The organism is Mycobacterium sp. D16R24, from assembly GCF_002013385.1.
Taxonomy (GTDB): Bacteria; Actinomycetota; Actinomycetes; order Mycobacteriales; family Mycobacteriaceae; genus Mycobacterium.
In genome coordinates this window covers 1-56,747 of the sequence record NZ_MAEV01000030.1, presented here as the reverse complement: position 1 = coordinate 56,747, position 56,747 = coordinate 1, and the positions used below count along the sequence as shown (strand labels likewise).

Annotated in this window: 55 protein-coding genes, 1 other RNA gene and 3 pseudogenes (1 of these 59 running past the window's edge); 30 read left to right on the top strand and 29 right to left on the bottom strand. The window is 65.6% G+C overall.

The features are described 5' to 3' along the window. The 5 genes from B4383_RS22770 to B4383_RS22750 all read right to left on the bottom strand — a co-directional run. Window positions 1-585: the 5' portion of a hypothetical protein gene (locus B4383_RS22770; protein ID WP_078291363.1), read on the bottom strand. The gene continues 792 nt to the left of window position 1, outside the view; only the first 585 of its 1,377 coding nucleotides appear in the window; its start codon is at window positions 583-585; the stop codon falls past the left edge of the window. 87 nt (window positions 586-672) lie between these two features. Then, a complete protein-coding gene (locus B4383_RS22765) occupies window positions 673-1,203 on the bottom strand; it encodes a DUF3558 domain-containing protein (protein ID WP_286150636.1) in 531 nt (176 codons plus the stop codon). A gap of 40 nt (window positions 1,204-1,243) precedes the next feature. Then, a complete protein-coding gene (locus B4383_RS22760; protein ID WP_078291365.1) occupies window positions 1,244-1,612 on the bottom strand; it encodes a hypothetical protein in 369 nt (122 codons plus the stop codon). A gap of 115 nt (window positions 1,613-1,727) precedes the next feature. Continuing rightward, a complete protein-coding gene (locus tag B4383_RS22755; RefSeq protein ID WP_217697792.1) occupies window positions 1,728-2,771 on the bottom strand; it encodes a HoxN/HupN/NixA family nickel/cobalt transporter in 1,044 nt (347 codons plus the stop codon). A gap of 37 nt (window positions 2,772-2,808) precedes the next feature. Further along, the gene (locus tag B4383_RS22750; RefSeq protein WP_078291367.1) at window positions 2,809-3,621 is read right to left on the bottom strand and encodes an oxygenase MpaB family protein; all 813 of its coding nucleotides are present in this window, start codon (window positions 3,619-3,621) and stop codon (window positions 2,809-2,811) included. Window positions 3,622-3,649: 28 nt separating this feature from the next. On the opposite strand from B4383_RS22750, the gene B4383_RS22745 reads away from it, so the two are divergent. Continuing rightward, the gene (locus B4383_RS22745; protein ID WP_078291369.1) at window positions 3,650-4,594 is read left to right on the top strand and encodes a cobalamin biosynthesis protein; all 945 of its coding nucleotides are present in this window, start codon (window positions 3,650-3,652) and stop codon (window positions 4,592-4,594) included. On the opposite strand, the gene B4383_RS22740 is transcribed toward B4383_RS22745, so the two are convergent. Genes B4383_RS22740 through B4383_RS22730 form a run of 3 tightly spaced genes read right to left on the bottom strand, consistent with a single transcriptional unit; the run spans window position 4,579 to window position 6,534 of the window. Continuing rightward, on the bottom strand, window positions 4,579-5,394 hold the full coding sequence (locus B4383_RS22740) for an SURF1 family protein (protein ID WP_078291371.1): 816 nt from the start codon (window positions 5,392-5,394) through the stop codon (window positions 4,579-4,581). The two genes, B4383_RS22745 and B4383_RS22740, sit on opposite strands and share 16 nt — an antisense overlap. Next, window positions 5,394-5,882, bottom strand: a complete 489-nt coding sequence (locus B4383_RS22735) for a low molecular weight protein-tyrosine-phosphatase (protein ID WP_078291373.1) — start codon at window positions 5,880-5,882, stop codon at window positions 5,394-5,396. Before B4383_RS22735 ends, B4383_RS22740 begins: the two co-directional genes overlap by 1 nt. Next, window positions 5,875-6,534 carry an HAD-IA family hydrolase gene (locus B4383_RS22730; RefSeq protein ID WP_078291375.1) on the bottom strand — a complete coding sequence of 220 codons (660 nt, stop codon included), beginning with the start codon at window positions 6,532-6,534 and terminating at the stop codon, window positions 5,875-5,877. Before B4383_RS22730 ends, B4383_RS22735 begins: the two co-directional genes overlap by 8 nt. A 34-nt stretch (window positions 6,535-6,568) precedes the next feature. On the opposite strand from B4383_RS22730, the gene cobC reads away from it, so the two are divergent. From cobC to B4383_RS22700, 6 genes are all read left to right on the top strand, one after another. Continuing rightward, entirely contained in the window at window positions 6,569-7,585 is a 1,017-nt protein-coding gene (cobC, locus tag B4383_RS22725) for an Rv2231c family pyridoxal phosphate-dependent protein CobC (protein ID WP_078291377.1), read from the top strand. After that, window positions 7,585-8,736, top strand: coding sequence for a Nif3-like dinuclear metal center hexameric protein (locus tag B4383_RS22720; protein WP_078291379.1), 1,152 nt, complete (start codon window positions 7,585-7,587; stop codon window positions 8,734-8,736). Before cobC ends, B4383_RS22720 begins: the two co-directional genes overlap by 1 nt. Beyond that, window positions 8,733-9,455 (top strand): C4-type zinc ribbon domain-containing protein, encoded by a 723-nt coding sequence (locus B4383_RS22715; protein WP_078291381.1) that lies wholly within the window; start codon window positions 8,733-8,735, stop codon window positions 9,453-9,455. Before B4383_RS22720 ends, B4383_RS22715 begins: the two co-directional genes overlap by 4 nt. Then, the gene (locus tag B4383_RS22710; protein WP_078291621.1) at window positions 9,452-10,573 is read left to right on the top strand and encodes a bifunctional RNase H/acid phosphatase; all 1,122 of its coding nucleotides are present in this window, start codon (window positions 9,452-9,454) and stop codon (window positions 10,571-10,573) included. The genes B4383_RS22715 and B4383_RS22710 overlap by 4 nt, the downstream gene beginning before the upstream one ends. Before the next feature lie 9 nt (window positions 10,574-10,582). Further along, window positions 10,583-11,386, top strand: a complete 804-nt coding sequence (locus B4383_RS22705) for a DUF2470 domain-containing protein (protein WP_078291384.1) — start codon at window positions 10,583-10,585, stop codon at window positions 11,384-11,386. Between the two features lie 124 nt (window positions 11,387-11,510). After that, the gene (locus tag B4383_RS22700; protein ID WP_078291386.1) at window positions 11,511-12,680 is read left to right on the top strand and encodes a DUF222 domain-containing protein; all 1,170 of its coding nucleotides are present in this window, start codon (window positions 11,511-11,513) and stop codon (window positions 12,678-12,680) included. Here the strand turns inward: B4383_RS22700 and B4383_RS27290 are convergent. From B4383_RS27290 to B4383_RS22665, 7 genes and pseudogenes are all read right to left on the bottom strand, one after another. Next, a pseudogene (locus B4383_RS27290) lies at window positions 12,653-12,957 on the bottom strand (hypothetical protein); the annotation flags it as partial. The gene B4383_RS22700 and the pseudogene B4383_RS27290 overlap by 28 nt on opposite strands. After that, a complete protein-coding gene (locus tag B4383_RS22690) occupies window positions 12,954-14,183 on the bottom strand; it encodes a DUF58 domain-containing protein (protein WP_078291389.1) in 1,230 nt (409 codons plus the stop codon). The gene B4383_RS22690 and the pseudogene B4383_RS27290, both read right to left, overlap by 4 nt. Continuing rightward, window positions 14,180-15,142 (bottom strand): MoxR family ATPase, encoded by a 963-nt coding sequence (locus tag B4383_RS22685; protein WP_078291391.1) that lies wholly within the window; start codon window positions 15,140-15,142, stop codon window positions 14,180-14,182. Before B4383_RS22685 ends, B4383_RS22690 begins: the two co-directional genes overlap by 4 nt. Beyond that, window positions 15,139-15,624 carry a hypothetical protein gene (locus B4383_RS22680; RefSeq protein WP_078291393.1) on the bottom strand — a complete coding sequence of 162 codons (486 nt, stop codon included), beginning with the start codon at window positions 15,622-15,624 and terminating at the stop codon, window positions 15,139-15,141. Before B4383_RS22680 ends, B4383_RS22685 begins: the two co-directional genes overlap by 4 nt. Further along, window positions 15,621-16,544: a DUF4129 domain-containing protein gene (locus tag B4383_RS22675; protein WP_078291395.1), complete on the bottom strand. Its 924-nt coding sequence runs from the start codon at window positions 16,542-16,544 to the stop codon at window positions 15,621-15,623. Before B4383_RS22675 ends, B4383_RS22680 begins: the two co-directional genes overlap by 4 nt. 34 nt (window positions 16,545-16,578) lie before the next feature. Continuing rightward, on the bottom strand, window positions 16,579-17,838 hold the full coding sequence (locus B4383_RS22670) for a cytochrome P450 (protein WP_078291397.1): 1,260 nt from the start codon (window positions 17,836-17,838) through the stop codon (window positions 16,579-16,581). A 47-nt stretch (window positions 17,839-17,885) separates the two neighbouring features. After that, window positions 17,886-18,269: a VOC family protein gene (locus B4383_RS22665; protein WP_078291399.1), complete on the bottom strand. Its 384-nt coding sequence runs from the start codon at window positions 18,267-18,269 to the stop codon at window positions 17,886-17,888. 37 nt (window positions 18,270-18,306) lie between these two features. Here B4383_RS22665 and rnpB point away from each other — a divergent pair. After that, window positions 18,307-18,727: RNase P RNA component class A (gene rnpB, locus B4383_RS22660), an RNA gene on the top strand. Between the two features lie 20 nt (window positions 18,728-18,747). Continuing rightward, window positions 18,748-20,172 carry an RNB domain-containing ribonuclease gene (locus tag B4383_RS22655; RefSeq protein ID WP_078291623.1) on the top strand — a complete coding sequence of 475 codons (1,425 nt, stop codon included), beginning with the start codon at window positions 18,748-18,750 and terminating at the stop codon, window positions 20,170-20,172. Here the strand turns inward: B4383_RS22655 and B4383_RS22650 are convergent, their stop codons facing one another. Then, window positions 20,173-21,660 carry a CYTH and CHAD domain-containing protein gene (locus tag B4383_RS22650; RefSeq protein WP_078291401.1) on the bottom strand — a complete coding sequence of 496 codons (1,488 nt, stop codon included), beginning with the start codon at window positions 21,658-21,660 and terminating at the stop codon, window positions 20,173-20,175. 271 nt (window positions 21,661-21,931) lie between these two features. On the opposite strand from B4383_RS22650, the gene B4383_RS22645 reads away from it, so the two are divergent. Further along, a complete protein-coding gene (locus tag B4383_RS22645; protein ID WP_078291403.1) occupies window positions 21,932-23,764 on the top strand; it encodes a fatty acyl-AMP ligase in 1,833 nt (610 codons plus the stop codon). A 4-nt stretch (window positions 23,765-23,768) separates the two neighbouring features. Here the strand turns inward: B4383_RS22645 and panB are convergent, their stop codons facing one another. Further along, entirely contained in the window at window positions 23,769-24,614 is an 846-nt protein-coding gene (panB, locus tag B4383_RS22640) for a 3-methyl-2-oxobutanoate hydroxymethyltransferase (protein ID WP_078291624.1), read from the bottom strand. Between the two features lie 193 nt (window positions 24,615-24,807). Here panB and B4383_RS22635 point away from each other — a divergent pair, with 193 nt between their 5' ends. The 9 genes from B4383_RS22635 to B4383_RS22595 all read left to right on the top strand — a co-directional run bounded on the left by B4383_RS22635 (window position 24,808) and on the right by B4383_RS22595 (window position 36,810). Continuing rightward, on the top strand, window positions 24,808-26,181 hold the full coding sequence (locus tag B4383_RS22635) for a wax ester/triacylglycerol synthase family O-acyltransferase (RefSeq protein WP_078291406.1): 1,374 nt from the start codon (window positions 24,808-24,810) through the stop codon (window positions 26,179-26,181). 22 nt (window positions 26,182-26,203) lie between these two features. After that, window positions 26,204-27,724, top strand: coding sequence for an alpha/beta hydrolase (locus tag B4383_RS22630; protein ID WP_078291408.1), 1,521 nt, complete (start codon window positions 26,204-26,206; stop codon window positions 27,722-27,724). A 35-nt stretch (window positions 27,725-27,759) separates the two neighbouring features. Then, entirely contained in the window at window positions 27,760-29,289 is a 1,530-nt protein-coding gene (locus B4383_RS22625) for an alpha/beta hydrolase (RefSeq protein ID WP_078291410.1), read from the top strand. A gap of 41 nt (window positions 29,290-29,330) precedes the next feature. Continuing rightward, window positions 29,331-30,671, top strand: coding sequence for a type I glutamate--ammonia ligase (gene glnA / locus B4383_RS22620; RefSeq protein WP_078291412.1), 1,341 nt, complete (start codon window positions 29,331-29,333; stop codon window positions 30,669-30,671). Between the two features lie 33 nt (window positions 30,672-30,704). Further along, window positions 30,705-33,686, top strand: a complete 2,982-nt coding sequence (locus tag B4383_RS22615; RefSeq protein WP_078291414.1) for a bifunctional [glutamine synthetase] adenylyltransferase/[glutamine synthetase]-adenylyl-L-tyrosine phosphorylase — start codon at window positions 30,705-30,707, stop codon at window positions 33,684-33,686. A 48-nt stretch (window positions 33,687-33,734) separates the two neighbouring features. Continuing rightward, window positions 33,735-34,073, top strand: a complete 339-nt coding sequence (locus B4383_RS22610; protein ID WP_078291416.1) for a hemophore-related protein — start codon at window positions 33,735-33,737, stop codon at window positions 34,071-34,073. Between the two features lie 145 nt (window positions 34,074-34,218). Continuing rightward, entirely contained in the window at window positions 34,219-34,776 is a 558-nt protein-coding gene (locus tag B4383_RS22605) for a hemophore-related protein (protein ID WP_078291418.1), read from the top strand. A gap of 67 nt (window positions 34,777-34,843) precedes the next feature. After that, window positions 34,844-35,524, top strand: a complete 681-nt coding sequence (locus B4383_RS22600; RefSeq protein ID WP_286143848.1) for a response regulator transcription factor — start codon at window positions 34,844-34,846, stop codon at window positions 35,522-35,524. After that, entirely contained in the window at window positions 35,521-36,810 is a 1,290-nt protein-coding gene (locus tag B4383_RS22595; protein WP_078291422.1) for a HAMP domain-containing sensor histidine kinase, read from the top strand. The genes B4383_RS22600 and B4383_RS22595 overlap by 4 nt, the downstream gene beginning before the upstream one ends. A gap of 10 nt (window positions 36,811-36,820) precedes the next feature. On the opposite strand, the gene B4383_RS22590 is transcribed toward B4383_RS22595, so the two are convergent. Beyond that, complete coding sequence (locus tag B4383_RS22590) at window positions 36,821-37,324, bottom strand: nuclear transport factor 2 family protein (protein ID WP_078291424.1); 504 nt, start codon at window positions 37,322-37,324, stop codon at window positions 36,821-36,823. 52 nt (window positions 37,325-37,376) lie between these two features. Between B4383_RS22590 and B4383_RS22585 the strand changes: the two genes are divergently transcribed. Further along, window positions 37,377-38,315 carry an endonuclease/exonuclease/phosphatase family protein gene (locus B4383_RS22585; RefSeq protein ID WP_078291427.1) on the top strand — a complete coding sequence of 313 codons (939 nt, stop codon included), beginning with the start codon at window positions 37,377-37,379 and terminating at the stop codon, window positions 38,313-38,315. Here the strand turns inward: B4383_RS22585 and B4383_RS22580 are convergent. The 3 genes from B4383_RS22580 to glnA (B4383_RS22570) all read right to left on the bottom strand — a co-directional run bounded on the left by B4383_RS22580 (window position 38,302) and on the right by glnA (B4383_RS22570) (window position 40,775). Beyond that, a complete protein-coding gene (locus tag B4383_RS22580; RefSeq protein WP_078291429.1) occupies window positions 38,302-38,721 on the bottom strand; it encodes a DoxX family protein in 420 nt (139 codons plus the stop codon). The two genes, B4383_RS22585 and B4383_RS22580, sit on opposite strands and share 14 nt — an antisense overlap. Window positions 38,722-38,755: 34 nt before the next feature. After that, window positions 38,756-39,166, bottom strand: a complete 411-nt coding sequence (locus tag B4383_RS22575; protein ID WP_078291431.1) for a DoxX family protein — start codon at window positions 39,164-39,166, stop codon at window positions 38,756-38,758. A 172-nt stretch (window positions 39,167-39,338) separates the two neighbouring features. After that, a complete protein-coding gene (gene glnA, locus B4383_RS22570) occupies window positions 39,339-40,775 on the bottom strand; it encodes a type I glutamate--ammonia ligase (protein WP_030095429.1) in 1,437 nt (478 codons plus the stop codon). A 144-nt stretch (window positions 40,776-40,919) separates the two neighbouring features. On the opposite strand from glnA (B4383_RS22570), the gene B4383_RS22565 reads away from it, so the two are divergent. From B4383_RS22565 to B4383_RS22550, 4 genes are all read left to right on the top strand, one after another. Beyond that, on the top strand, window positions 40,920-41,384 hold the full coding sequence (locus B4383_RS22565; protein WP_078291433.1) for an RDD family protein: 465 nt from the start codon (window positions 40,920-40,922) through the stop codon (window positions 41,382-41,384). Then, window positions 41,385-42,779 (top strand): MFS transporter, encoded by a 1,395-nt coding sequence (locus B4383_RS22560; protein WP_078291435.1) that lies wholly within the window; start codon window positions 41,385-41,387, stop codon window positions 42,777-42,779. 90 nt (window positions 42,780-42,869) lie between these two features. Then, entirely contained in the window at window positions 42,870-43,706 is an 837-nt protein-coding gene (locus B4383_RS22555) for a GNAT family N-acyltransferase (RefSeq protein WP_078291437.1), read from the top strand. Between the two features lie 16 nt (window positions 43,707-43,722). After that, the gene (locus tag B4383_RS22550) at window positions 43,723-44,985 is read left to right on the top strand and encodes a SidA/IucD/PvdA family monooxygenase (protein WP_078291439.1); all 1,263 of its coding nucleotides are present in this window, start codon (window positions 43,723-43,725) and stop codon (window positions 44,983-44,985) included. Here the strand turns inward: B4383_RS22550 and B4383_RS22545 are convergent. Further along, the gene (locus tag B4383_RS22545; protein WP_353615634.1) at window positions 44,868-45,452 is read right to left on the bottom strand and encodes a TetR/AcrR family transcriptional regulator; all 585 of its coding nucleotides are present in this window, start codon (window positions 45,450-45,452) and stop codon (window positions 44,868-44,870) included. The genes B4383_RS22550 and B4383_RS22545 overlap by 118 nt on opposite strands. Between B4383_RS22545 and B4383_RS27485 the strand changes: the two are divergent. Together B4383_RS27485 and B4383_RS22540 are read left to right on the top strand one after the other, a co-directional pair. Next, window positions 45,343-45,591 (top strand): annotated as a pseudogene (locus B4383_RS27485) (hypothetical protein). The gene B4383_RS22545 and the pseudogene B4383_RS27485 sit on opposite strands and share 110 nt — an antisense overlap. 89 nt (window positions 45,592-45,680) lie before the next feature. After that, window positions 45,681-46,910: a cytochrome P450 gene (locus tag B4383_RS22540; RefSeq protein WP_078291443.1), complete on the top strand. Its 1,230-nt coding sequence runs from the start codon at window positions 45,681-45,683 to the stop codon at window positions 46,908-46,910. Here B4383_RS22540 and B4383_RS22535 read toward each other — a convergent pair. The 5 genes from B4383_RS22535 to sucB are packed head-to-tail and all read right to left on the bottom strand — an operon-like array spanning window position 46,897 to window position 52,000. Beyond that, entirely contained in the window at window positions 46,897-47,649 is a 753-nt protein-coding gene (locus B4383_RS22535) for a DUF4191 domain-containing protein (RefSeq protein WP_078291445.1), read from the bottom strand. The genes B4383_RS22540 and B4383_RS22535 overlap by 14 nt on opposite strands. 16 nt (window positions 47,650-47,665) lie before the next feature. Beyond that, window positions 47,666-48,658, bottom strand: coding sequence for a lipoyl synthase (gene lipA / locus B4383_RS22530; protein ID WP_078291447.1), 993 nt, complete (start codon window positions 48,656-48,658; stop codon window positions 47,666-47,668). Continuing rightward, on the bottom strand, window positions 48,655-49,350 hold the full coding sequence (gene lipB, locus B4383_RS22525; RefSeq protein ID WP_078291449.1) for a lipoyl(octanoyl) transferase LipB: 696 nt from the start codon (window positions 49,348-49,350) through the stop codon (window positions 48,655-48,657). The genes lipA and lipB overlap by 4 nt, the downstream gene beginning before the upstream one ends. A 4-nt stretch (window positions 49,351-49,354) precedes the next feature. After that, entirely contained in the window at window positions 49,355-50,257 is a 903-nt protein-coding gene (locus B4383_RS22520) for a TIGR01777 family oxidoreductase (protein ID WP_078291451.1), read from the bottom strand. A 3-nt stretch (window positions 50,258-50,260) separates the two neighbouring features. Then, entirely contained in the window at window positions 50,261-52,000 is a 1,740-nt protein-coding gene (gene sucB, locus B4383_RS22515) for a 2-oxoglutarate dehydrogenase, E2 component, dihydrolipoamide succinyltransferase (protein WP_078291626.1), read from the bottom strand. A gap of 135 nt (window positions 52,001-52,135) precedes the next feature. On the opposite strand from sucB, the gene B4383_RS22510 reads away from it, so the two are divergent. Together B4383_RS22510 and B4383_RS22505 are read left to right on the top strand one after the other, a co-directional pair. Next, a complete protein-coding gene (locus tag B4383_RS22510; protein WP_078291452.1) occupies window positions 52,136-52,366 on the top strand; it encodes a DUF167 domain-containing protein in 231 nt (76 codons plus the stop codon). A 36-nt stretch (window positions 52,367-52,402) separates the two neighbouring features. After that, window positions 52,403-52,744, top strand: coding sequence for an oxidoreductase (locus B4383_RS22505; protein ID WP_078291454.1), 342 nt, complete (start codon window positions 52,403-52,405; stop codon window positions 52,742-52,744). Between the two features lie 6 nt (window positions 52,745-52,750). Here B4383_RS22505 and B4383_RS22500 read toward each other — a convergent pair whose 3' ends face one another. After that, a complete protein-coding gene (locus B4383_RS22500; protein ID WP_078291456.1) occupies window positions 52,751-54,259 on the bottom strand; it encodes a leucyl aminopeptidase in 1,509 nt (502 codons plus the stop codon). A gap of 50 nt (window positions 54,260-54,309) precedes the next feature. Here B4383_RS22500 and gcvT point away from each other — a divergent pair, with 50 nt between their 5' ends. Together gcvT and B4383_RS22490 are read left to right on the top strand one after the other, a co-directional pair. Further along, complete coding sequence (gene gcvT, locus B4383_RS22495; protein ID WP_078291458.1) at window positions 54,310-55,404, top strand: glycine cleavage system aminomethyltransferase GcvT; 1,095 nt, start codon at window positions 54,310-54,312, stop codon at window positions 55,402-55,404. 42 nt (window positions 55,405-55,446) lie between these two features. Continuing rightward, on the top strand, window positions 55,447-56,550 hold the full coding sequence (locus B4383_RS22490; RefSeq protein WP_078291460.1) for a branched-chain amino acid aminotransferase: 1,104 nt from the start codon (window positions 55,447-55,449) through the stop codon (window positions 56,548-56,550). Here B4383_RS22490 and B4383_RS22485 read toward each other — a convergent pair. Beyond that, a pseudogene (locus B4383_RS22485) lies at window positions 56,547-56,747 on the bottom strand (phosphoesterase); the annotation flags it as partial. The gene B4383_RS22490 and the pseudogene B4383_RS22485 overlap by 4 nt on opposite strands.

The following is a 56,747-nucleotide window of genomic DNA, read 5'->3' as shown; positions in this document are numbered from 1 at the left end:
GCCGGAAGCCGCCTGTTGGGAAACAGGGGACCAGACATTCCGCATGATCATGCGAGCTTCGTCTTGCTTCTGCTCGGCCAGGGCTTGTTGGGCGTAGTACTGCTCGTAGGCGGCGCGGGTGTGCTCTTGAGGTCGCTGAACCTGGACAACCTCGGGCATGAGGCCCTTGATCTGCGTCATCGCCGTTTCGACCTCGGCTGGCTTGGTAGCCATGAGAGACAGTCCATCGCTGACCTTTTCGGCGTGGCTCTTGTAGTCGGAGATGCCCTGCTTGGCTGCTTCGGCGCCTTCTCCAGTCCACTGCGCGCCGACTGCGGTATCAAAGGTCCGCTTGAAATCGTCCAATGCCTTGCTGAAACCGGTGGACAGCTTTTCCCAGTCGTTGGAGACGTCGATGGCTTTGGCGGGTTGGAAGGCGTCGGATGCCGCCTTGATATCTGCGTGGGACCAGCTGTTGAAATCCTCCGTCGGGACTCCTATTGACTCCGTCCCGCCATCGATGTTCGAGCCATGCTGACGCTGCTTGGCGTAGACCACGTCGCGTTCGCGATTACCCCTGGTCCAGCCGTCTTCTTCTCCGGTCATGGTCCCTCCTTCGTGTATTGGCGTGCAACTAGGTCTTTAGGTTCGGACGTGTGCAGTGCCGATCCGGTTCCGTCTTTTTTGGACATGTCACTGCGGAAAGTAGGGGAGAAGTCCTTCCATGTTCTTCTTGACTGCAGTCAAGCAATCAGGGAAAGGAGTGAAGTCATTGTGGACTCCAACCGCGAGGACCCCGTACACGCCGGTAGTGGCGGCCACGTTTAGCGCGCACGAGTTGGTTTCCGGCTGTGGCGATCGATATCCAAACAGCATCTTGCGTCCGTTGACCTCAAACTCCTGGTATCCCCATTCATTGTTGGTCTTCTTGAGCATGTCTAGCGTGTAGTTCGACGCCGCGACAGTGAGGAGATAGTGCGGCGCCCTGGGGTAGTACTTACAGAAGACGTTTTCAATGTCCCCGTCGGTCTGGGTGTCTGGTCGGGGAGGTTTTGCATCTAGCTGTAGATCGGCAATCACGCCCGCTGGGATGTCTTTGCAGGGGTCGAACGTGACGTGTGTGCGTCCTGCTGTGTTCGTCGGGAGCTGAGATGCGACTGCTGAACCGGAGGATGTGACCGCGGTCCCAGAGATCGGGCCCGAACATCCGGCTGAGGCAACCATCAGGGACGCCAGGATCGCGACTCGGAGCATGGTCATGTCGTTATTGGCCGTGAGGTCCAAAGCGAGTGGTGTTGTTGGCTTCCGTTGATTGGTAACCACGGCGGAGAGCCACGAACAGAGTTTTCATTTCTTCGACTTGGTCAATATGTGACTGAAACGAGCTGGCAGCGCTGCTCTTACCGCCTGAGGCCTTCGCTTGAAACGCCTGTGCAAGTTGTGCCCCGGAGCTGAGGTGTCCCTCAGCGAACCCAAGCTGATACGTGCTGAGATCGCTAGCATCGCGGAAAAGATCCCCGAGTGCCTGGATGTATGCGTCACACGCGGCCAGGATGTTATCGATCGCGCCGTCTTCTAGGTGCAGGACGAGCGCCCCACTTTTCGCATTCGTGACCAGCTGATCAGCAGACATAGAGCCCCCTCAGGTCGTGGCCGGGTTTGGCCAGGTCAGGTTCATCGTATGTATATAGGACGTCGAACGTCCCAGATCGGTTCCATCGAATTTCGAGCAGTTGCGACAGCCCGCACTACCCACCCCAGCGCCTGCGCACCCCGGTGTATCGCCAGCCCAGCGCTGCCAACGCCCACGTCACGATGAACAGCGCCACGATCACATAACCCATCGCGGCCAGATCCAGGTCGCCCACCGCGGCCAGCGGACCCGTCGTGATGTCCAGCTTCTCCGTGAGAATCGAAATGATCTCCTGCGACCCGATCAGCACCGCCACCGCCACCGAAAGCCCGGTGACCACCAGGTTGTAGTAGATCTTGCGCGCCGGCTCTTGGAACGCCCAGTCGTAGGCGAAGTTCATCAAGGACCCGTCGAGCGAATCGAACAGCGACATCCCGGCGCTGAACAGGATGGGCAGCACCAAGATCGCGTACCAGGGCAGCCCGGTCACCGCGGCACCGCCGGCGATCACCAGCAGCGACACCTCGGTGACCGTGTCGAACCCCAACCCGAACAGCAGGCCCACTGGGTACATCTGCCAGGGCTTGCGGATCGTCGCCATCAACGGCCCGAAAAGCCGGTTCAGCCCACCGCGATTGGACAGCTCGCGCTCCAATGCTGCCTCGTCCACCTCACCACCGCGCATCCGCTTGGCAATTCGGTAGATCCCGATCAGCGACACCAGGTTGAGCAGCCCGATCAGCAACAGGAATGTCCCCGAGACCGCTGTTCCAAACACGCCGGTCCACTGCTGCAGTGAGGAGTGCTCATCGGAAACATTGGCCGCCAACGCCTTAACGCCGAGCGCTAGCAGCCCGACCATGATGAACACGATCGACGAATGTCCCAGGGAGAACCAGAAACCCACCGACATCGGGCGTCGTCCATCGGCGACCAGCTTGCGGGTGGTGTTGTCGATGGCCGCGATGTGGTCGGCATCAAAGGCATGCCGCATGCCCAGCGTGTACGCCGTGACACCCAGCCCAACCCCGAACACGCTGCCCTGCACCGTGAAATGCGCGGGAGCGACCAGGAAGAGCAGCATGCCCCAACCGAGGATGTGCAGCGCGCCCACCGCGACGCTCATCCAGACGACGCTGCGCCTCTGACCTTCGTCCAAACGATGCCAGCCGGTGAGAATCTGCACGTCTGCGAGCCTAGACGACAGGCTTACCCATACGCTCGCGCAATCGCATGTCCCAGATGAGCACGGCGTAGGACAACGCCCACAGCTGTGCGGGCACCATCCGATCGGCGATCCGCAGCGCGCTCAGCAGCGCATCGAAGCGGCGTTGATCGCGATCCGTCCACGGAACCTGCAACAGCTCACGGAACTCTGGGGGCAGAAACCCTTTGGTTGCAAACAGATTGAACCGCCCGGCCATCCGCAACGGCCACGGCAGCATCTTGAAGGACGCGACGCCCAACAGATGCTCACGTATCGGCGCGTCGATCCGCAGCTCGTCGACGGACCGTTTCCAGTAGTCGTTGAACGCATCCCGGTCGGGAGGCCACTCCTCGGGCCGCACCTGCAGCGCGGTGCCGATCCGTGCGCCGTCGCGATAGATCTCATCTGCCGTCGCATCATCGAGCGGGCCGTGCAGCGACTCATAGGCCTGCACGTAGTACTGGTACAGGCACGCCGCCACCCACAGCTGCAGTCCTGGATCGAAGGCGTTGTACTTCACCGGGCTCGTGGGTGTGGAGCGCACCTGCCGGTGCACCGCGTCGACACCGCGCTTCATCACCTCGCGGTCGCGGCGGCTACCCATCGTGGCGACCGCCAGAAACATCCCGGTGGTCCGGGCCCGTTTGAACGGATGTTTGTAGACGTTGCCGCTGTCGACGGGGCTCTCCAGCACTCCATATCCGACGCTCGGATGTGACAGCTGCATGATCACATTGGAGGCAGGCAACAGCATCGACGCGGGATTGACCAGGTCCACAAGCCTGGCAGGCGAGTGCTTCATTGCACAGCAAATTCTATAGGGTGTCTGCGTGTCGCGCCGAGGATTCCGCGCCGCGGGTATCGCCCTCGGTTACGCCCTGGACCGGGCCTTCGGTGACCCGCAGCGGTTCCACCCGGTCGCTGGATTCGGGCAGGCTGCCGCGGCGCTGGAGACCTATACCTACCGGGACACCAAGCTCGCCGGTGCAGCGCACACCACCGCGCTGTTGACCGCCGTCACCGTCGCCGGATGGGCGGCCGAACGCGCGGCGCGCCGCTCCGCAACCGCCACCGTCGTCGTGACCGCCGTCGCGACCTGGGCGACCCTGGGCGGAACGTCCCTGGTCCGAGTGGGTGCCCGGATGTCGGAGCATTTGTATGACGACAACATCGACGACGCGCGTGTGCTGCTGCCGTCCCTCTGCGGCCGGGACCCGAGCCTGTTGGACGTCGACGGCATCGCCCGCGCCACCGTGGAATCCCTGGCAGAGAACACCTCCGACGCCCACACCGGGCCGCTGGTATGGGCGGCAATCGCGGGAGTGCCTGGCGTGCTGGCCTACCGTGCGGCCAACACCCTCGACGCAATGATTGGTCACAAATCGGCCCGGTACCTGCGATTTGGCTGGGCGGCAGCGCGGTTGGATGACCTGCTCAATCTGCTGCCCGCCAGGATCACCGCGCTGGCCACGGCGGTTGCGGCCCCGTTTCTCGGGGGATCACTGGTAGCAACGCTGCGCGTCTGTCTGCGCGACGGGCATCGCCACCCCAGTCCCAACGCCGGCGTCGCCGAGGCCGCATTCGCGGGTGCACTCGGCGTGCGTCTCGGCGGCCCCGTCCGGTACCCGTACGGCGAGGAGATCCGCCCCACCTTGGGTCGCGGTGCCGCGCCCAGGATCGGGGAAGTGTATGAGTCAGCCCGGCTTTCGCGTGCCGTCCAGAACGTGACGGCCGTCGTCGCGGTGATCGCTGCGCTGCGTCAGCGCCGCCCGTAACGGTCGGCCAACCGTTCCTCGGTGGTCTTCGGTGCTCCGGGTTTCACGGCTTTCACCGCAGCGGCCGCCGCGCGGCGCTGCCTGATTTCGGAGAACACGAAGTACCCCAACCCAAATGGCGCCAGAATCCCGAACGCGATCCACTGGATGCCGTAGGACAGGAAGGGGCCGGCGTCCAGCTGGGGCAGCGGGATGGCCCCCAAGCCACCCGGCTGATCCTCCGAGAGCTGCAGATACGGCCCGGCAAGCGAAGTCTTCAGCAGCGTCGACACCTGCCCTGGAACGATCGAATACACCTGGTATTCGCCGTTTTCCAGGAACGGCGCCTTTTCTGACTGCTGTTCGGGCTCCCGCAGCCGCGCGTTGATGGTCACCTGCCCGGTGGGCGCCACGGGTACCGGCGGCGCGCTGGTGCCCTCTTCGGGCCGTACATAGCCGCGGTTCACCAGAATTGCAGGACCACCATCGACCTGGAAAACCGTCAGCGCCTCATAGGCAGGCTTGGCGTCGACCACGCGCAGCCGGGCCAGCACCTGACGGTCCGGTAGATAGTGGCCGGTCGCCGTCACCCGGCGCCACTCGGAGTCCTCGGGCATCGAATAGTCAGGCCGCAGCTCATCTTTCAGCGACACCGGATCGGCGCTCACCGAATGGGCGATGCGGCCGTTCTCTCGCGAGGTCTTGGTGTTCTTACCCAGCTGCCACGGAGCCAGCACCGTGAAACACAGATACGCGAATGCGACGACCACCAGCGCCAGGGCAATCCATCCCGGGCGCAGCAGAAACGCGAGCCGTCGCATCAGCTGTTCTCACGCTCCGCGAGCGTCTTGTCGACCCAGTCGTGCAGGCCGGGCATCGCGGCCTCGATAACCGACAGCACGTCCACGAAATCCTTGCGGTCGCCGTAGTAAGGGTCCTCGACATCCATGGCCGCGCGGCCGGCCCGTGGATCGAAAGACCGCAGCAGCCGCACCCGCTCGGGGTCGGCTCCCAGATGCAGCAGCATCCGGGAGTGGTTGCGCGCCAGGGCAATGATGAGATCGGCGCTCAGATGATCACCATCCACCTGGGCGGCTCGGTGCTGCGTCGGGTAGCCGTACTCGGCCAGCACGCTGGCCGCCCGCTCGTCGGCCGGCTGTCCGGAATGCCAATCGCCGGTGCCGGCGCTGGTGACGCGTACTCGATCGCCGAGACCGCGCTCGGCGAGCTGGTGCGCCAGCATCTTCTCGGCGATGGGGGAGCGGCAGATGTTGCCGGTGCACACGAAGGTGACATGCAACTCAGACATGAAGCTCCTCCCGCAGTTCTTGCGGGGTGCCGACGCGGCTAATGATCCATCGGGAAAGATCGCCGGAGTTGAGCGCATCATCGTCGAAATCTGTTGCTCCGTAGCCCCAGTCGACGACGACGGTGCCGATACCGTGTGCGGCCGCGCCTTCCACGTCGTGCACGCGGTCGCCGACCATCACGACGCCGGTCGAGGGAACGTCATCCAGCTGGGACAGCGCGTGCTCGATCACATCGGCCTTACTGGACCGGACACCGTCGGGGCTTGCTCCGGCGATCACCTGGAAAAACTCGGCGAGCCCGAAATGCTCCAGAATGCGCGCCGCGATCGGTTCGGACTTGGATGTCGCCACCACCATGGGCACCCCCGCCTCGCGTAGCCCGGTCAGCACGTCGTGGATGCCGTCGAACATCTCATTGACGGCCCATCCGCGTTCGCCGTAGTCGGCTCGATAGGCCGCTATCGCGTCGTCGGCACGGTCGCCGAGCCCCATCGAGCCCAGCGTGACGTGCATCGGCGGTCCCACCACGCGCGACGCGATATCACCGGTCGGTTCGGGGGCGCCGACATGACTGAGCGCGTGACGGAAACTGGAGACGATCCCCGGTGCAGAATCAGTCAAGGTGCCGTCGAGATCGAAGATCACCAGCATCGGAGGAGCCACCCCCCTACATTAGTGTCGAGACATGACTGGGCCGCGAAAGGGAGTGCGCTATCACGGTGACCAGGCGCTGATTCCCGGCGTCCTGGACTTCGCTGTGAATGTGCGCGCGGCCGCGCCGCCGCGCTGGTTGCGTGATCGGCTCGCCGCCCGCCTCGATGAGTTGGGCAGCTACCCGCGCCGCGCCGACGAGGAGCGCGCCGTTGCCGCGATCGCCGAACGACATGGCCGAACGGCCGATGAGGTGCTGCTACTGGCAGGGGCCGCGGAGGGCTTCGCGATGCTGCCCCGGTTGAAGCCGCGCCGGGCCGCCGTGTTCGCGCCGGGCTTCACCGAACCGGAAGCCGTGCTTGCCCACGCTGGTGTCCCGATCGACCATGTGGTGTTGCCGCCACCATTCACCCTCGGCGGCGCCACTGTCCCCGAGGAAGCCGACCTGGTGGTCATCGGGAACCCCACCAACCCGACCTCGGTGCTGCACCGGCGCACGGATCTGCTCGGGTTGCGTCGCCCCGGACGAATCCTGGTGGTCGACGAGGCCTTCATCGATGCGGTGCCCGGCGAGCCGGAGTCGTTGGCCACGCATCGACTGCCCGGCCTGGTGGTGTTGCGCAGCCTCACCAAAACGTGGGCGCTCGCGGGATTGCGCGCGGGCTACGCCGTGGGTGATCCCGAGGTACTGGGCAGGCTCGCGCACGGTCGTGCGCATTGGGCTTTGGGCACACTACAACTCGAAGCCCTCATCGCCTGCAACACCCCGGAAGCGGTCGCGCTCGCCGGTCAGGACACACAGCGTCTTGTCGACACGCGGTGCCAGCAGGCCGATGCGCTGCGCGGCCTGGGGTTGACTGTTACCGAAGGATCGGCGCCGTTCCTGCTGGTGGCCGTGCCTGATGCGAACCTGATGCGAAAACATTTGGAGGTCAAGAACATCGCCGTCCGCCGCTGCGACACCTTCGTGGGTCTGGGCGGCGACTACCTGCGTGTGGCGGTGCGACCCGAATGGCCGGAGTTGGTGCAAGCGATGAAGGAGATTCTGTAGTGGGTGTGCGGCTCGCGGACATCATCGGTGTGCTTGACGCGGCGTATCCGCCGGCCCTCGCCGAATCGTGGGATTCAGTGGGCTTGGTCTGTGGTGACCCCGAACAGCAGATCGATGCGGTGACCGTCGCCGTCGACGCGACGGCGTCGGTGCTCGACGAGATGGGCAGTGCCGGCCCGGATGTCGGTTCGCATCTGTTGTTGGCGCACCATCCGCTGCTGCTGCGCGGTGTGGACACGGTGGCGGCCAGTACGCCGAAGGGCGCGCTGATCCATCGCCTCATCCGTTCGGGCGGCGCGTTGTTCACGGCGCATACCAACGCCGACTCGGCGAGTCCCGGTGTATCCGACGCTCTCGCCGAAACCCTTGGGCTGCAGGTGATCTCGGTGCTTGCCCCGCAGTTCGCCGACTACGACAAATGGGTGGTGTTCGTGCCCACCGAATCTGCGGAGGTGTTGCGCCGCGCCATGTTCGACGCCGGCGCTGGACAGCTCGGTGCCTACTCGGACTGTTCGTGGAGCGCCACCGGGACCGGGCAGTTCCGGCCGCTGGAGGGTTCGGACCCGGCAATCGGTGTACACGGCGTCGTGGAGCAGGTTGTCGAGGACAGGGTGGAAATGGTTGCTCCATCCCGGTTGCGTTGTGCGCTGTTCGCGGCGATTCACGCTGCTCACCCCTATGAAGTGCCGGCCATCGACGTGCTGCCCATGGCGCCAGTGCCAGCGGGCACCGGTTTGGGGCGCGTGGGTGTGCTGCCCGAACCGGAGCCCCTCCGTGATTTCGTATCGCGAGTCGGCGCCGCCCTGCCGAAAACCGTGTGGGGAACCCGGGCCGCCGGTGATCCGGATGCGCTGATTCAGACCGTCGCAGTCTGCGGTGGTGCGGGTGACTCGCTGTTGAGTACCGCCGTCGGATCCGGGGTTGACGCGTACGTCACCGCCGATCTGCGGCACCATCCCGCTGACGAGCATGCCCGGGCAAGTAGCGTTGCACTTGTCGACGTCGCCCATTGGGCCAGCGAGTTCCCGTGGTGTGCGCAGGCAGCGCGGGTGCTCGACACCGAATTCGGGGAGAAGTTGCCGACGCGCATCTCGCCAGTTCGCACAGACCCTTGGACCCTGGGTGGTCCAGAGAAAGAAGAACGAGCATGAAAGCCGATGTGGCACAGCAGCGTCTACTGGTAGACCTGGCGTCCGTGGATGCCGAATTGACGCGCATTGCGCACCGGCGCGCGAATCCGCCGGAGCGCCAGGAGCACGATGAGTTGCGGGCGCAGCAGCGGAAGATTCTCGACGAGGTGGGCGCGCTCGGTCTCGCCTTGGAAGACCTGGACGTGCAGGTGACGAAATTGGACACGGAGGTGACGGCCGTCCGGCAACGAGAGGACCGCGACCGCACGCTGCTGGCCTCGGGCGGTGCGAACCCGAAGGAACTCGTCGATATTCAGCATGAGCTCGACACTCTTGAGCGCCGGCAGTCCAGCCTGGAGGACTCCGAACTGGAGCTGATGGAGCGTCGTGAGGAGCTCCAGGCCCAACAGGCTTCGAGTCAGGCCGATGCCGACAAGATCGCCGAGCGGGTGGCGGAAATCGAACGGCTCCAGCGTGCGGTTTCCATCGACACCGACGCCGAGGAGAACCAGATTCGGCAGCGTCGCGACGGCCTGGGGGCCTCCATCGACGGGACGCTGCTGGAAGCCTATGAACGGCAGCGCCGCTCGGGAGGTCCGGGGGCGGGATTGTTGCAAGGCAATAAGTGCGGCGCGTGCCGTATCGAGTTGGACCGCGGTGAGCTCTCCCGGATCTCGGCCGCTGCCGCCGACGAGGTGCTGCGGTGCCCCGAGTGCAGCGCGATCCTGGTGCGCCTGTGAGAGTTCTTGTCGAAGCCGACGGTGGTTCGCGTGGTAACCCCGGGCTGGCCGGATATGGCGCCGTGGTGTTCGCCCCGGATCATGAGACGGTGTTGGGGGAGTCCTGCGAGGCGATCGGTCATGCCACCAACAATGTGGCCGAATATCGTGGTCTGATAGCGGGATTGGCGGAGGCGGCACGATTGGGTGCCACTGAGGTAAGCGTATCGATGGATTCCAAACTCGTCGTCGAGCAGATGTCCGGCCGATGGAAGGTCAAGCATCCCGACCTCATCACGCTGTACCGGCAGGCGGCCACCGCCGCGATGCAGTTCGAAGCCGTCGACTATAAGTGGATTCCGCGGGAACGCAATAAGCACGCCGACCGGCTGGCCAACGAGGCGATGGACCGCGCCAGCGGCATCGAACCCAAGGTTCCGAAGAAACCCAAGGAAACCAAAGAGCCGAAGGAAATCAGGGAGCCCAAGCCTGCCGATACCGCGCCGGGCTGGACTGGTGCGCGCGGTAAGCCCACCCGAATGCTGTTGCTTCGCCATGGACAGACCGAGCTTTCGGTGCAGCGTCGTTACTCCGGACGCGGGAATCCCGAGCTGACCGAACTGGGGCTCGATCAGGCCGCGAAGGCGGCGCAGTACCTCGCGAGCCGCGGCGGCATCGCAGCCGTCATCAGCTCACCGCTGGGCCGCGCCAAGCAGACCGCGGCCGCGGCCGCCGAGGCGCTGGGAGTGCCGCTGACCGTCGATGACGATCTGATCGAAACCGACTTCGGCAAGTGGGAGGGTTTGACGTTCTCCGAAGCTTCCGAGCGCGATCCGCAGCTGCACGCCCAGTGGCTCAACGATACGTCGGTGACTCCGCCGGAAGGGGAGAGCTTCGATACCGTGCACCACCGCGTGCGGCGTGCCCGCAATCGGATCATCGCCGAGTATGGCGGCGCAACGGTTTTGGTGGTCTCCCATGTCACGCCCATCAAGACACTGCTGCGCCTGGCGCTGGATGCGGGGCCCAGCCTGCTGTACCGGCTGCACCTGGATCTGGCCTCGTTGAGCATCGCCGAGTTCTACTCGGACGGGCCGGCATCGGTGCGACTCGTCAACGAGACCTCGTACCTGACTTAGGCTGTCGCCATGGCTTCCCGCGATCACGGCGATCCGGGCGATGCGCCCACCATCGCCCCACCCCTGACAGATGTCGCCAACCCGGCTCGGCCTTCGGCCGCCGAGGAGGCCAGAACGGTCGCGGCGTCGACGAACGTCGCGACACTGGCGAGCCTGTCCGCGGACGGTGAGCCATGGGCTTCGTTGGTCACCTACGGGTTACTGGGTGGGGCGCCGGTGCTGTGCGTATCGAAGATGGCCGAGCACGGACGCAACCTGATACGCGACCGCCGGGCAAGCGTTTCCATCGTGGCGCCCAATGCACCGGAGGATCCGTTGGCCAACACCCGGATCACGCTCGCCGGGAAGGTGCGCCGGCCCAGTCCGGAAGAGCTGCCCGCGGCTCGCGAGGCTCACATCGCGGCGGTGCCCGCGGCCCGCTATTACATCGAGTACAGCGATTTCTCCGTCTGGATCCTGGACGTCGAACGCGTGCGCTGGGTGGGCGGGTACGGACGCATGGACTCGGCAAGTGGCACCGATTACGATTCGGCCGCACCAGATCCCGTCTCGCCGAAGGCTGACCGTGCGGTTACTCACCTCAACGACGACCATGGGCAGGCGCTGCTCGCGATGGCGCAACGACTGGGTGGGTACCCGGACGCCACCGCGGCGCGCTGTGAGGGAGCGGACCGGTACGGGCTGGATGTCCGGGTGAGCACGCCGCGGGGCTGGTCCGTGACCCGAGTCGGCTACGTCGACCGGATCGATTCGATCGATGAGCTCCGCGGTGCGACCGTGCAGCTGGCACGGCTGGCCGACCCAGGCGCTTAGCGCACGCGGGCTTCGATGTCCACCAATCGGCCAGGTTGTGGAGAACTGGGATTGCGATCGAATGGCTGTGGATAACAACAGAAGTCAACGCTACTCGAACTGATGTTCGACTAGCGTTGAGAATGTGTCCCAGACAGATCCCGCTGCCCTAGCGGCGCGGCTCGTCGAACGAATCGCCGAGCTGGAGCGGGTGAAGGCCGCCGCCGCTGCGGAGCAGGCTCACGTCGCGGTGCTGTTTGATCGCGCACGCCGCGAGGAGGAGGTCGCTAACGGTGTGCCTCGGCAGCAGCAAGGGGCTGGCGTCGCCACCGAGATCGCCTTGGCGCGGCAAGATTCACCGGCCCGTGGTGGTCGTCATCTCGGCTTCGCGAAGGCACTGGTGAACGAAATGCCCCACACGCTTGCGGCATTGGTCTGCGGCGCGCTGAATGAATGGCGCGCGACGATTCTGGTGCGTGAAACCGCCTACCTTGCCGTCGAGGATCGGCAGAAGATCGACGTCGAGATGTGCGCAGACCCGTCTCGACTGCGAGGGATCGGCGATGCCCGGCTCACCGCGGAGGCGAAACGTCTGGCCTATCGACTCGATCCGGAGGCTGTGGTGCGCCGCGCACGCCGGGCCGAGAACGAACGTCGGGTATCCATCCGCCCGGTGCCCGACACCATGACGTACCTGACGGCGCTGCTCCCGGTGAAACAGGGTGTGGCGGTCTACGCCGCTCTCAAGCGAGCCGCCGACACGTCGATGGATCCCGTTCGTGGTCAAGGGCAGATCATGGCCGACACCCTCGTGGAACGAGTGACCGGAGTGTCATCCGCGCAGGCTGTTCCCCTGGGCGTGAACATTACGATCTCCGATGAGGCGCTATTGGGCGGAGGTATCGAGCCCGCGATGATCGCGGGTCACGGACCTGTCCCGGCCGCGGTGGCGCGCAGGCTCATATCCGATGCCGTCAGCGCCGGTGCGAAGGTTTTGGCACGACGGTTGTATCGACGCTGCGGTACGGGTGCACTGGTAGGCGCGGACTCGCGAAGTCGTTTGTTTCCCAAGGGATTGGCGGAGCTGATCGACCTGCGTGACCAGACGTGTCGGACGCCGTATTGCGATGCCCCGATCCGCCATCACGACCATATCGTGGGCAGTGCACAGGGCGGCGCGACATCGTTCGACAACGGTCAGGGCCTCTGCGAGCGATGCAACTATGTGAAGGAGTCGCCGGGGTGGATGCATACGGTCGCGATCACGACGCCGACCGGGTCGGTCTATCACTCGACGGCGCCGCCGCTGCTCTGAGTAGAGGCCACAGGGCGAGAACATAAATGACGACAACAGCGACCGGTGCGACCAAGGGCAGCCAGGACGACTGTCCCGTGGGTATCGCAGCTGCCAGTAATGCCACGCAACCGAACAGCAGTGCGGGAAGGATCTCGGACGGCCAACGCCGGGTATATGCGGCCGACAGACATATCACGGCGGCCAGGCCGGAGAGCATCGCAACCACCGGGGACGTCTCGCTGCGTCCCAAGACGCCAATGATGAACAACACGGCCAGGACCGCAACCGCTTTCATCGGCGTCGTGCCATTCGCGGGCGCTGTGGCATCAGGTGCATTGCGTGGTTGAGTCCGGAGTCATGACTCCAATCGATCACGTCGACCCCCGTCACGGCGATATTGCGATACATCCGTGAACGTTCCAACCGCCACCAGCGGGCGACGATCGGATCGGGCTCCTCGCGGAAAGGCAAGCGATCGAGCACATCGACGACCAGCACCGGGTGCCCGCGCCGCCGAAGGTCGGTGAGCGCCAGCCCGAAATCGGCGTTCATCAGCGTGGAAAACGCCACCACGATCGCGTTGGGCGGCATCGCGGCGCGCGGCGCAAGCGCGCTACTGCTGTGCGAATGCCATTCTCCGGCATCCAGAACGGCATCGAGCAGGCGATAAAACTGATGGCGACCGATATCGGGAGCAAGCCAGCGTGGAGTGCTGCCCAACAGGACAACGCCCGCCCGATCTCCGCGCTGCAACACCGACTGCACCAGCTGAGCGGCGCCGCGTGCGGATCGCTCCGTCGCCGTCGTCGCCGGGCCCGATGGCTGCGGATAGGCGTCGATCAAAACGACGACATCGGCGGACCGATCGGTGAGCCGGTCGGTGACATGCAATCTTCCCCGCCGCGCGCTGACTCTCCAATTGACCGTTCGCAGTGAGTCACCCGGAACATACTCACGGATATCCGCGTATTCGACGCCCGGTCCATGGTGTCGCGTCAGGTGTGTGCCGATCCGGTCGGGCAGATCGGCGGGCGGCAGCGTGACGTCTTGTGGGTCTGCCAATGGGTACACGCGCAGCTCCGCGGCAGACAACGTCACCGGAGCACCGGCCCACAGGCCGGACGTCGACACCGTGTGAACCTGAACTGCAATGGTGTACCGGCCCCAGCGTTCGGCCGACACACGCATCGTGAGCTGGTTGGGCGCCGTCGCCTTATCCACCTCGATGCGCAGACCGTCCACGGGTGCCGGGTGCAGCCGACAGACCACGGCAGGTCCGTCCGATTCGATCGACGTGGTGATGGTTACCGTCTCGGACTCCAAGCACCGTAACGGATCTGACTCGCCGGAAACCCATATCCGACCGCCCTTGGGACGTCTGGAGGCGCCGGCGAGTACGCCGATGAATGGGGCCGCGAATACCACCAGCTGCCACCGGCCCGTGACTATCGCAAGCGTCAACGCGACGGCGATGCAGGCAGCCAGCGCCGATGACAGCGGGGCCGCGCGCCAACTGATCATCCGGACGCTCGCGGTACCGGCAGCCGGTGCAGCAGTTCGTCGACCACGTGCGCGCCGGTGATACGGCGTACCCACATCTCGGGACGCAGACTGATTCGGTGCGCGATAGCGGGCACCGCGAGCGCTTTGACGTCCTCGGGTATCACAAAGTCGCGGCCGAGCAGCATCGCGCGGGCTCGCGACATCTGCACCAGGTCGAGCTCGGCGCGCGGACTGGCACCGACCTCGACATGTGAGTGGGTTCGCGTCGCGGCGGCCAGCGCGACAATGTAGCGAAGTACATCCGGATGTACCGAAACGTCTTCCACCGCTTCCCGCATCATCACAAGGTCTTCGGAGGCGATCACTTGCGACACGGTCGGCTGTGCTGATCCGCGGCTCAATCGCCGCTGCAGCATCTCGATCTCGAGGTCTTCGCTCAGATATCCCAATTGCAATCGGATCGCGAACCGGTCCAGTTGCGCCTCCGGCAATGGATAAGTTCCCTCATACTCAATGGGATTGTCCGTCGCCAGCACGACGAATGGCGCTGGCAGTCTGCGAGTTTCACCGTCGATGCTCACCTGCCCCTCCGCCATCGCTTCCAGCAGCGCCGATTGTGTCTTGGGGGGAGTTCGGTTGATCTCATCTGCCAGTAAGAGATTCGTGAAAATCGGCCCGGTCCGGAACTCGAACAGCCCCGAAGACATGTCGTAGATCGTGGAGCCCAGCAGATCGGCGGGCAGCAGATCGGGCGTGAACTGCACCCGGGTGAAATCGAGCCCCAGCGCGGCCGCGAATGACCGGGCGATCAGCGTCTTGCCCAGACCCGGTAGATCCTCGATGAGGACATGCCCGCGTGCGAGGATCGTCAGCAGAATCAGTTGTAGCGCACCGCGTTTTCCGACAACAACCCGTTCGATCTCGGTCAGCACCGCATCCGCGTGCTGGGTCGCGACGGCAACCGGAAGCGTCGTCACATCTGCTCCAATCGTTCGAGTATCGATTGCAATACGGCGCGGCCGGGCGCAGGTTCGGCGCGTTCGTCATGCGATGCGCCGTTCGGGTCGACCCAGGGCCATAGTTCGGGACCAAACATCATGAGGCCGGTCGCGGCGAGTGCGGCTCGATCTTTTGACTGTTGATGACCTGCCGCGGTCTCGAAATCGGCTGCTATCAGTGGCCGCAGATGCCGATCCCAGTCTCCGCGGGTCCGTTCGGCCCAACTGATCCTCGCTTCGGCACGGGCCAGCCATCGGTGCAATGTCTCGTCGGCCGAAAGGCCAGCCGGGGGCAACGGCTTCGGTTCAGGTGCACTTCGCAGCTGTCGCCAGAGCAGGTACAGGGCGACCGCGACCACCGCGCCGGTGATCGGCAGAGTGAGGGAGCGCAGTGGACTGGACGCTACACACGCTTCGGCCAAGATCACCACCAGCAGCACGGCCGGTACCAACCATTTCATTGCCTACTCCGAAGGTCGTCCAACACGTTCTGCAGCCAGCGCACCGCGGACTCACGATCGGTGTGGGTCATCTGGTGTGGGCTGAAACGAGCCTCGGAGAACAGCGAGACGAGCTGGGTACCTGCATGCGATTGGAGGGCGCCGATATGAACCGCCCGCTGCAAGACTTCCGACGGGGTATCGGAGGCAAGTGGTGCCGCCTCCGGTGCCGCCGTGAGTCCCTGCTCCATGGCCGCGTAACAGGCAATGATCGACGCGCGCGGATCTCGGCCCGGTTCGGCAACCTCGGCGAGGCCGAGTTCGACGAGATGGGCGAGGGATCCTGGTGTCGCATCGGCGCCTTCGGATTCCGCGGAGTTGCCACCACCGGCATCCAGAGCGTCCGGTTCGTTGCGTCTCAGCACGAAGATCATGACGATGATGCCGATTAACACCACGCCGAGGATCACCATGGGCGCGCCGGGTTCCTCGCGTCCTGGTGCGTTACCCGGCGTCTTATTGGGCGCGGCCTCGCCGGCCGGTCGCGGTTCGGAGGTGCCCGGGGCAGGCTCTCGCACCGGAGAATCGCCCGTCGGTCTGGTCAGATAGAGAGATATCCACACCGCGCCCACCAGGACGAGAACACTGGCGGCGGCAATGAGCGCCTCGCGCCGGGTCAACCCCCGTAACCGCAAATACGACGGGCTGTCGGTCCCCACGGGCATTCCGGAGCCCCGCCGCCGCAGGCTCAACAGGATGAGTACGGCTACCACGCCACACAGCAAGAGCTGCAAGGCTATTGAACGAGGCTCAGCGCGAGGTTCCTCGGGCCGGGGGAGAACCGCTGGGTTCGGCAGATAGCTGCGCAGCGACACGACCAACAGCGCGACGAGGACAATGAGCCCCGCCGCTCGAACGAACAGCTTGTTTGCACTGTTCATGCCTCATCGTTGCATGTAGATGCCCGTTCGGGTCCTAGATATCAAGAAGAAGTGCTGGCCACGGGCGCAGGGAACCGAAGTGGCGTGGCCGTATCCGTTGTGCAGGCAGACGCGGCGTCGTTCTGGCGATCAGCCTGGCTAAGGTCACCGTGATCTCTGTCATCGCCATCTCTGATCCGATGCACCGATGCAGCCCGCCGCTGAACGGAATGAACTCATCTGGACCGGGCTTCTGAAAATACGGTGAAGTGGGGTCCCATCGCTGCGGTCTGAATTCGTTTGGTTCGGGCCATATTTCAGGAATTCTGTGGGTGACGTAGGGGCTGAAGATCAATATCCGTCCCGCCTGGATGCGGTGCCCGTCGAACTCGAGATCGCGCATCGCCTTCCGTGCGGAAATCACTCCCGGGGTATACAGACGCAGGGTTTCGCGGACCACTCCGTTCAGATAGGTGAGCGCAGCAAGATCAGCAGCGGTCGGCGGGCGATCGCCGAGCACGTCGCGCACCTCATCGGCCGCGGCATCCCAAGCGCCGGGAACGGTCAGCAGTGCATAGATCGCCCAAGCCAGCACCCCACTCGTAGTCTCGTATCCATCGGCGATCAGCGAGACAACTAGGTCGCGAATTTCATTGTCGCTCAACGGCTGGATGCCGGGGCGCCCGTCGATCAAAGCCGTCAGCAGGCGGTCGTCTGCTCGAGGCGCAACACGAGCGTCGACGATTTCTGCGTCGATCAACGCCTCGACACGTGTGCGGTTCTTCATCGCTCGCCGCCAACGTGGTGAGCCCAACCGGCTCTCCACCGCCACCTGCTGCGGTGGCAGGTGCGTCAACGCCAACAACGGTTCCAGCTCGTCGCCGAGCGCATTAGAGAGCTCGGCAAGCCGCGAGCCGAACAAACACTCCGCGACGCTGCGACGTACCGACGCTCGGAACTGCTGGTACACATCGATGCGCTGTCCGGGCCTCCACGTGTCGATGACGGCGTCGGTGTTCGCCACCATGGTGCTCACATATCCGTCCACCTGCCGGTGATGGAAGGCCGGTGCCACCGCGCTGCGGCGGCGCCGGTGATCCTCGCCGTCGCTGACCATGAGGGCGTTCGGGCCGTCGGCCGGGATCAAGGTTGTGAATGTCTCGGCCCAACTGAATGCATCACCATTGGCGAAGATGAACCTATTGGCCTTCGGTCCCAGCATGAGCGTGTATCCGAAACCCTTGGCACCGATACTGATAACCGGTCCCACGTGTCGGTGTATTGCCAACAGTGCTTCCCCAGGCATGTACCGCATGCAAACCTCCCCATTGAGTACTACGGACTGTAGTACTAACACCTGGGTTATGAATAGGTGCCCTCGGGGATGAGGTTGGTGATGCAAAACGGGTGACCGGCCGGGTCGATCAGCACCCGCCATCCGCCCGGATTCGGCTGGGTCTCGGCCTTGGCCGCCCCGAGGCCGAGGATGCGCGCCTCTTCGGCATCCAGGTCCGCCGCCGCGAGCTCGAGGTGCAGTTGTTTCGGTAGCGCACCCACCGGCCACTGCGGCGGCTGATGGTCTGCCACGCGCTGAAAGGTCAGCAGCACGGCGGCACCCTTCAGCGCGACCATATCCGGGCTCTCGAACAGAATCTCCAGGTCAAGCACCTGCTGATAGAACCGGGCCAGCGCCGCCGGATCCGCACAGTCGATCGATATCGCGCCCAGTCGAGCCGTTGTCGTCATGGCGATGAGCTTGTCACGAGTACGATGACCGCGCGGACGAGTTGGCCGGGCGGCCGCGGGTCGTGGGAGAAATCCCGCGGTTCGAGGAAAGTCCGGACTTCACAGAGCAGGGTGATTGCTAACGGCAATCCGAGGTGACTCGCGGGACAGTGCCACAGAAAACAGACCGCCACCACTGGGTCCTTCGGGAGTCGGCGGTGGTAAGGGTGAAACGGTGCGGTAAGAGCGCACCAGCGGACCGGGTGACCGGTTCGGCTCGGTAAACCCCACCCGAAGCAAGGCCAAAAGGTTGTGCTTGCACAGCTGCGGAAGTGTTCGAGGGCTGCTCGCCCGAGCTTCCGGGTAGGCCGCTCGAGGTACCCGGCGACGGTGTGCCCAGATGGATGGTCGTCGCTGCGCGGCCGCGGCTAGCCCGTGGCTGCGTGGAACAGGATCCGGCTTACAGGCCAACTCGCCCGCCTCGCATTACCCTGACGTCGTGACGTTGAAGCGCCTGGTCGCCCGCGACCTCAGCTTCGACGGCATCCGTGCGGAGTTCGCGCTGCCCACCGAATTCGGCCCGGACGCGCAGCGCGACGCCGCCCAGGCCGTTGACCGTCACCACGCGGAACGCATCGACCGCACCGATCTGGAGTTGGTCACCATCGACCCGCCCGGATCGCGTGATCTGGATCAGGCCATGCACCTGGAACGCACCGACAACGGTTACCTGCTGCACTACGCCATCGCCGACGTCGCCGCGCAGATCGAACCCGGCAGCGCCTTGGACAGCGAGGCCCGCACGCGCGGAGAGACCATCTATCTGCCTGATGGTTCGGTGCCGCTGCACCCCTTGGTGTTCTCCGAGGGATCGGCGAGCTTGCTGCCCAACGAGATTCGGCCGGCCGCGCTGTGGCGCATCGAAACCGATGGCGATGCCAACCCGGTCAGCTGGAGCGTCCAACGCGCCCTGGTGAAATCCATGCGGCAGCTGACCTACCGGGAGGCTCAGGGTGCGGCGGATGCCGGTGACCCACATCCCTCGATCGCGGTGCTCCCTGAATTCGGGCGCAAGAGAAGAGATCTCGGGTTGGCCAGGGGAGCCATCGAGTTGAACCTCCCCGAGCAGGAAGTGGTGCGCGGCCGGAACGGTGACTGGGAGCTCGGCATCGAGGCCCGTACCGAAACCGACGGCTGGAACGCGCAGATATCACTGCTCACCGGGATCTGCGCGGCGCAGATCATGCTCGACGGTGGCGTCGGCATCCTGCGCACGCTGCCGCCCGCGGACGGGGATGTGCGCCGATGGATCCGTCGCACCGCCGATGCGCTGGGGCTGCCCTGGGCGAGCGACACCCCGATCGGGGCACAGCTGGCCGCGCTGGATCCCTGCGCTACCACAACATTGGCGATGATGACACAGGCGACCACGCTCCTGCGGGGCGCTTCCTATTTGGTCTTCGACGGAGAACGTCCGGACGACCAGGCCGCGGGGCATGCGGGTATCGCCGCTCCCTACGCGCACGTGACCGCACCGCTGCGCCGGCTGGGGGACCGGTTCGCCACCGAGATCTGCCTGGCGCTGTCCGCGGGCACGCCGGTGCCGCAGTGGGCGCGCGACGGCCTGGCAGGCGTCAGATCATCGCTACTGACCTCGAATGCGTTGGCCAACAAGGTGGAGCAGGCGTGTGTGGACCTCACCGAGGCCACCGTGCTTGCCCCGCAGAAGGGTCAGACCTTCGATTCGGCAGTGCTACGGGGCGCCGAGAAGAAGCGACCCGCAGAGGTTTTCGTGACCGATCCGCCGATTCTTGCCCGCTGCGAAGGAAATCCGCCCGAGGGGCAACGCGCCAAACTCACGCTGCATGAAGCGAATCCGGATACCCGGACCGTGCTGTTCGGCTTCCCGGCAGACGGCAGCTGATCACTTCCTGTGCCGCACGGCCTGACGGAGCGCCTTCAGCGTTGCCTCCACCTGGTGGCGTGCGGTCTCGGCGGCATCGTGCTCACGCTGGTACAGCACCCCGTAGGTGAAGGTGTCCTCGCCGGCGGTGTGCGCCTCGGCGGCCCGCGTGGCCAGATACGCGCGACTCACCGTGCTGTCCTGATGCTCACCCAGCAGCTCCTGAATGTCCTTGGCCGCTTGCGAGACTCGCTTGGCACCCTCGGCACTGGCCACATAGCGCAACCGCTTGGCCGACTTGCGGATGCGATGCAGGGCCTCATCGCGATACTCGCCCTCGGCGCGCGCCGCCGCCCGCGCCGCACGGCGCACCTTGCGGTACGCGGCATCGAGCGTTCCACCCTCATCCGAATGATGGGTGTCCGATGGCGGCCCGGCGGAAGCGACCAGCGTGTCCAGGGAATCAAGCAGTCGGAAGTAGCGATGGCTGCGCATGGCCGCCAACGAGCGGCGTAACCCGATGTCGTAGTGCTGCCTGGCCGCGTCCACCAAACGTTCGTGCACCGGGCCCCGGATGAGTGGTTCGGGGAGCTCGGTGAGCGCCGCGGCGTAGCGCTGCGCCAGCACCTCGGCATCACGTGCACCCCCGAGGATGTTGGCCAGCAGGCGCAGCTCGTCGAGCGGCTCGGTGTTCGTGTCGACGCCGAAGCGTTCCGGATTGGACTGCAACAGACTGCGGATCCGTCGAATGGTGACGCGCATCTGGTGCACCGAATCATCGGTGTCCACCCGTACCGCGCGGTCCCAGCCGAGCAGCTGATCCAGCTGCTCGAGGAGGGCGCGTTGGATCGGATCCTTACCGGAGGGGCGTGCACGCTCGGGGACGTCAAGAACGCGGGCCAACTTGGAACCGTGCCCGGCCGGGGCCGCCCCGGCGTCCAGCAGGCGAGCGGTCACCCGGTCGAGCAGTGCGGTGTCGCCGAATGTCGACAGCTCCAGCTCCCATTCCCGCCAGCTCTGCACGGCGGCCTCCTCGCCGGAGTCCTGGCCGGTCAGCCGAGTGGCGGTCACCTGGTCATCGCAGAATTCGGCCAGCTGCTCACCTTCAGCGCCGATCAGCCGCACCACCGTGCGCACGGTGCTGATGCGGGCCACCGGAGCCAGCTCGTCCTCGCGCACCACCGCGAGCACGGTGTCCCGCAGCTCCTCCGGGACCGCAAGGGAATCCGCGTCGCCGCCCTCGTCGAGGGGGAGTCGCAGCTCGGTTCGGGTGTCCGGCCCTGCCGGTAACTTCAGATGCCATCCCGCGTCGGTGCCGCCCGTGCGTCGCCGCAACGTGATGCGCTGGTAGGCCAGCCGCTGGTCGGGCGTGTCAAAGTACACCGCGTTCAATTCCTGCTGAGGTTGCTGCTCCACATGCGCGACGGCGGAAATCCCGTCGAATGATGGATTGATGGTCGCGTCGGTGACGTCGAACTTCCGCTCGACCTCGACGTGCTGAGATGGCATGAGGGGTGTGCCCTGACGGTCGAAGGGACGGGATGCTCGGCGTGTGCGGGCTTGGGTGAGTATGAGACACGGTGCCACATTCAGGTAAACAATGGTCACGACTTGTCACGGGGTAATCTAAGATTCTCTTAGGATTCTCATAAGGTCGGGGTATCAGATTGGGCAGCCGTATTCGCTTCGCGCCGCGTGTGGTGCGCAGTGTTGGTGTTGTGTGGTCGGTATCGTCCCCTTATGGGACGCCAGCCGTATCCACAGCTAGACCGAGGTCGACATGAAATTACGTGTTGAGGAGTACTTGAACGGCAAAGGTGCGATTACCTTGCCAGATGGTTACACCGTCAACTACTACCTTGAGCGTGCCGTGGCCGAGCTGGGCGACACTTTGGCGTACCGGTACCTGGACTTCAACGCCAACTCCGACGGCGAACCCAACGATCTCAACTGGACACAGCTTGGCCAGCGCTCTCAGGCGGTCGCGGCCCGTCTTCAGCAAGTCACCAATCCCGGCGATCGGGTCGCGATCCTGGCCCCGCAGGGCATCGACTACGTGGTCGGTTTCTACGCCGCCATCGAGGCCGGGAACATCGCGGTTCCATTGTTTGCTCCGGAGCTTCCCGGCCACTCCGAACGACTCGACGCTGTGCTCACCGATGCGCAGCCGACCGTGGTCCTGACCAACAACGCCGCCGCCGAGTCCGTCAGTCGATTCGTCCGCGGCCTGCCCCGGGAACGGCGGCCCCGTGTGCTCGCAGTCGACAGCGTGCCCGATTCGGTGGCCGGCACCTACGTCAAGGTGACCCCGGATACCGACGACATCGCCTACCTGCAGTACACCTCCGGATCGACCCGGGTGCCCGCCGGTGTCGAGATCACCCACCGCGCGGTGATGACCAACGTGCTGCAGATGATCATCTCGGTGGGGCTCGACGACAGCATCCGCAGCGTCAGCTGGCTGCCGCTGTACCACGACATGGGTCTGCTGATGATCGTGTTCCCGCTGTGCGGCGGCCGGATCACCCTGATGTCTCCGGTGTCGTTCGTACGCAGGCCAGGGCGCTGGATCAAGGAACTCGCCGCCGAGGCTCACCTGGGCCGAACCTTCGCCGCCGCACCGAACTTCGCGTTCGAGCTGGCGGCCGAGCGCGGTCTGCCCAAGGACGGCGAGGAGCTCGACCTCAGCAACGTCGCGGGTCTGATCAACGGATCGGAACCGGTCAGCATCTCTTCCATTCGCAAGTTCAACGATGCCTTCGGGCCCTACGGACTGCCGCCGACCACCATCAAGCCCTCCTACGGAATGGCCGAGGCGACACTGTTCGTCTCTACCATTGATTCCGACGCAGAGGCCTCGGTGGTGTACCTCGACCGTGCACAGCTCGGCGACGGGCGTGCCGTGCGGGTCGGGGCCGACCACGAGGACGCGGTCCCGCAGGTGTCCTGCGGCAAGATCGCGCGCAGCCAATGGGCTGTGATCGTCAACCCGAATGCCGATGTTGAGCTGGCCGATGGCGAGGTCGGGGAGATCTGGTTGCACGGCGACAATATCGGCCGCGGCTACTGGGGCAGGCCGAAGGAGACCGATTTCTCGTTCCGCAACAAGCTGCAGGCCCGGCTCGACCAAGGCAGCCATGCCGCCGGCACCGAGCCCGGTGCCACCTGGTTCCGCACCGGAGACCTGGGCGTCTACCTGGACGGTGAGCTTTTCATTACCGGACGGGTCAAGGACCTGGTCATCATCGACGGTCGCAACCACTACCCGCAGGACATCGAGGCCACCGTCGAGGAAGCCTCACCCGCGGTGCGGCATGGATTTGTGGCGGCCTTCTCGGCGCCCGCGAACGAGCTGCCCGCCGGCGTCGACCAGGGCAACGGCACGGGGGAGCGGTTGGTCATCGTGGCCGAGCGTGCTGCCGGCGCGGGCCGGGCCGCGCCGGAGCCCATCGTCGATGCCATTCGCGCGGCCGTATCGCGGCGGCACAACCTGCCCATCGCGGATGTGCAGCTGGTTCAGGCCGGTGCGATTCCGCGCACCACCAGCGGAAAGCTCGCACGCCGAGCCTGCCGCCAGGAATACCTGGACAACAAGCTCGGCGTGCGCGCCTGAGCTATCAGTAGCTGTGTTCGGGAGCGGGGAACGCTCCGCGAGCCACCTCATCGGCGTAGTGCTCGGCGGCCTTGCGTAATTCCGCGCCGACCTGACCGAACTGCTTGACGAACTTGGCGGTCTTGCCGCTGGTCATCCCGGCCATGTCCTGCCACACCAGCACCTGGGCGTCGCATTCCCGGCCGGCGCCGATGCCGATGGTGGGGATGGTGAGCTTGCCGGTGATCTGTGTTGCCAGCTCTGCCGGCACCATCTCCATGACGACGGCGATGGCTCCGGCTTCCTGCACCGCGATGGCATCGTGAATGAGTTGTGCGGCGGCGTCATCGCGGCCCTGAACCCGGTATCCGCCAAGCCCGTTCACGCTCTGCGGGGTGAACCCGATGTGTGCGACCACCGGAATCCCGGCAGCCGTCAGCGTGGCGATCTGATCGGCAACGCGTTCTCCGCCTTCGAGTTTCACGGCGTGGGCGCCGGCTTCTTTCATGAACCGGGTGGCACTGGCGAGGGCCTGAGCGGCCCCGCCTTCATAGGAGCCGAAGGGCAGGTCGGCGACCACCAGGGCCTCGGTGGCACCGCGAACCACACCGCGCACCAACGGAATCAACTCGTCGATGGTGATCGGCACGGTGGTGTCGTACCCGTAGACCACGTTCGCGGCCGAATCCCCGACCAGCAGAACGGGAATCCCGGCATCATTGAAAATCCGTGCGGTCGAGTAGTCGTACGCGGTGAGCATCGACCATTTGTGGCCCTCGGCCTTCCACTTCTGCAAGTGGTGCACGCGGGTCTTGGTACGCGGTTTTGCGTTCGTCTCGGAAGCAGCGCCGTACAAAGCAGATTCGGACATCTCGGACATCTCGGACATCACTGTCACCTTTTCGATAATCTCCTCAAGGCCCGTTCGGGTCCCTGGGTTACCAACGATGTTCAGTGTGCCACCGGGTGACGATGAGATGAATATCCGGGCGCGTGGACTTGGTCACATCTGTGGTCGCCGCATTCGGGCACGGGGGCTACCCGGCTCGCCTAGCATCTGCGGCATGCAGCGGCTTTCCGGACTCGACGCCAGTTTTCTCTATCTCGAAACACCCACCCAGCCCATGCATGTGTGCGGGGTACTGGAATTAGACACCACAACCATTCCTGGTGGCTACTCGTTCGAGAAACTGCGGACCAAGCTGGTCGAGCGCGTCGAGGGAATCTCCTCGTTCACGGAGAAGCTCGCCGACAGCCGCCTGAACCTGGACCACCCGGTGTGGGTCGACGACGACGACTTCGACATCGACCGGCACCTGCATCACGTCGGCCTGCCCTCGCCCGGAGGCAAGGCCGAGATCGCCGATATGTGCGGACACATCGCCTCGTTGCCCTTGGACCGCGCCCGGCCGCTGTGGGAAATGTGGGTCATCGAGACGGGCGACACGAACCGCCTGGTGGTCATGACCAAGATGCATCACGCCTCGGTCGACGGTGTCACCGGCGCCAACCTGATGTCGGCGCTGTGCGGTTTGGAACCCGATGCCGAAGCGCCCGCACCCGCGCCGGGTGTCGGCGGCGCCAACAGTCTGGAGATCGCGGTCACCGGAGCCCTCAAATGGGCGTCTCGGCCGTTGAAGTTCGCCAAGCTGCTGCCCTCGACCATCGGTGTCATCCCGGCCTGGCTGGAGCGCTCCAAGCGCGGCGAAGCCATGACCGCGCCGTTCTCGGCACCGCGGACCTCGTTCAACTCCACGATCACCAGCCGCCGCAACGTCGGCTACGCCCAACTGGACCTCGAGGACGTCCGCGCGGTCAAGAACCGCTTCGGCGTCAAGGTCAACGATGTCGTGATGGCCATCTGCGCCGGCGCACTGCGCAAGTATCTGGACGACCGCGGTGAGCTTCCAGAGAGCTCATTGGTGGCCATGGTTCCGGTGTCGGTGCACGAGAAGTCGGACCGCCCGGGCCGAAACCAGGTCTCGGGAATGTTCTCCCGCTTGGAGACCAATGTGGAAAATCCAGTGGATCGTCTGCAGGCCATCGCCGAGGCCAACAACGTCGCGAAGGAACACACCGCCGTGTTGGGCGCGACGCTGCTGCAGGACTGGAGTCAGTTCGCGGCGCCCGCTGTGTTCGGCACCGCGATGCGGGTCTACTCGCGCATCCGGCTGGCCGACCGCCACCCGGTGATCCACAACCTGGTGGTCTCCAATGTGCCGGGACCCCAAGTGCCGCTGTACTTCTTGGGCGCCCAGGTCGTCGGGATGTATCCGCTGGGACCTATCTTCCACGGCGCCGCGCTCACCGTCACGGTGATGTCGCTGGACGGCAAACTCAATGTCGGCCTGATTTCCTGCCCCGATCTGATGCCCGATCTGTCCACACTGACCGACGATTTCGGCGTGGCGCTCCAGGAGCTGAAGGCCCGGATCTAGTCCTTTCTGGCACCATGGCTGAATGATGTTTCGTGGTCGGCGGGTTGCTGCCGTATTGGCTCTTGCCTCGGTGGTAGCCGTCGTCTCTGGTTGTGTGCGGTCAGTGGAAGGTCAGGCGACGGCGGCGCGACCGTCCGAAACCGCCCTCAGTTGGGGGGACTGTGACGGCTTCACGCCGGAAAACACCACGGTGCCGGCGAGCACGGTGTGCTCGGAACTCGAGGTGCCTGTCGACTACGCCAAACCCGACGGCGCCAAGGCGCGCCTAGCGATCATCAAGTACCCGGCAAAGGGCAACAAGATCGGGTCGCTGCTGATGAACCCCGGCGGGCCGGGCCAATCGGGCATCGAGGCCGCGACCGCCATCGTCAAGCAGGTGCCCAGGGAGATCCGCGACAGCTTCGACTTCATCGGCTTCGATCCGCGTGGTGTGGGGTCCTCCACCCCTGCCGTCGAGTGCAACTCGGACCAAGATGTGGATCGCCTGCGCGCGCAGAACGACACCGACTACAGCCCCGAGGGCGTAGCCCGCATGGAGCAGGACTCCAAGGACTTCGTGAAGCGCTGCGTCGACAAGGTGGGGCTGGAGTTCCTCGCCAATGTCGGCACCGTGAATGTCGCCAAGGATATGGACCGGCTTCGTGCCGCCCTCGGTGACGAAAAGCTCACCTACCTGGGCTACTCGTACGGCACCCGGATCGGCACCACCTACGCCGAGCAGTTCCCCCAGAATGTGCGGGCCCTCATCCTCGACGGGGTGATCGACCCCAACGCCGATCCCACCCAGGCCGATATCGACCAGATCGCGGGATTCCAAAAGGCTTTCGACAACTACGCGGCCGACTGCGCCAAGAGCCCGAGCTGTCCGCTGGGCACCGATCCCGCGCAGGCGACCGCGCGTTACCGGGCCATGATCGATCCGCTGGTCGAGCACCCGGCCAAGACCAAGGACGGCCGCGGACTGTCCCACGGCGACGCCATCATCGGCACCATCATGGTGATGTACTCGCCCACGCTGTGGGAGGCGTTCACCAAGGCGCTGCGCCAGCTCAGCGAGGGGTCGGGTGACATCCTGCAGCTGCTCGCCGACGCGTACATGAAGCGTGACGAAGAGGGGCACTACAGCCACGCGCAGGACGCGCAGACCGCCATCAACTGTGTGGACGAACCACCGCAGACCGACCGCGCCAAGACCGTCGAGAAGGATCGGCGCATCCGTGAGGTGGCCCCGTTCCAGGACTTCGGCGCATTCACCGGCAATGCGCCGCTGGGAGTGTGCGCGTTCTGGCCGGTACCGCCGACGAGCAAGCCGCACCCCATCAACGTGCCCGGCTTGCCCAAACTGCTGGTGGTCTCCACCACCTTCGATCCGGCAACCCCGTACCAGGCGGGCGTTGAGCTGGCCAAACAGCTCGGCGGTGGCCTGCTCACCTACGAGGGGACCAAGCACACCATCGTGTTCGACGGGAATCAGTGCGTCGACAAAGCGGCGGAGACATATCTCATCAAGGTCACGACTCCGGCCGAAGGCGCCCGCTGCTGATCCCTTGTGGCATCCGACATGGCACGATGTGGCCCATGATGCGGATGCGCCGAGCGTTGCCGGTGATTCTTTTGATGTTCTCGGCGGCCCTCCCTGCCATCCCCGCGGCCGCTGTGCCGCTGCCGGCACCGAGTCCGTCGTTGCAGGCGTTCTACGACCAGAAGGTCACCTGGGGCAGTTGCGACGGCTTCGTCGGTGACACCAGCCGCATCCCGACGGCCCGGTGCGCCAAGGTGAAGGTGCCCGTCAGCTACGACAAGCTGATGGGTGCGGTGGCACAGCTCGCTGTGCTCAAGGTGCCCGCCACCGGAAAGCGCATCGGCGCACTGCTGGTCAACCCGGGCGGGCCCGGGGGATCGGGCGTGGATCTCGCGGCCGGTATGGGCGCCAAGCTCGGCGACAGCGCGGTCGGGCAGAGCTTCGACATCGTCGGGTTCGATCCGCGCGGTGTCGGCGGCTCCACCCCCACCCTGCGGTGCCGCACCGACGCCCAGTTCGACGCCTTCCGTAAGGAGCCGCTGGCCGACTACAGCCAGGCCGGGGTCGCCCACATCGAGGATGTGTACCGCCAGTACGTCAACGACTGCGCGAGCCGGATGGGACTGGACTTCCTTGCCAATGCCGGAACCGCCTCGGCGGCAAGGGATATGGATATTGTCCGGGCGGCAGTCGGCGACAATAAACTGAACTACCTGGGTTACTCCTACGGCACTGAGCTGGGCACCCAGTACGCCGAGTACTTCCCGCAGAATGTGCGCACGATGGTCCTGGACGGCGCGATTGACCCGACCATCGATCCGGTCGAATCCAACGTCCGGCAGATGACCGGATTCCAGGTGGCGTTCAACGATTACGCGGCCGACTGCGCCAAGGACCCCAAGTGCCCGTTGGGCACCGACCCGTCGCAGGCCGTGAAGCGTTTCCACCAGCTGATCGATCCGTTGGTCACCAAGCCCGCGAAGACCAACGACCCGCGCGGCCTGGGCTATCAGGACGCCATCACCGGCACCATCCAGGCGATGTACACACCGCGCTACTGGAAGTACCTCACCTCCGGGCTGGCCGGCCTGGTCGATGGCAGCGGACCCGATGACTTGCTGTGGCTGGCCGACCAGTACCAGGAGCGCGACGACCAGGGGCGCTACGACAACCTGCAGGACGCCTTCAACTCGATTCGGTGCGTCGATGGGCCGACCCCGCGGGACTCCGCCCCCTGGGTAGCCGCCGACAAACGACTGCGTGAGCAGGCGCCGTTCTCGAGTTACGGCACATTCACCGGATTCGCTCCGCGCGATTTGTGCGCCTTCTGGCCGGTGGCGCCGACATCGGCACCGCACACCCCGTCGACTCCCGGACTGCCACCGGTGGTTGTCATCTCCACCACCCACGACCCGGCGACGCCCTATGAGGCCGGTGTGGCGCTGGCACAGCAATTGAACGGATCCCTCATCAGCTACGAGGGCACCCAGCACACCGTCGCGTTCAACGGAGAGGCATGCGTCGACGAGGCGGTCACGCGTTACTTCGTCGACGGCACGGTGCCGCCCAAGGACGTGCGGTGCTGAGCATCCGTGCCCGTGTACGCCGGATGTAATAGCCTCTGACCATGGATCGTCAGAAGGAATTCGTGCTGCGCACGCTGGAAGAACGCGATATCCGTTTTGTCCGGCTGTGGTTCACCGACGTGCTCGGCTACCTCAAGAGCGTGTCCATCGCGCCGGCCGAACTCGAAGGCGCCTTTGAAGAGGGCATCGGCTTCGACGGATCCTCCATCGAGGGCTTCGCCCGCGTCTCCGAATCGGACACCGTCGCGCACCCCGACCCGTCGACATTCCAGGTGCTGCCCTGGACCACCAGCGCCGGTAAGCATCACTCCGCGCGGATGTTCTGCGATATCAAGCTGCCGGACGGTTCGCCGTCCTGGTCGGATCCGCGGCATGTTCTGCGCCGCCAGCTGGCCAAGGCAAGCGATTTGGGCTTCTCCTGCTATGTGCACCCGGAGATCGAGTTCTTCCTGCTGAAGAACTTGCCCGACGACGGCTCGGCGCCCATCCCGGCCGATGACGCGGGGTACTTCGACCAGGCTGTGCACGAGGCGGCGCCGAACTTCCGTCGGCACGCGATCGATGCGCTCGAATCCATGGGGATCTCCGTGGAGTTCAGCCACCACGAGGGCGCGCCGGGCCAGCAGGAGATCGACCTGCGCTACGCCGACGCGCTTTCCATGGCGGACAACGTGATGACGTTCCGCAATGTGGTCAAGGAAGTGGCGATCATCGACGGCGTGCATGCCACCTTCATGCCCAAGCCGTTCAGCGATCATCCCGGTAGTGCGATGCACACCCACATGAGCCTGTTCGAGGGCGATACCAACGCATTCCACAATCCCGATGACCCGCTGCAGCTTTCCAGCGTCGGTAAGTCGTTCATCGCGGGAATCCTGGAGCACGCCAACGAGATCAGCGCTGTCACCAACCAGTGGGTGAACTCCTACAAGCGCCTGGTGCACGGCGGTGAGGCGCCGACGGCGGCATCTTGGGGTGCGGCCAACCGTTCGGCGCTGGTGCGGGTTCCGATGTACACGCCCAACAAGTCGTCGTCGCGCCGCATCGAGGTGCGCAGCCCCGACTCGGCTTGCAATCCCTATCTGACGTACGCGGTGCTGTTGGCCGCCGGGTTGCGTGGTGTGGAGCAGGGTTACACGCTGGGGCCCGAGGCCGAGGACGATGTGTGGCAGCTGACCGCCGCGGAGCGTCAGGCCATGGGTTACAAGGAGCTGCCCAGCACGCTGGAGAACGCGCTCATCGCCATGGAGCGTTCCGAGCTGGTAGCAGAAGCCTTGGGAGAGCACGTCTTCGACTTCTTCCTCAGGAACAAGCGGGCCGAGTGGGCGCGCTACCGCAGCAATGTGACCCCGTTCGAGCTGCGGGCCTACTTGGGTCTCTGATGAGCCCCTCGCGCGAAGAACATTGGGTCTGAGGTGACTCGAGCCTCCACCGAGCGTTCGAAGGTTCCCAGCGTCGGGAGGCTGGGACTTGTGGATGCGCGGGCCGCATCACTGCTCGAAGAGCTGGGTTGGACCACCGAGACGCAGGTCCCGCTGTTGTGGTCGTTGTCGAGGTCGCCCGACGCCGACGCCGCACTGCTCACCCTGATCCGGCTGCACGAGGAAATGGGCGCCGACTGGGCGGCGCTGGATCGGGAGCTCGGCGCCGACACCGCGCTGCGGGGGCGGCTGCTGTCGGTGATCGGGTCTTCGTTGGCGCTCGGCGATCACCTGGTAGCGCATCCGGACCGCTGGCAGCTGCTGGTCGGGGATATCGAACTCGAGTCCAAAGAGGCTCTGCAAGAACGATTCCTGGCGGCCGTGGGTGCGGTTGGGGGACGCGCCTCGGTATCCGAGGGCACCGCGATCTCGGCGTTACGCGACGCCTATCGGGATCGGCTGCTGGTGCTTGCTGCACTCGATCTCGCGGCCACCGTCGAGAACGAACCGGTGTTGCCGTTCCCGGTGGTGGGCCAACACCTGTCGGATCTCGCCGATGCCGCCTTGACGGCGGCATTGGCTGTTGCGGTGTCGCTGGTGGTGCCGGACAGGCAGGACCCGCCCCGGCTCGCTGTCATCGCGATGGGCAAATGTGGTGCGCGCGAACTCAACTACGTCAGCGATGTCGACGTCATCTTTGTGGCCGAGGAGGCCGATTCACTGACCACCCGCGTCGCCGGGGAGATGATGCGCATCGGCTCCAGCACCTTCTTCGAGGTGGACGCGGCACTGCGCCCGGAGGGTAAAGCCGGGGCGCTGGTACGCACCCTGGATTCTCATGTGGCCTACTACCGGCGCTGGGCCAAGACCTGGGAGTTCCAGGCGCTGCTCAAGGCGCGACCCGCCGTCGGCGATGCCGAGCTGGGCAAGGCGTACATGGACGCCCTCATGCCGATGGTGTGGACCGCTTGCGAGCGTGAAGATTTCGTGTCCGAAGTGCAGGCCATGCGCCGCCGGGTGGAATCGCTGGTGCCGGCGGACCTGCGCGAGCGTGAGATCAAACTGGGCACCGGCGGGCTGCGTGACGTCGAATTCGCGGTGCAGCTGCTGCAGCTGGTGCACGGTCGGGCAGATGAGTCGCTGCACGTCGCCTCGACCATCGATGCCCTGTCCGCACTGAGCGCGGGCGGCTACATCGGGCGCGACGACAGTGCGAATCTGACTGCCTCGTACGAGTTCTTGAGGCTACTGGAGCACCGACTGCAGCTGCAGCGACTCAAGCGCACCCACACCCTGCCCGCACCGGAGGACACCGAGGCGATGCGCTGGCTGGCCCGGGCCGCCCACGTGCGCCCCGACGGGCAGAACGACGCGCTGGGGGTGCTGCGCGCCGAGATCAAGCGGCAGGCGGTGCGGGTGTCTCGCCTGCACACCAAGCTGTTCTACCAACCGCTACTGGAATCGGTCACCGAGTTCGACAAGGAAGCGCTGGGGCTGTCCAACGAGGCGGCGGTGCGCCAGCTCGCCGCCCTGGGTTACCAGCAGCCACAGCATGCCCTCAGTCACCTGTCCGCGCTGACCAAGGAGGGCGGGCGCCGCGGACGCATCCAAACAATCCTGCTACCAACACTTTTGGATTGGCTGGCGGATACTCCCGATCCGGACGCCGGACTGCTGGCCTATCGCCGGGTGAGCGAGGCGCTGGTCGACCAGACGTGGTACCTGCGCACGCTGCGCGACGAGGGAGCGGTGGCCAAGCGACTCATGCAGATACTGGGCACTTCCGCCTATGTGCCGGACCTCATCATGCGTGCGCCCGAGGTGATCCAGCTGTACGCCGACGGGCCCAACGGTCCCAAGCTTCTTGAGGCAGAACCTGTCTCGGTGGCCGGAGCGCTCATCGCGTCCTCGGCGCGGCATGCGGATCCCGAGCGTGCGATCGGGGCGGCACGATCATTGCGGCGCCGGGAGTTGGCGCGGGTGGCCTCGTCAGATCTGTTGGGTCTGCTGGATGTGGTTGATGTCTGCGGCGCGCTGACCTCGGTGTGGGTGGCGGTGCTGCAGGCGGCCCTGGATGCCCTGATCAAGGGGAGTGTTCCCGAGGAGGAAGAGGCTCCCGCGAGCATCGCCGTCATCGGGATGGGCCGGCTGGGCGGCGGCGAGCTGGGCTATGGATCCGATGCCGACGTGCTGTACGTGTGCGAGGCGCGCGGTGCCGCCACCGACGATGAGGCAGTCCGTTGGTCGGCGACGATCGCCGAGAATCTGGGCAAGCTGCTGGGTGCTCCGAGCACCGATCCGCCGCTGCAGGTCGACACCGGGCTGCGTCCGGAGGGGCGCAATGGGCCGATGGTGCGCACCCTGGCGGCCTACGAGACCTATTACAGGCAGTGGGCGCAGCCGTGGGAGGTGCAGGCGCTGTTGCGTGCGCACAGCGTCGCCGGCGATGCCGACCTGGGTCTGCGGTTCCTGCACCTGATCGACAAGACGCGGTACCCGGCCGGTGGCATCGCCCTGGATGCGGTGCGCGAGATCCGCCGGATCAAGGCGCGGGTGGATGCCGAGCGGTTGCCTCGCGGCGCCGACCCGAATACCAACACCAAACTGGGCCGCGGCGGGCTGGCCGACGTGGAATGGACCGTGCAGCTGCTGCAGCTGCGCTACGCCCACGAACATCCGTCCCTGCACAGCACCTCGACACTGCAGACCCTGCACGCCGCGGCAGAGGCGGGGCTCATCGAGGCTGAGGATGCCGAGCTGCTGCGCCAGGCGTGGCTGACCGCCACCAACGCGCGTAACGCGCTGGTGCTGGCACGCGGTAAGCCCACCGACCAACTGCCCGGCCCCGGGCGGCTGCTCAATACCGTGGCCGCGGCCGCGGGCTGGCCGGACACCGATGGCGGCGAGTTTCTGGACAACTATCTGCGGGTGACCAGGCGCGCCAAAGCGGTCGTTCAGCGCGTCTTTGGGGAGTAGCTTCTTGCGGGTCACGATCCCTTTCCGCGGATCTCAGTCCTTCGAGGAGTGGCTATGAAGTACACATCGATCGTCGTGGGTCTCGGTGTTGTCGCCGGTGCTCTCGGTATGGCGGCGCCCGCCGCGGCGAAGCCGGGCGACTGCACCGTCTCCGAGGAGGCACGGCTCGATGCGGTGGAGGCGACCAAGCGCGCGGAGTACCTGGAACGCCATCCCGACGTCAACGCGGGGATCAGTGGTGCCCTCAAGAGCACCCCCGGCGACGGCGGTGCTAAGCATGAGGCCGTGCAGGCCTATCTCACGGCGAATCCAGCGGCCAGGGCGGACCTGGACGCGATCCGTCAGCCCGTGCAGGACTTCAAGAACCGCTGCTGGCCCGACGGCTAGGTGCTGGCCGAACGTCACGAATGTAATTTTCGCCGCGCTTCTCATGGTTTCTTAACGTTCGGGCCATCACCGTCCAACCAACACTCGATAGCGTCCCGGACGAGTCGGCACGTCGTCGGCTGTAACGCTGAACAAGGAGTACTCCATGAAGTTCACCTCTGCTGTACTCAGCGGTGTCGTTGGTGCCGGCGCGGTCGCCAGCGCCCTGGCCTTCTCGGGTGCCGCTGGCGCAGCTCCCGGCCAGTGCACTGCCGCCGAGTTCGCCCGGACCCACTCGACCGTGTCGAGCCAGGTCGCGAGCTACCTGGACAAGAACCCGACGATCAACGACGGCATCACCAAGGCCGCCAAGGGCGCGCCCGAGGGCGAGCGCCGTGAAGCCATCAAGACCTACCTCGATGGTCAGCCCGCCGCCAAGGCCGAGCTCGACAAGATCCGTCAGCCGCTGACGAGCCTGAAGAACAGCTGTGGCGCGGACACCGATGACGCGGCCCCGGCCGCTCCCGCCGGACTGGTGGGCCAGCCCGCTGCGCCTGTCACCGAGAATGCCCCCGCTGAGCAGCCGCAGCAGCCGTGGAACCCCTTCGCGCCGCAGCAGCAGCCGGCTCAGGAGGTCGCGGAAACCGCCAACATGCAGCCGGCCGCGCCGGCCAAGCCGGCATCGCCTGCCGTCACCGCGGTGATCGATCAGCAGGACGTCTAACAACACACTTAGACGGGCGGCCTAGCCTTAAGCAGCAATGACTCAGGAAACCCCCGCTCGTCACAAGGTGTTGATGGTCGATGACGACCCGGACGTTCGGAACTCGGTAGCCCGCGGGCTACGTCATTCGGGTTTCGACGTCCGGGTCGCTGTCGATGGCCGGGATGCGCTTACCCAGCTCGCGGCCGACGAACCCGACGCCCTGGTGCTTGATGTGCAGATGCCCGAGCTGGACGGGGTGGCGGTGGTTACCGCACTGCGGGCCCTGGGTAACGACATTCCCATCTGCGTCCTCAGCGCACGCGACACCGTCAACGACCGGATCGCCGGCCTGGAGGCCGGCGCCGATGACTATCTGACCAAACCCTTCGATCTCGGCGAGCTGGTGGCGCGCCTGCGCGCCCTGCTGCGCCGTCGTGGCGCCGGTGGCGGCGGTCTGGCCGCCTCCGCCATCACCGTCGGGCAGATCACCGTGGACGTATCTCGCAGGCTGGTCTTCGCCAGCGGAGAACGCGTCGAGCTGAGTAAGCGCGAGTTCGATCTGCTGGTGGTGCTGGCCGAAAACACCGGTGTGGTGCTCAGCCGCACCCGGCTGCTGGAACTGGTGTGGGGGTACGACTTTGACGTCGAGACCAATGTCGCCGACGTCTTTGTGAGCTATCTGCGCCGCAAACTGGAAACCGGAGGTGCCCCCCGTGTCATCCACACCGTCAGAGGTGTGGGGTACGTGATGAGGGAAGAGCCGTGAAACGCTCACTCTCCCTGCGCACCAGGGTCGCGGTAGCGGCCTTCCTGGCTGCCGGTCTGGTTGTTGCCCTGATCGGCATTGTCGCTGGTATCGCGTTGGTGCGCAACGATACTCAACAGCTGGACCGCCGGCTCGACGTTGTCGTCGATGCGGTACAGGCCACCACCCGGCACGGGGACACCACGTTTGTGCTCACCGTCCGGGACTCCACAAGCGGTGGCCTGGTGATCTTCCGGGGCGTCGAGCTGCCGAGGCTGCCGCTGGGAACCGAGAACGTCAACGTCGGCGGTGTCACCTACCGCGTCCGGACTATCGAGAACCCCGAAGAGCAGACCGTGCTCTCGCTGGGAACCCGGGCGGACGCGGTACTGGTGAACCACCGCGGAATTCCGGTGTTCATCGCCCTTGGCGTGCTCTCGATGCTGCTGGCCGGCGGCTTCGCGTGGCTGTTCGCCGGGCGGGCGGTGCGGCCACTGCGTCAGCTCACCGAGCAGACCCGTCAGCTCGATACCGACGGCCTGCAGGTCGCCGCGGTGCGCGGTGCCCGGGAGTCCGAAGAACTTGCCGACGCCCTGACCGCCATGCTCGGCCGGGTCTCGGCGGCGCAGTCCGATACCACCAAATCGCTTCTGGCGGCCCGCGATTTCGCCGCCAGTGCCGCCCACGAGCTGCGCACCCCGCTCACCGCGATGCGCGCAGACCTGGACACCTTGCGCGCACATGACCTCTCGCATGAGGAACATTCCGAGGTGATCGGCGACCTGCAGCGCGCGCAACGGCGTGTCGAGGCCACCATTACGGCACTGGGGCAGCTGGCCTCGGGAGACCTCGCCCGGCGTGAGGACCGTGAACTGGTGGGCATCGCCGACCTGCTGGACCGGGTGGCAGCGGATGCGCTGATGCACCGTGCCGCCACGCCGGAGATCACCGTCAACTCCGACGACTGCGGCGTGGTGCTGGGCTGGCCGGATGGGCTGCGGCTGGCCGTTGACAACCTGGTGCGCAACGCCATCAACCATGGCGATGCCAAACACGTTGTGCTTTCCGCCAATCGGGCCGATAACCGGTTGGTCATCGAGGTCGACGACGACGGCACCGGGCTACCCGAGGCCGATCGGCAACGGGTGCTCGGTCGGTTTGAGCGTGGACCCGGCGCCAAGCCCGGCGGGCTGGGATTGGGTCTGGCGCTTGTGGCGCAGCAGGCCGCGTTGCACGGGGGAGACGTGGTGCTGTCGGCCAGCCCGCTGGGCGGTCTGCGGGCGACGCTGACGATCTTGGCCGAATAAGACCTGCTCGTCAGTTCTTGCGGGACCCGTACTTGTCGAGCCAGTCGCGGGCTTCCCCGGGCAGGTGCCCGGAAGCCTCTGCGGTCTTGCACCAACGCCGCACCATTTTGACCATGTTGGCGGGGTTGTAGGCGTCCTCCTGTTGCGACCACAGCCCGCCCCCGGCGTAGTGCAGCACGGTCAGGTTCGGCTCGCCCCAATGCTGGCCGTCACCGGGATCGCTCATCACGTTGTCGATTTCGCAGACCACCCAACCCTTTTCGGGGTCGAAGACGGTCCAGGTGGCAGGCAGGCTGGGCATGTGGTTGCCGGGGAACTCCGCCATGACCGCGGTGATGTACTGCCGGATGGCCTCCTTGCCGCGCAGGCGACCCACCACGTGTTCGATGTAGAGGGCGTCTTCGGTGTACATCTCGGCATAGGGATTCCAGTCGCCGGTTTCGATGCAGCGATGGACGGTGGCCTGGTGTTGCGCGAATGCGTCCTCGAGTTCGGCGCGGCTAAACGATGGCATGGCTAAGAGAGTGCCATAGGGTACCGTCCCTGAGGTGCGAGGATGGAGCGCCGTGGGGGCATTGGGTTGGCTGCTGAGCATCGTCGCCATGCTGGCTATCGCGTCCCGGTGGGTGCGGTCAAGCTGGTCGCCCCTGATCGGGCTGACGGCCGGCTTTCCGGTCACGTGCCTGCTGATGATCCTGGGGCTGTTGCTGTTCCTCGCGGTGCGACAGTGGTGGGGTGTGTTGACGGCGACCGTCGTGATCGCGTTGCAGGTGCTTGCTCTGGCACCGCTGTACCTGCCCGACAGCCACCCGCAGGGGACAACCGTCACGGTGTTGCAGGCGAACCTGCGTTTCGGTGTCGGTGATGCCGGGGCAGTGGTGGCCGCGATTCACGAGCACGATGTGGGCGTGGTAACCGTTGACGAGCTCACACCGGAAGCCCGGACGAAACTCGTTGCCGCGGGAATTGATTCGGTGCTTCCGTATTCGTACACCATCGCCGAACCGAAGGCGGCAGGCACCGGAATCTGGAGTCGATACCCGTTGACCCCGGTGCATCAGGACGACCAGAGCTTTGCCATGCGGCAGATCTGGGCGGAGGCCGAGATCCCCGGAGTGGGGCCGGTCATGCTCGTCGCGGTGCACACCCGCCCGCCGGAGAAGGACATGAGTTCACCGGGCTGGCTCACCGAGCTGGACACCCTTGGCCGTCAGTTACAGGCCCTGCGCCCCGATGTGAAAGTGATTGTCGGCGGCGACTTTAACGCGACCTACGACCACTTCGTGTTCCGGCAGATCCTTACCGGCGGTTTCGCCGACGCGGTGGATCAGGCCGGGGCCGGCTGGCTGCCGACCTGGCGCGAGGGGCGCTGGTACACCAGGCTGATCGGGATCGACCACGTACTGACCCGAGGGGCGGCCGCTACCTCGGTGAGTACTCAGGAGATCTACGGCACCGACCACCGGGCGCTCATCGCCACGGTGGTGGTGCCTAGCTCTTCTTGAGCGCCGCGTCGACGGAGAGCGATCCGCCGCCGGTGAACACCAAGAGGAAAAAGCCCCAGCAGAACAGGGCCGCCAGCTCGCCGTTGTTCTCGATGGGAAGTAGCCCGGCGGACTGGTGCTGGGTGAAGTAGGCGACCGCCATCGTGCCCGAACCGATGAAGGCCGCTATCCGAGTTCCGGCGCCGAACAGAATCGCGACGCCGGCGAGGAACTCGACGGCACCTGCCCACCAGCCCACTGACCACGACTCAACCGGGGGTATCGAAGCCAGGTCGGGCCAGCGGAACAGGATGGCGGTGCCGTGGACGGTGAACAGGAATCCGAAGACGATCCGGAACAACGACAGGACAACGGGCGTGGCGCCGTCGAGCTTGGCGACTGAGCTGGAGGTGCTGGAGGAGGCCATGGCCAGGATGCTAAAACAATTCGCGCGTAACGACTTAGCGCTTAGCGCGGGTAATGATTCGGTCGAGGGACAGCGACCCGCCGCCGGTGAACACCAGTAGCAGGAAGATCCAGCTGTAGAGGGCGGCGGCCTCCCCGTTGTTCTGGATCGGCAGCAGCCCCTCGGGCTGGTGCTGGGTGAAGTAGGCGACTGCCATCGCGCCCGAGGACACGAGCGCGGAGAATCTGGTGCCGAGCCCAAGGATGATCGCCGCTCCGCCAAGGAATTCGATGATGCCGGCCCACCAGGGCAGGGTGCCGACGGGTTGCAGGAACGAGGCGAGTGGCCAACCGAACAGGTGGGAGGTGCCGTGCAGGAAGAAGAGGAACCCGACCACGATCCGGAATGCCGACAGGGCGACCGGTGTCAGACCGGTGAGCTTGTTTTCGATATCAGCGAGAGCCATGCGTCTAACAATAGGACCATAGTCCGCTTTATTCCTGCCTAGGCGTCGGCGACCGGGTTCACCAGCGTCTCTACCGCGAGAAGGCCGCTTCTCGAGCTATCCCCGTACCGCAAAAATGACAAGGCCCCCGGGAAGATCCCGGGGGCCTTGATGATGTGCGGATTACACGGCTCTACACATCAAAGTAGAGAGCTACCTCGTACGGGTGAGGACGGATGTTGATCGGCTCGATCTCGTTCTCGCGCTTGAACGCGATCCAGGTCTCGATCAGATCGGAGGTGAAAACGCCACCCTCGGTGAGGTACTCGTGATCCTTCTCAAGGTTGTCGATCACAGTGGCCAGGTTGGTCGGGGCCTGCGGAATGTTGGCGGCCTCCTCCGGAGGCAGCTCGTACAGGTCCTTGTCGACGGGCGCCAACGGCTCGATCTTGTTCTTGATGCCGTCGATACCGGCCATCAGCATCGCCGCGAACGCCAGGTACGGGTTACCCGAGCTGTCCGGGCAGCGGAACTCGAGGCGCTTGGCCTTCGGGTTGTTACCGGTGATCGGGATGCGCACGCACGCCGACCGGTTGCGCTGGCTGTAGACCAGGTTGATCGGGGCCTCGTAGCCCGGCACCAGCCGCTTGTAGGAGTTCACCGTCGGGTTGGTGAACGCCAGCAGTGACGGGGCGTGGTGCAGGATGCCGCCGATGTAGTGGCGGGCCACATCCGAGAGCCCGGCGTACCCGGCCTCGTCGTGGAACAGCGGCTTGCCGTCCTTCCACAGGGACATGTGGGCGTGCATGCCCGATCCGTTGTCACCGAACAGCGGCTTGGGCATGAAGGTGACCGTCTTGCCGTTGGCCCATGCGGTGTTCTTGATGATGTATTTGAACAACAGCACGTCGTCGGCCGCGGCCAGCAGGGTGTTGAACTTGTAGTTGATCTCGGCCTGCCCGCCGGTGCCCACCTCGTGGTGACCGCGCTCCAGGGTGAATCCGGCGTTGATCAGGTTGGTGGTCATCTCGTCGCGCAGGTCGACGAAGTGGTCGTACGGGGCGACGGGGAAGTAGCCACCCTTGGGGCGCACCTTGTAGCCGCGGTTCGGGCTGCCGTCCTCCTCGTAAGGCTCGCCGGTGTTCCACCAGCCGGCCTCCGAGTCGATCTCGTAGAAGGTGCCGTTGATCTTCGAGTCGAAGCTGACCGAGTCGAAGATGTAGAACTCGGCCTCGGCGCCGAAGTAACAGGTGTCGGCGATACCGGTGCTGGTGAGGTACTGCTCGGCCTTGCGGGCCACGTTGCGCGGGTCACGCGAGTAGGCCTCGCGGGTGAACGGGTCATGCACGAAGAAGTTGACGTTCAGCGTCTTGGCGGCGCGGAACGGGTCGATCTTGGCCGTCGAGATATCAGGCAGCAGGAGCATGTCGGATTCGTGGATCGACTGGAATCCGCGCACAGAGGACCCGTCGAAGCCGAGACCGTCTTCGAAGACGCTGGCATCGAAAGCAGATGCGGGGATGGAGAAGTGCTGCACGACGCCCGGCAGGTCACAGAACCTGACGTCCACGTACTCGACCTTCTCGTCGGCAATGAACTTGAATACCTCGTCGGGGCTACTGAACGCCATGCTTCTCCTTGTTTTTTCCTCTTGGGTCCACTAAAACCATGACCGCGCGACTGAACCTATGAAGCTGGTGTTGCCCGCCGGTCAACCATATGTTGCGCGGATGTTACGCGTAACCGTGAATTGGTTGGCCTTTACGCTGTGAGTATGGCGCGAGACCTGGGTTCATGGTTGTCGGGGCTTGGTTCGGTGCAGGGCGCGGGCAACTCTCGGTATCCCGGAGAGCAGCTCGGCCTGCCCGAGATCGGTCCCGGATCAGCGGCACCGATGGCGCGGCGGCTGCTGGCACTGCTGCTCGACTGGCTCATCGCCGGCGGTCTGGCCTTGCTGTTCGTCAAGGGAAATCTTCTGTCGCCCACGCTGTCCTCGGCGCAGCTGCTGACCTGGCTCGTCATCGGTGTGGTGGCGGTGCGGCTGTGGCGGTTTACCCCAGGCCAGTACCTGGCGGGTGTGCAGATAGCGCCCGCCGATGGAACCAGCTCGGTGGGCATTGGCCGCGCGTTTGTCAGGAATCTGCTGATTGCCGTGATTGTGCCGCCGCTCATCACCGATATCGACGGCCGCGGTCTGCATGACCGGGTGACCCGCACCGTCGTGATTCGTTCCCGCTAGATGGTGCTGCTCGCCGTCTGTTTGGCGGTGTTCATGCTGCTGCTTGACATGACGATCGTGTCGAGTGCGCTGGCGGACCTCCAGTCGTCGTTGGGGGCCGACCTCGCCGATCTGCAATGGGTCATCGATGCCTATGCGTTGCCGATGGCGGGGCTGTTGCTCACCGCGGCCACCCTCGGCGATCGTCTGGGCCGTCGACGGCTCTATCTGCTGGGCATGGTGCTGTTCACCGCGGCCTCGCTGGGCTGCGCGCTCTCGAGCAGTGCACCCTTGCTGATCGGGGTGCGCGCCGCGCAGGGCATCGGCGGGGCGATCCTGCTGGCGGTATCGCTGCCGATCATTGCCGCGCAGTACCCGCTGGAGCGCCGCGGCGCCCCCATCGCGATCTACGGCGCGGTGATGGGTGCGGGCAGCGCCGCCGGTCCGCTGCTGGGCGGGTTCCTCGTCACACATTTCGGGTGGCAGTCGATTTTCCTGGTCAACCTGCCGGTGGGTGTGATCGCGCTGGTGATTGCCGTGCGCCACCTCCCGGAGACCCGCGCCGACGAGCTGCGGCCTGTCGACTGGGTAGGCACGATGCTGCTCACCTCCGGGCTGGTTACCGGTGTCTTCTCGGTGATCTCGCTGCACGACGGGGGAATTGGGGCCACGACGTCCGGTTCACTGGCGGTCGGTGCCGTGCTGGCTCTGGTGCTGTTCTTTTGGTGGGAGGGCCGTGCGCCGGCACCCATGCTGAGCCTGCGGCTGGTCACCTCGCCCGGTTTCGCCGGGGTGTGGGTTGCCGCGGCCGCGGCCTCCGGCACGCTCATCGCAGCCACCAACTATCTGGCCTTGTACTTCATGAATACCCTGGGTTACAACGCTTTTGAGATGGGGCTGCGTGCCGGTCCGCTGACGCTCGCGACCATCGCGGGGGCGCCGTTGGGGATTCTGGTGGGCCGGCGGCTGCCCACCATGATCACCATTCCCGGCGGCGTGGCGCTGGTGGCGATCGGATTATGGGCCGCGACGGGGGCCCACGCCGATACGGTCTGGACCCACTTCATTTTCGGCTCCACGCTGGCCGGGCTGGGGCTGGGTGCGCTCTCGGCGATGACATCCGATGCTGCACTGCGGTTCGTGCCGTTGGACGACGCCGGGATGGCGACCGGGTCGGTGAGCACGGGCCGTCAGATCGGCATCCTTCTGGGGGTGGCGAGCATGGGCGTGGCGTTCGGGCATGCCGCCGCCGGTCAGACCGGGGCCAGGGCCGCAGGCGCCGCGGGCATCGACAGCGTGCTGACGCTGGGGGCCCTCGCGGCGGCCTGCGCGGCGCTCGTTTCGCTGATTCTGCTTGCTGTGGCTACGATGAGTCGCTCGCACGATCCGGCCACCGGAGAGTCGCTAGCTATCTAGCCATCGGTGATCGCGCCTGCCTGTACGGATGCCCACGGGTATTTGTGCATTGCGGTGGTGAGCCGTAGACAGAGGGAGTAGCTTTCGATCATGGAGAGCGCGGCGGTTCTCATCGCAGCGCCCGGTGTCGGTTCCGATCGGGGGACGGACGCGAACCCGCGGCCACGGTACAGCATTGTCCTGTCGTCTGATCCGGCTGAAGTTGAAGCCGCACAACGGCTTCGGTATCAGGCGTTCGCCGACGAAATGGGGGCGCCGTTGCCGCATGCCGTTCGCGGGCCGATCACGGGCGAGATGATCGATCTGGACAAGCTGGATCCCTACTGCGATCACCTATTGGCTCGCGACGAGGACACCGGAGCCATCATCGGCTGTTGCCGGCTGCTCCCGCCGGAGGGATACCAGGCGGCGGGGGAGACGTTCACCGACTCGATGTTCGATGCGTCCGCGCTGGACCCGCTGCGGCCCAAACTGGTTGAGATCGGCCGAGTTACCGTCGCGCCCGAACATCGCAACGGTGCGGTCATGGGGATCTTGTGGGCCGGAATTTTCCGGTACCAGCAGATGACCGAGCATCAGTATGCGATTGGCTGTCTGTCGGTCCGGATGGAAGACGGTGGGCCACGAGGATCGTTGGTGCGCTCGGTGCATGATTTCGCGCAACGGTTCGCCGCCCCCGACGAGTATCGGGTAGTACCGCGCCACCCGGTCGTTGTCGACGGTGTGCCGCTGGAGGAAATCCCGCCCCAGGAAAAGGCGAAGATCCCACCGCTGCTGCACGGATGCCTGCGCATCGGCGGACGGATCTGCGGACCGCCTTCCTTTGACCCGGAGTTCGACATGGCGGACTTCTTGGTACTGGTCACCAAGGACACTGCGCGGCAACGTTATTTAGAGCGTCTGGAGCGGTCCCTTGCCCTCGGATAGCCATGCGTGTTGCGATGTGCTCGGGGTCGGATTCGGGCCATCGAACCTTGCGCTCGCGATAGCGCTCGCCGAGCATCCGCACCGGGCATCGGCGAAGTTCGTCGACACTCAGGCTCAATTCGGGTGGCATCGCGGCATGCTCATCCCGGGGGCGCGGATGCAGGTCGCTTTTCTCAAAGATCTTGTTACCCTGCGTAATCCCAAGAGCGACTACACCTTTGTCAACTATTTGACGGAGCGTGGGCGGCTGCCGGACTTCATCAACCAGCAGAGTTTCTTTCCGACCAGGGAAGAGTTCCACGATTACTTGGATTGGGCGCAGCAGGCGCTCGGGGCCGATGTCAGCTACTCCTCGCGTCTGATCGGAATTCAGGCGGCCTCCGACGGATTCCAGGTGCGGCTGCAGGACACCACCGGGCGGTCGCCGGATCGCTTGATGCATGCGCGGGCGCTGGTTCTGGGCTGTGGAACGTTCCCGGCGATGCCGTCCGGAATCAATCCCACTGCGCGGCAATGGCATAGCAGCCAGCTGTTGACCAGGCTCGACGCGTTGGCAGGCTCACCCGCTCGCGTCGCGGTGGTGGGTGCCGGGCAAAGTGCCGCAGAGGCGGTGGCGTACCTGCATAACAGGTATCCCGATGCCCAGGTGCATGCCATTTTTGCCCGCTACGGATACAGTCCGGCCGACGACAGTCCCTACGCGAACAGGATTTTCGATCCGGCCGCGGTGGACGACTTCTACAGCGCGCCCGCCGAGGTGCGCCGCCAGCTGGTCGACTATCACCGCGACACTAACTACGCCGCGGTCGATTCCCCATTGATCGCCGATCTGTATGACCGTGAGTACCGGGAACGGGTCAACGGGCAGCGGCGACTGTGGATGCACAACGCCTCGAAAATCGCTGCCGTCGACGAGGCTCCGGAACGGGTGCGCCTCGCCGTGACGCATCTGCCGACATCCTCGACCGAGCTGCTCGACTGCGATTTGGTGGTGTACGCCACCGGATACCGGCCTCTGGACGTGAGAGCCTTCCTGGGGGCGCTGGCCTCGTGTTACGAGTTCGATGCGGATGGCCTGCCGGTTGTCGAACGCGATTACCGGCTACGGGCGCGGGCGGATGCCCCGGGGGACATCTACCTCAACGGATCGGTGGAGCACAGTCACGGACTGTCTTCCTCGTTGCTGTCCAATGTCGCGGTGCGGGCCGGAGAGATCGTGGATTCGCTGGCCACCGCGGCGGAGACCCGCGACGCCGTGGCATCTTTCAAGACCGGGTAGACGAACCGCTCGATCATCTCCGATTCCAGCGCTGGATCTGCCGAGGGCCAGAACAGAAATGCCATCACCACGCGTGAAATCCATTGCACGGCAGTCTCATCAGCAAGACCGGTGAACGTAGAGGCCGAACGCGGGATCTCGGAGGACGGGGTCAGGTGGGACCCGAGCGAGGCCGGAGACATCGTCGCGACCATCGCACTGACGACGGGATCGTTGCGGATGGCGGTCAACGACGCGGTGATGGCGGTGACCGCACGCCGCCGCGCATCCGCGGATTCGACCGCCCGCTGAATATCTGAGGTGACGCTCGCGATGTTTCGGGCCAACACGGCATCGACAATCGCCGTCTTGCCGCCGATGTGCCGATACACCGTCGCGCGGGAGCACCCCGCCTCGCGGGCCACCGCATCGAGGTTCAGCCGGTCCAGCCCGTGGCGCGCGATCTGCTTGGCCGCGACCGACACGATGCGATCAGCGGCCGCGCGATGACGTCCACCCTTGTGCAACCAGTCCGAATACGGTGACATTGCTTCCCGAATCTATCTCAATATGAGACAGAATTCTCGACAATTCTCACTATGTGCGCAGGTGGAACGGGCGCCGTGAGACGTCGTGGATCATGTCCCTGAACAGGGACTTCTCAGTTTCGTGAATGCCTTGACGTGCGGTTTTCCGGTCTGTCAGCCTCGTAGGTGATGAGCACCGTGGAATTGTTCGACCCGCAGGTCCTGGAGGATCCCTATCCGTTCTATCGGAGGCTGCGCGAGACGGCGCCGGTATGGCCCGTCGGCGATTCTGGCTTCTACTTCGTCTCACGCTGGGATCTCGTCGTGGAGGCCACCGAGCGCACCGGGGACTTCTCGTCCAACCTCACCGCCGCGCTCATGAGATCCGAGGACTCCGAGTCCGGCCCGACGGTTGCCGTGATGGGGCCGGTCGCCGACCCCACCCATGTCCTGGCCACCGGCGACGATCCGGTCCATCATGCGCATCGCAAACTGGTGCTGCCGACATTGGTCGCCAAGCGGATCACCGCGCTGGAACCCGTCATGGCCGCGACGGGGACGCGGTTGTGGGAACGCGGAGTCGACGGCGACGGCATCGACTGGATGGCCGCGATGGGCGATGCGTTGCCGATGACCATGGTGGCCCGGCTGATCGGCCTGCCCGATGAGGATGTGCCGCAACTGGTGCAGTGGGGTTACTCCAGCACCGAGATGCTCGGCGGGCTCAACACCGCGCAGCGGCAGGCCCAGGTCGTCAAGGACACCATGTATCTGATCCTCTACCTGCGTGAACACCTGGAGAAGGAGCTGGCCGCGCCCGGGGAGGACCTGCTTGGATACCTGGCACAGGCGTGTAACCGGGGAGATATCTCCTTAGATATCGGCGTGATGATCCTGGTGCAGTTGGTCGGCGCCGGTGGTGAGTCCACCGCGGGATTGATGGGTAACGCGGTGCGTATCCTCGGCGAGAATCCCGAGCTGCAGCGGCGCATTCGAGACGACCGTGCGCTGTTGCCGACCTTCCTGGAAGAGGCCCTTCGGCTGGAGTCGCCGTTCCGCGGGCATCACCGTCACGTCGTGGCAGACACCTCGCTCGGCGGGGTCGAGCTGCCCGCGGGCAGCCACCTCACCCTGATGTGGGGCGCGGCCAACCGCGATCCGGCGATCTTCGAGGACCCCGACGCCCTGCGCCTCGACCGGCCAAGTCCCCGCAGTCACATCACCTTTGGCAAGGGACTGCACTTCTGCGTGGGGGCGGCGCTGGCGCGTTTGGAGGCGCGTACCGCGATCAACCTGTTGCTTGATCGGACACACGAATTCACGATCAAACCCGGCGGTGCCCAGTGGGTTCCGAGCATCATGGTGCGTCGGCACCACACGCTGGAGCTGGAGCTCAGCCTGGGAGCTACCGGCGCCTGATGGTGCGCTGCATCCCGCCGCGTGCCTTCGCCTGACCACCAGGCATCGGGCCCTTCGGCATGGCCGCGGCGCGTGAACCCAGCGCCGACAGCCGGGACTCCAGGGAGTCCATCTGCTTGGCGGTGATGTTGGCGGGAAGCTTGGTGAGGTGGCGCTCCAGCTTGGACAGCGGCACCTGACCGTCCTCGTTGCCGACGATGACGTCGTAGATCGGTGTATCGCCGACGACGCGAGCGGTGCGCTTCTTCTCCTGAGCCAAGAGCGGGCCCAGTCGGCCGGGAGCACCTTCTGCGACGAAGATGACGCCGGGCCGGCCGATGACCCGGTGCACGACGTCGAGCTGCGTCGTACCCGCGACTGCGGTGGTGACCCGCCATTTTCCGCGCATGTTGTCCAGCGCCCAGCCCGCGGCACCCTTCTGGCCCTCGGCCTTGGTGAACACCGATTTCTGCACGCGCCGGCCGAAGATGATGAACGCCACCAGCAGGCCGAGCACCACGCCCAGGATCGGGAACATGAACACGCTGATCCCGCCCGCGAAGTACCCGGCGACCGCGAACGCCGCCACGATCAGTACGGAAGCGCCGATCATGTACGGCAGGAGACGCTTGTCTTCCTTGCGCTGAATCTGGAAGGCCTGCCACATCTGGGCGCGGCGCGCCTTTGATTCGGCCTTACGGCGCGCCTTTACCTCGGCCTTGGCGGCCTTGGCCTCGGCGGGATTCAGTGATTTAGGCATGTACCGAGTCTAAGTCTCAGCGCGCGATGAGATTCACTGCCTCCTGGGCAGCCGACCCGGCCGACGCCAGGTGCTCCAGCTCGGCGGGCAGCGGGCGTCCATGGTGAGCCATCGCCTGCGCGTACAGCCGCCCCGCCCGGTACGAGGAACGCACCAGCGGCCCGGCCATCACACCGGCGAAGCCCAGACCCTCCGCAAAATCCGAAAGTTCCACGAATTCTTGCGGTTTGACCCAGCGATCAACCGGATGGTGTCGCGGCGAGGGCCGCAGATACTGGGTGATGGTAATGATGTCGCAGCCCGCCTCGTGCAGCGCGACAAGTGCCTCGCGAATCTCGTCGTTGGTCTCGCCCATGCCGAGAATCAGGTTGCTCTTGGTCACCAGCTGCGCCTCACGCGCGGCGGTGATCACCGACAGGCTTCGCTCATAGCTGAACGCGGGCCGGATACGGCGGAACACTCGCGGCACCGTCTCCAGGTTGTGCGCGAGCACCTCGGGCCGCGATGCGAACACCTCGTCGAGCTGCTCGGGGACGGCGTTGAAGTCCGGGATGAGCAGCTCCACACCCGTGGCCGGATTGAGCTCCTTGATGTACCGCACGGTTTCGGCGTACAGCCAGGCGCCGCCGTCGGGCAGGTCGTCCCGCGCCACCCCGGTGACTGTCGAGTACCGCAGGCCCATGGTGTGCACGCTCTCGGCCACCCGCCGAGGCTCGTCTCGGTCCAGGTCAGCGGGCTTGCCGGTGTCGATCTGGCAGAAATCGCAGCGACGGGTGCACTGCTCGCCGCCGATGAGGAAGGTGGCCTCGCGGTCTTCCCAGCATTCGAAGATGTTGGGGCATCCGGCTTCCTCGCACACGGTGTGCAGACCGCCCGTGCGCACCAGCGCCTTGAGTTCCTTGTACTCGGGGCCCATCTTGGCGCGGGTGCGGATCCAGTCCGGCTTGCGTTCGATGGGGGTTTGGGCGTTGCGAACTTCCAGTCGCAGCAGCTTGCGGGGTTCGGTCATGCTCCGACCGCCCCGACTGCCAGCCGTCCTTCTAGTGCGTCGAGCACCGAGGTAATCACCTGGTCATGTATCTCGTCGATGGTGACGTCCCGGTCCAGTTCGGCGGACAGGGTCGTCACACCGGCGTCGCTGATGCCGCAGGCCACGATCGGCAGGTACGCGTCCAGGCTGTTATTGCAGTTGAGGGAGAAGCCGTGCATGGTGACGCCGCGCTGCACGCGGACCCCGATCGCGGCGATCTTGCGTTCGGGCTTCCCGCCGCCCGCGGCCAGCCACACGCCGGAGCGGCCATCGACGCGCTTGGTCTGCACGCCCAGCTGTGCGCACACCGCGATGATCGATTCTTCTAGGCGCCGAACGTAGTTCACCACGTCGATGGGCTCGGCCAATCGCACGATCGGGTAGCCGACCAGCTGACCCGGCCCGTGCCAGGTGATTTTGCCGCCGCGGTCGGTGTCGATGACGGGTGCGCCGTTGATCGGCCGTTCCTGCGCCTCGGTGCGCCGGCCGGCGGTGTACACCGCCGGATGCTGCAGGGTCAGCAGTGTGTCGGGTCCGCCAGCGACGCGCGCCTCGACGAGGTCGCGCTGCAGCCCCCAGGCCGCCTCATAGTCGATCACGCCCAGATCCTGTACGACGACGGGATCTGCGCTGGATCGGATGGATCCATGAGTGCGGTGCACGGGTTCCATTATCTCACTTCATTGGTCGACTGTTGTTGGCGTAGGCCAGCGCCTCGCCGATGGTGTGGTGCTCGAACTCGAATCCGTGCCGTTCCAGGACGGCGGGGATGACCCGCATGCTGCGGGTCAGTTCGGCATCGGCGAACTCGCCGAAGATGGCGCGCAGCGCGAATTGGGGTGCCACGAGCAGGGTGGGGCGATGCAGCGTCCGGGCCAGGGCTGCGGTGAACTCCGCATTGGTCACCGGTGCGGGCCCGGTCAGGTTGACCGGGCCCGAGAGCGCCGATTCGGTCAACGCGAACTCGAGGGCACGGATCTGGTCTTCGAGGCTGATCCAGGGCATGTACCAGCGCCCGTTGCCCAGCCGCGCACCCAGGCCGAGGGAGAACAACGGGCGTGACCTGCCGAAGAGCCCGCCGGCGGGGGACAGCACCAGGCCGGTGCGGACGATTACCACCCGGGTTCCGGCTTGCGCGGCCTCCTCGGTCGCTCCCTCCCAGTCGACGCACACGCGAGCGAGGAAACCGTCACCGCTGGATGCGGTTTCGTCGATGACGCGGTCTCCGCTGTCGCCGTAGTAGCCGACCGCGGAGGCATTGATCAACACCGGTATGCCGACATCGGCGACAGCACCGGCCAGCACCTCGGTAGGGATGACGCGGCTGTCGTAGATCTCCTGCTTGTAGGCGCCCGACCACCGCTTGTCGCCGACGCCGACGCCACACATGTTGACGACGGCATCGGCCCCGTCCAGAGCGCCTGGTTCTATCTGCCCGCTCGCCGGATCCCAGCGCTGTTCATCGGGGCCCATCGGGTCGCGGCGAACCAGTCGGACCACGGTGTGGTCTGCGGCACGCAGTGACGCGACAAGCGCAGACCCGATCACCCCCGAGGAGCCGGCGATGACGATGCGCATGAGCTACAGACCCAGGTCCGCCTCGAAAGCCCCCTCTTCCAGGCGATGTTTGATCGTGGTGAGGAACCGCCCCGCGTCGGCTCCGTCGATCAGGCGGTGATCGTAGGTCAGTGGCAGGTAGCAGATCGACCGGATGCCAATCGACTCGTTGCCCGCGTCGTCACGGATAACCCTGGGACGCTTCACGATTGCACCAGTGCCGAGCATGGCGGCCTGCGGCGGCACCAGGATCGGGGTATCGAACAGCGCACCTTGGCTGCCGATGTTGGTGATGGTGAAGGTGCCGCCGGCGAGCTCGTCGGGCTTGAGGTTCCCCGAACGTGCGCGACCGGCGATATCGGCGATGGCACGGGCCAGCCCGGCCAGCGACAGGTCACCGGCATTGTGGATCACCGGAGACAGCAGCCCCTGATCGGTGTCGACCGCGATACCCAGGTGCTCGGCGTCGAAGTAGGTGATCTCCTTGGTGTCTTCGTTGTAGCTCGCGTTGACGTTCGGGTGCGCCTTGAGCGCCTCGACCGCGGCCTTGGCGAAGAAGGGCAGGAAGGTCAGGTTGACGCCCTCGCGCTCGGTGAAGGTGGCCTTGGCGCGAGCACGCAGAGCCGTGATCTTGGTGACATCGACCTCGTGGGTCTGCGTCAGCTGTGCGGTCTGCTGCAGCGACTCGCGCGTCTTCTTGGCGGTCAGCTGGCGAATCCGGTTGGCCTTCTGCGTGGTTCCACGCAGGTGTGCCAGCGCAGCCGGAGCTGCCGGAGCCGATGGCGCAGGCGCCGCGGGAGCAGCTGCCGCCGGGGCGGGAGCTTTGGCGGCTTCGGCGGCGGCCAGGACGTCCTGCTTACGGATGCGTCCGCCCACACCGCTGCCGGTCAGCGCGGACAGGTCCACGTTGTTCTCGGCGGCGAGCTTGCGCACCAGCGGCGTGACGTACGGGTTATCGCTTGCGCCGTCGACGGCGACGGGCGCCGGCGCGGCAGGAGCGGGTGCCGGAGCTGCCGCGGGAGCAGGAGGTGCGGCAGGAGCGGGTGCCGGAGCTGCCGCGGGAGCAGGAGGTGCGGCAGGAGCGGGTGCCGGAGCTGCCGCGGGAGCAGGAGGTGCGGCAGGAGCGGGTGCCGGAGCTGCGGCGGGAGCAGCACCAGCGGCCCCGACAACGGCGAGTTCGCCACCCACGGCGACGGTGTCGTCCTCATTGGCCGAGATGCTCAGCAGCACACCGGCGACCGGGGACGGAATCTCCGTGTCGACCTTGTCCGTGGATACCTCGACGAGCGGCTCATCCACCCCGACCTCGTCGCCGACCTTCTTGAGCCAGCGGGTCACGGTGCCCTCGGTGACAGACTCACCGAGCTCGGGCATCGTGACCGAGGTGCCGGGGCCCGCCGGAGGGGCGGCGGCCGCGGGTGCCGGAGCGGCAGCTGGTGCCGGTGTCGGCGCCGGTGCAGGTTCCGGAGCGGGCGCGGCCGGCGCGGCCGCGGGCGCTGCCTCTGCCGGGGCAGACGCTGCTTCTCCAGCCTCGCTGATCACACCCAATTCGCCACCGATCTCGACGGTGTCGTCCTCACGGGCGCTGATCTTGGTCAGCACACCCGAAGTGGGAGCGGGGATCTCGGTGTCCACCTTGTCGGTGGAGACCTCGAGCAATGGCTCGTCGACTTGGACCGTGTCGCCCTCTTGCTTGAGCCACCGTGTCACCGTCCCTTCGGTCACGCTCTCACCGAGGGCGGGCATCTGGACGGAGAAGGCCATGGTTTCCACTCCTGAAAAGGTTCCGATAGCGGCGCACACAATGTGGACATATCTGGCTTACCACAGCGACGTGGCCAGCGGGTCAATCCTGTCACTGAGTGGAACGGCGCGCCTGCCCGGGTCCAAGATCGAAGGGTGAGTGTGCGCACAGTCGTCTGCGTCATCAAGCCCGGCAGCCGCAAGGGGCCCGCTGTCGAGGTTGCCGACGACGGCGCGTTGACCCTCTTTGTGCGGGAGCCGGCGATCGACGGCAAAGCCAACAAGGCTGCCGTCGCGTTGCTTGCCGAGTATTTGGACGTGCCGAAATCGACGGTGCGGCTCGTTGCCGGGCAGACCAGCAGACTGAAGCGATTCTCGGTCGGATGACAGCACGATCTCAGGATTAGCTGGCACCATGGGCGAATGGCATGGATCGACGCCTTTCGAAGCAAACGCGGGGGGCGGACCACACAGGGCACGAATGACGACGTGCGCTACCTCGCGGCCTGGGCGGCGGCGCGCACCGGCGTGGAGGCCTACGTCGAACCGCAAACCAACTTCTCCGACGTCACCGTGATTCTCATCGCGGGTGATGGTGAGTGGACTCGCCGCCGCGTCGGCGGGGTAGCGGGCGCGCGGCGAATCTCCGAGAGACTCAAGATCCCCGTGTACGACGTACATCGCACCGGGTACCCGCAACGCAAACGTGATTACGACGCCCGGCAGCGAATCCTCAAGCGCCGCGCGGCCGAGGAAGGCGCCTAGCGGCGCTTACCCGTTCTCGACGATGTCTTCCAGCACCCCGAAGATGGTCCGCACCGGCACACCGGTGCCGCCCTTGGAGATGTAGCCCCACGGTCCGCCGGTGTTGAACGCCGGGCCCGCGACGTCGATATGTGCCCATTGCACGCCGTCGGCGACGAACTCGCGCAGGTACAATCCGGCCGCCAGCATGCCGCCGTTGCGGTGATTGGTGACGTTCGCCAGGTCGGCCACCCGGGACTTGAGATCGTCGCGCAGTTCCTCGGGGAGCGGCATGGCCCAGCCGTTCTCGCCCACGGACTGCGAGATCGACGACACCCGGTCCCGGAACTCGTCGGTGCCCATCACGCCGGGGGTGCGCGTACCCAGCGCCACCACCTGCGCACCGGTCAGCGTTGCGGTGTCGATCAGGTAATCGGGCTCGTCCTGGCAGGCCCGCACGATCGCGTCAGCGAGGATCAGGCGGCCCTCGGCGTCGGTGTTGATCACCTCGACGGTGGTGCCGTCGAGATGGGTCAACACGTCACCGGGACGCTGCGCCGTCGAGGACGGCATGTTCTCGGCCATGGGTACCGTCGCGATCACGTCGATCGGCAACTGCCGGCGGGCCGCCAGCAGGGTGACCGCGATAACCGCTGCCGCCCCACCCATATCGGAGGTCATGTTCTCCATACCGCCGGCCGGCTTGATTGAGATGCCGCCCGTGTCGAAGGTGATGCCCTTGCCCACCAGAGCGACCGTCTTGGCTTTCTTTCCCTTCGCGCCGCGATAGGTCAATCGCACCAGACGCGGCTGGCGCGAGGAGCCCTTGCCCACTCCCACGACACCGCCGTAGCCGCCCTTGGCCAGTTCCTTCTCGTCGAGGACCTCGACCTCGATACCCTCGGCCGTCGCCAACGTTTTTGCGCGCTTGGCGAATTCGGCCGGGAACAGGTGGCTGGGCGGAGTATTCACCAGATCGCGGGCAATCACGACAGCAGCGGCGACGGCGGCACCGCGCTCCATGGCGTCCTTCTGCGCGCGCCCCTTGTCGCCGACGAGCAACGTAACCTTCTGCAGCCCGGCATCCTTCGGTGCCGTCTTGGCGCTGCGGAATTCCGCGAAGCGGTACCCGCCCAGCACAAGCCCCTGCACGGTGGCGTCGACATCCTGCGCGGACAGCGTGGTCACCAGGGTTTCTACGCTGTCGAGTGACCGTGCGGCGACTCCGGCGGCGCGACGGATGGACTCGGCGGTGTCGGCCTTGCCCAGTCCTACCGCGAGCACACTGGCCACCGGCAGCCCGTCCACGACCACCCGGGTGAGCTGCTCGGCCGAGCCAGTTGCCCCGACTGCCTTGAGCGCGGCCTCGATGGACTTGACGGCCGCCTTGTCCAGCAGCTGGGCGTCGACCACCTTGGGGCCCTTGTCGGATTCCTTCTCGCTGGGGCGCACGCCCACGAGCAGCACTGCCGCGGAGACCCCGCGCTGCGGAATGGATGTGGCCAGGGTGAACGAAGGTGCCGTGTATGCGCTCATAGGCTCACAGCCTAGTGAAAGCGAATGATGCGCCAATTAGGGTGAACGCCATGACGGATCTGTTACTCGGCCCACTTCACGATCGGCACGCCGCGCAGGGCGCCACCTTCGCTGAATTCGGGGGCTGGAACATGCCGGTGTCATACGCCGGCACAGTGGGGGAGCACACCGCTACCCGCGAGGCTGTCGGCCTGTTCGACGTGAGCCACCTGGGTAAGGCGCTGGTGCGCGGACCGGGCGCCGCAGCCTTCATCAATACGTGCTTTACCAACGATCTCAACAAGATTGGACCGGGCAAGGCCCAGTACACCTTGTGTTGCACTGAGACCGGGGGTGTCGTCGACGACCTCATCGCCTACTACGTCTCCGATGACGAGATCTTCCTGGTGCCCAATGCCGCCAACACGGCCGCGGTGGTGGCCGCTCTGCAGGAGAAGGCCCCCGAGGGCATCACCATCACCAACCAGCACCGCGACTACGCGGTGCTGGCCGTGCAGGGACCCAAGTCGGCGGATGTGCTGCAAGGGCTCGGACTGCCAACGGATATGGAATACATGGCCTACGCGGACGCGACGCTCGACGGTCTGCCAGTGCGCGTGTGCCGGACCGGCTACACCGGGGAACACGGCTACGAGCTGCTGCCGTCCTGGGACGCTGCCGGTGCGGTGTTCGATGCGCTGCTGCCGGCGATCACCGTTGCGGGCGGTCAGCTTGCCGGTCTGGGCGCACGCGACACGCTGCGCACCGAGATGGGTTATCCGCTGCACGGGCATGAGCTCTCCGCCGACATCAGCCCGGTCCAGGCCCGGGCCGGATGGGCCGTCGGCTGGAAGAAGGACGCGTTCTGGGGCCGTGATGCCCTCACTCAAGAGAAGGCGGAGGGTCCGCGCCGTACCCTGCGCGGCCTGCGAGCCACCGGCCGGGGCGTGTTGCGCCCCGATCTCACGGTGCTCTCGGGTGGCCAGTCGGTGGGGGTGACCACCTCGGGCACCTTCTCGCCGACCCTCAAGACCGGTATCGCTCTGGCCTTGCTGGACACCTCCGCTCAGATCGCCGACGGGGACACCGTCGCTGTCGACGTGCGTGGCCGGGAGATCGAATGCGAGGTCGTCAAGCCGCCGTTCGTGGACGTCAACGTCGGATAATGGGTTCGGATGTGGCGACATCGGACAGCTAGACTGCCGAGCATGAGTCCGCTCCCCGAGTTCACCCGGCAACTCAACCCGTCACCGGCCAGCCCGGCGCGTCGGGCTGAGGTACTGGCCGCGCCGGGCTTCGGGAAGTATTTCACCGACCACATGGTGTCCATCGACTGGAACACCGAAAACGGTTGGCACAATGCGCAAGTGGTGCCCTACGGCCCCATCACTCTTGACCCGTCCGCCATCGTGTTGCACTACGCGCAGGAGGTCTTCGAGGGGCTCAAGGCGTACCGTCAACCCGACGGGACCATCGCCGCGTTCCGGCCCGAGGCTAACGCCGAACGGATGATCCAGTCCTGCCGCCGCATCGCCATCCCCGAGCTGCCGCAAGAGCTGTTCGTCGAATCGCTGCGCCAGCTCATTGCCGTCGACGCGGACTGGGTGCCGCCGGGCGGCGGCGAGGAATCGCTGTATTTGCGGCCGTTCATCATCGCCACCGAGGCGGGCCTTGGGGTGCGGCCCGCCGCCGAATACCGATACCTGCTCATCGCCTCACCGGCAGGTGCGTACTTTTCGCAGGGCATCAAGCCGGTCAGCGTGTGGCTTTCGCATGAGTACGTGCGCGCCGCACCCGGCGGAATCGGCGCGGCCAAGACGGGTGGCAACTACGCCGCCTCGCTGGTCGCCCAGGCGCAGGCCGCCGACGAGGGCTGCGATCAGGTGGTGTGGCTCGATGCCATCGAGCGCCGGTACATCGAAGAAATGGGTGGCATGAACCTGTTCTTCGTGTTCGGTCGCGATGGCGAGGCTCGCCTGGTGACTCCCGAATTGTCGGGTTCACTGCTGCCCGGTGTCACCCGGAAGTCCTTGTTGCAGCTGGCCTCCGACGCCGGTTTCGCCATCGAGGAACGCAAGATCGATGTGGACGAGCTGGAGAAGAAGGCAGCCTCCGGCGAGATCACCGAGGTGTTCGCCTGCGGCACCGCGGCGGTCATCACGCCGGTTGGCCGTGTCAAGCACTCAAGTGGCGAGTTCACCATCGGTGATGGGGAACCGGGTGAGGTGACCATGGCGCTGCGCGACACGTTGACCGGAATTCAGCGCGGCACCTTCGCCGACACCCACGGCTGGATCACCAAGCTCGGTTAAGGCGCCGCCGCGCGTACGGGGCGGCGATAGGTCACCGTGTCGAAGGCGCGGCCGTATTCGTCGACGGCGGTGACGTCCATTTCGCTGCTGAAGGTTCCGGGGCGCACGTCGACACGAATGAACGCATAGTTGCGATAGCGCACCCGCGACCACGTGACCGCTTCGGCGTGCTTACTGCCGTCGGGCGCCCAGACATA

Coding starts and splice junctions, on each gene's coding strand:
- B4383_RS22690 (WP_078291389.1), bottom strand. CDS start 14,183: ATGATCAGTTGGCGCGCGGCCCCGCTGTCATCGGCGCTGGCTGCCTGC.
- panB (WP_078291624.1), bottom strand. CDS start 24,614: ATGTCCGAATCTGCTTTGTACGGCGCTGCTTCCGAGACGAACGCAAAA.
- B4383_RS22680 (WP_078291393.1), bottom strand. CDS start 15,624: ATGAAATGGTTGGTACCGGCCGTGCTGCTGGTGGTGATCTTGGCCGAA.
- B4383_RS22560 (WP_078291435.1), top strand. CDS start 41,385: ATGGTGCTGCTCGCCGTCTGTTTGGCGGTGTTCATGCTGCTGCTTGAC.
- B4383_RS22565 (WP_078291433.1), top strand. CDS start 40,920: ATGGCGCGAGACCTGGGTTCATGGTTGTCGGGGCTTGGTTCGGTGCAG.
- B4383_RS22765 (WP_286150636.1), bottom strand. CDS start 1,203: ATGGTTGCCTCAGCCGGATGTTCGGGCCCGATCTCTGGGACCGCGGTC.
- B4383_RS22490 (WP_078291460.1), top strand. CDS start 55,447: ATGAGTCCGCTCCCCGAGTTCACCCGGCAACTCAACCCGTCACCGGCC.
- B4383_RS22650 (WP_078291401.1), bottom strand. CDS start 21,660: ATGCCATCTCAGCACGTCGAGGTCGAGCGGAAGTTCGACGTCACCGAC.
- lipB (WP_078291449.1), bottom strand. CDS start 49,350: ATGGAACCCGTGCACCGCACTCATGGATCCATCCGATCCAGCGCAGAT.
- B4383_RS22740 (WP_078291371.1), bottom strand. CDS start 5,394: ATGCGACGGCTCGCGTTTCTGCTGCGCCCGGGATGGATTGCCCTGGCG.
- B4383_RS22645 (WP_078291403.1), top strand. CDS start 21,932: ATGAAATTACGTGTTGAGGAGTACTTGAACGGCAAAGGTGCGATTACC.
- B4383_RS22715 (WP_078291381.1), top strand. CDS start 8,733: ATGAAAGCCGATGTGGCACAGCAGCGTCTACTGGTAGACCTGGCGTCC.
- B4383_RS22605 (WP_078291418.1), top strand. CDS start 34,219: ATGAAGTTCACCTCTGCTGTACTCAGCGGTGTCGTTGGTGCCGGCGCG.
- B4383_RS22505 (WP_078291454.1), top strand. CDS start 52,403: ATGGCATGGATCGACGCCTTTCGAAGCAAACGCGGGGGGCGGACCACA.
- gcvT (WP_078291458.1), top strand. CDS start 54,310: ATGACGGATCTGTTACTCGGCCCACTTCACGATCGGCACGCCGCGCAG.
- B4383_RS22580 (WP_078291429.1), bottom strand. CDS start 38,721: ATGGCCTCCTCCAGCACCTCCAGCTCAGTCGCCAAGCTCGACGGCGCC.
- sucB (WP_078291626.1), bottom strand. CDS start 52,000: ATGGCCTTCTCCGTCCAGATGCCCGCCCTCGGTGAGAGCGTGACCGAA.
- B4383_RS22500 (WP_078291456.1), bottom strand. CDS start 54,259: ATGAGCGCATACACGGCACCTTCGTTCACCCTGGCCACATCCATTCCG.
- B4383_RS22590 (WP_078291424.1), bottom strand. CDS start 37,324: ATGCCATCGTTTAGCCGCGCCGAACTCGAGGACGCATTCGCGCAACAC.
- glnA (WP_030095429.1), bottom strand. CDS start 40,775: ATGGCGTTCAGTAGCCCCGACGAGGTATTCAAGTTCATTGCCGACGAG.
- B4383_RS22705 (WP_078291384.1), top strand. CDS start 10,583: ATGGCTTCCCGCGATCACGGCGATCCGGGCGATGCGCCCACCATCGCC.
- B4383_RS22735 (WP_078291373.1), bottom strand. CDS start 5,882: ATGTCTGAGTTGCATGTCACCTTCGTGTGCACCGGCAACATCTGCCGC.
- B4383_RS22540 (WP_078291443.1), top strand. CDS start 45,681: ATGAGCACCGTGGAATTGTTCGACCCGCAGGTCCTGGAGGATCCCTAT.
- B4383_RS22535 (WP_078291445.1), bottom strand. CDS start 47,649: ATGCCTAAATCACTGAATCCCGCCGAGGCCAAGGCCGCCAAGGCCGAG.
- B4383_RS22750 (WP_078291367.1), bottom strand. CDS start 3,621: ATGAAGCACTCGCCTGCCAGGCTTGTGGACCTGGTCAATCCCGCGTCG.
- B4383_RS22665 (WP_078291399.1), bottom strand. CDS start 18,269: ATGACGACAACGGCTCGACTGGGCGCGATATCGATCGACTGTGCGGAT.
- B4383_RS22760 (WP_078291365.1), bottom strand. CDS start 1,612: ATGTCTGCTGATCAGCTGGTCACGAATGCGAAAAGTGGGGCGCTCGTC.
- B4383_RS22555 (WP_078291437.1), top strand. CDS start 42,870: ATGGAGAGCGCGGCGGTTCTCATCGCAGCGCCCGGTGTCGGTTCCGAT.
- B4383_RS22575 (WP_078291431.1), bottom strand. CDS start 39,166: ATGGCTCTCGCTGATATCGAAAACAAGCTCACCGGTCTGACACCGGTC.
- B4383_RS22625 (WP_078291410.1), top strand. CDS start 27,760: ATGATGCGGATGCGCCGAGCGTTGCCGGTGATTCTTTTGATGTTCTCG.
- glnA (WP_078291412.1), top strand. CDS start 29,331: ATGGATCGTCAGAAGGAATTCGTGCTGCGCACGCTGGAAGAACGCGAT.
- B4383_RS22670 (WP_078291397.1), bottom strand. CDS start 17,838: ATGCGGTACATGCCTGGGGAAGCACTGTTGGCAATACACCGACACGTG.
- B4383_RS22635 (WP_078291406.1), top strand. CDS start 24,808: ATGCAGCGGCTTTCCGGACTCGACGCCAGTTTTCTCTATCTCGAAACA.
- B4383_RS22520 (WP_078291451.1), bottom strand. CDS start 50,257: ATGCGCATCGTCATCGCCGGCTCCTCGGGGGTGATCGGGTCTGCGCTT.
- lipA (WP_078291447.1), bottom strand. CDS start 48,658: ATGACCGAACCCCGCAAGCTGCTGCGACTGGAAGTTCGCAACGCCCAA.
- B4383_RS22675 (WP_078291395.1), bottom strand. CDS start 16,544: ATGAACAGTGCAAACAAGCTGTTCGTTCGAGCGGCGGGGCTCATTGTC.
- B4383_RS22730 (WP_078291375.1), bottom strand. CDS start 6,534: ATGCTGGTGATCTTCGATCTCGACGGCACCTTGACTGATTCTGCACCG.
- B4383_RS22630 (WP_078291408.1), top strand. CDS start 26,204: ATGATGTTTCGTGGTCGGCGGGTTGCTGCCGTATTGGCTCTTGCCTCG.
- cobC (WP_078291377.1), top strand. CDS start 6,569: ATGACTGGGCCGCGAAAGGGAGTGCGCTATCACGGTGACCAGGCGCTG.